The organism is Kitasatospora sp. NPDC028055, assembly GCF_040637885.1.
Taxonomy (GTDB): Bacteria; Actinomycetota; Actinomycetes; order Streptomycetales; family Streptomycetaceae; genus Kitasatospora.
Genome location: NZ_JBEZXE010000026.1, coordinates 70,986 through 114,123, shown reverse-complemented (window position 1 = coordinate 114,123; position 43,138 = coordinate 70,986). Strand labels below are relative to the sequence as shown.

Here is a 43,138-nt window from a genome sequence, read left to right as displayed (position 1 = left end):
CTTCCAGCGGGCCCTCCGGGCGCTTCGTTCTTTCGTGTTTCCAGCTTATCAGATGTTTTCCGCTCCGTTTTCCGGGGCTTCGTCATCCAACTCGCTGGTGTCTTCTGCGGCTTGACGCCCTGTCCGACGTTTCAAACTGTAGCCGATCCCCGCTCCGAAAAGCGAATCCAGCCGCAATCCGATAAAACGCGCACGCCGAATAAGCGCCGAGCCGAGACGCGAAAAAGCGAAACGACCGGCACGAAGCCGGAAGTGGTGTTTCAAGGGATTGGCTGCCTCGGGGCCGTCCGCGCAGATGCGTGTCCGGTGCTCCATGACAGGCAGCTCGAAGAACACTAGACCTCTGGAGTGGCCGAGTCAAGCACGGCAAGCGAATTTTCGGTGCCGCCCTCGGTGCCCTCCGTCCCCTCGTCCGCCGGCAGCTGGAAGGCCAGGACGGCGACGTCGTCGTCGTGCTCCGAGGTCACGCCCATCGCCCGGAGGAGCCGGGCGCAGATCACCTCGGGGGCGCCGACCGCGCCGGTGAGGGTGCGGGCCAGCAGGTCGAGGCCCTGGTCGATGTCCTCGTCGCGGCGCTCCACCAGTCCGTCCGTATAGAGGACGCCGGTGGTGCCGGGGAGCAGCCGCAGGGTGTGGGAGACGTGCAGGCCGTCCCCGGTGCCGAGCGGGGGGCCGTTCTGTTCCTCGCTGCGCAGGATGGTGCCGTCGGGGCAGCGCAGCAGCATGGGGAGGTGGCCGGCCGAGGCGTAGGAGAGGGTGCGGCGGCTCGGGTCCCAGACGGCATAGGTGCAGGTGGCGATCTGGTTGGCGTCGATCTCCATGGCGAGGCCGTCGAGCAGGCGCATCACCTCGTGCGGGGGGAGGTCGAGGCGGGCGTAGGCGCGTACGGCCGTGCGGAGCTGGCCCATCACGGCGGCGGCCCGCAGGCCCCGGCCCATGACGTCGCCGATGACGAGTGCCGTGCGGCCGCCGTCGATGGCGATGACGTCGTACCAGTCGCCGCCGACCGCGGCCTCGGCGCCGCCCGGCTGGTAGGTGGCGGCGACCCGCAGGTCGGCGGGCTGGTCGAGCTTCTGCGGGAGCAGGCTGCGCTGGAGGGTGACGGCGGCCTCGCGCTGGCGGCGTTCGGCTTCGCGCAGGCGGGCGGCGGCGAGCACCTGGTCGGTGACCTCGGCCGCGAAGATCAGGACGCCGGCGGGCGGGCCCTCGGCGGGGGTGTCGCCGGTGTCGCCCGGGCCGAGCGGGACGCAGGAGACGTTGTAGTAGCGGTTGCCGGTGAGCCCGAGGATGCAGCGCGCCTTGACGCTGCGGGGGCGGCCGCCGCGGATGACCTGGTCCATCAGGGGCAGGACGCCCATGGTGCCGAGTTCGGGGAGGGCCTCCCCCGCGGGCAGGCCGGTGGGGCGTTCGCCGAAGAGTTCGCGGTAGGCGCGGTTGGCGTAGCCGAGCTGGTGGAGCGGGCCGTAGGTGACGGCGACCGGGGCGGGGATGCGGTTGAGCACCTCGCGCAGGTTCTGGGGTTTGTGGGGGTCGAGGAGTTCGGCGGTGGCGGCGGGGCTGGTGGGGTCCCGGGGGCCGGGGACGACGATGCCGTCGGTGGAGGGCGTGCCCTCGTCGGTGCCGGCCCCGTTGGGTGGGGCGGCACGCCAGGGGACTCCGGTGATCCGCGCGCTCCAGCGCATGAGGTTCAAACGACGGCCGCTTCCTCGTTTTCCAGGCATATCATCACTTTTTGTGTGCACAGCAACACATGGGGTAATGACCAGTTCGGGCTGATCCTGTCAGGCGGAGGCCCGGTTCCGGAAGTCGCGCGCCCGGCGTGGCCGTCGGTTGGGCTCCGGACCCGGGACGGCGGGGTCGCTCATCGGGGGGCCTCCGGCCCGGCACCGGACGGCCGCTCCGGCCCGGAATCGAAACCGCCCTCGAAGGACGAACGCGGGTGCGCCATCGCCCCCAGCGAGACCACCTCGCGGGAGAACACCCCGCCGAGCACCCAGTCCATCAGCACCCGGACCCGTCGCTCCGCGCTCGGCAGCCGCCGCAGGTGGCGGGCCCGGTGCAGCCACCACGCCCGCCGTCCGGTGAGCCGGCCGCCGCGCCGGGTGTGGGCGACGGCCCGGTGCAGCCCGAGCGAGGTGGAACAGGCGGCCGGCCCGGGGCGGTACTCGACCAGGCCCGGTGCGTGCGGCCCGCCGGCCAGCGCGACCGCGATGTTGCGGGCGAGCAGCTCGGCCTGGGCGAAAGCGTGCTGGGCGTTGGGCGCGCAGGGGGCGCCGTCCGCGTTCGGATCGGGTACGGCGGCGCAGTCGCCGGCCGCCCAGACCCCGGGCAGCGCCCGCCCGTCCGGGCCGACGGCCTGGAGGGTGGCCAGGCAGCGGACCCGGCCGGCCGTGTCCAGCGGCAGGTCGGTGTCGCGCAGCAGCGGCGAGGGCCGGACGCCCGCCGTCCAGACCAGGGTGCGGGCACCGAAGCGGCTGCCGTCGGAGAGCGCGGCGACCCCGCCGGCGGCGGACTCCAGGGTGGTGCGCAGGCGGATGTCGACGCCGCGTTCGCGCAGCTGGCCGAGGGTGTGCTCGGCGAGGTCGGAGGACTCCTCGGCGAGGATCCGGTCGCCGGACTCGACCAGCACCCAGCGCAGGTCCTCGGCGCGGACGTTGTGGTAGCTCCGCACGGCGGTGCGGGCCATGTCCTCCAGTTCGGCGAGCGCGCCGACGCCCGCGTAGCCGGCGCCGACGAAGACGAAGGTGAGCGCGGACTGCCGCAGGGCCGGGTCGCGGGTGGCGGAGGCGAGGTCGAGCTGTTCCAGCACGTGGTTGCGCAGGTGCACCGCCTCGCCGACGGTGGAGAAGCCGAGCCCGTGCTCGGCCAGGCCCGGTACCGGGGCGGTGCGGGAGACCGATCCCGGGGCCACCACCAGGACGTCGTAAGGGAGTTCGAGCGGTGCCGGGGTCTCGCCGGGGCTCGCGGCGTCGGCCAGGGCGCGGCGGGCGGCGTGTTCGATCCGGGTGATCCGGGCGGTCACCACCCGGCAGTGCGGCAGGGCCCCGCGCAGCGGGACGACCACGTGCCGGGGGTCGATCGAGCCGGCCGCGACCTCGGCCAGCAGCGGGTGGTAGGTGGAGTACGCCTGGGGCTCGACCACGGTGATCTCCACCTCGCCGCGCCGCAGCTGTTCCCGCAGGCCGCGCTGGAGGTGGAGCGCGGTGGCCATCCCGGCGCAGCCGCCGCCGACGATCAGGATCCTGATGGTGCACCTCCAGCCGGTGTGACGATTCGTCCCGGCCTCGCGGCCGGGGGTGTCCCCCCATCACGCCCCCCTATGAAGGACCGTCGGAGGTGGTCTTGTCCACAGTCCGTACGGGGCTGGTTGCGACGGAAGTGACGGGCGTGGCCAGTTGTGCTTCCCGGGCGACTTTCTGACGCACTTTCGGCTTCGAAGAGCCGTGAACTATGGTCGGATTGTGTGCCGGAGCGGCCACCGCCATGACAACCGGCGGCGACGCACCGTGGAGCGGCCACTACGGCCAGTTCCAGCGTTGGCGCGAGATCCCGACTGGGGGAGAGTCATCCGGGGAAGGGTAGTTCCCGGACGAGGCCCCGGTCGGTGCCGACGCGCCGAGCCGGACCCCGAGGCGGTTCGGCGGCACGACCGTGGTCACCGGAACGCGACGGGCGGCACGAGCAATGGGTCATCTGGTCACTTCTGACGGGCTGGGCTGCACCGGGGGGTGCAGGGGCGGGCGACGACAGGGTCCGGTTTCGGACGCCTGCGGGGGAGAGTTGGGATGATGGAACAGAAGCAGGCATTGGGGCGGGCGAGCACACCGCACGCCGGACAGGGCATGGTCCCGGAGCAGCGCGGCCCGGTGGACCTGCCATCGGGCGGGATGTCGTACGCGGCCGTCCCGTACCGGGCGGAGTCCCCGCAGGCCACCGCGCCGGTGCCCGGGGCCCGGCTCCGGGTCGACGCCCGGCGGAACCTGGAGAGCGTGCTGCGCGCGGCCCGGGAGGTGTTCGGCGAGTTCGGCTACGGCGCTCCGATGGAGGAAGTGGCGCGCCGGGCCGGGGTCGGGGTCGGCACGGTCTACCGGCGTTTCCCGAGCAAGGAGGTGCTGGTCCAGCGGATCGCCGCCGAGGAGGTGGCCTGGCTGACCGCGCAGGCGCGGGAGTCGCTGTACGGCGGCGACGGCGCCTGGGAGGCACTGGCCGGCTACCTGGCCCGGGCGGTCGGCACCGGAGCCGGGCGGCTGCTGCCACCGGAGGCGTTCCGGTACGCGGAGGAGCTGGGCCGGGTGCCCGAGCAGCGGGCGGCGGAGGCGTCGGCGGCCGTCCGCTTCGACCTGCGCGGCGAGGAGGCGCGGTCCGGGGCACCGGTCGAGCCTTCGGCGGCGGACGCCGATCCGCGGCTGCTGCTGCAGCTGTTGGCCGCCCTGGTGGCGCGGGCCGGTGCGGCGGGTGAGCTGCGGCCGGGCGTCACGGTGTCGGACGTGGTGCTGGTGCTGACCGCGTCGGTGCCGGTGCACGCGGCGCGGCCCTCGGTCACGGCGCCGCCGTCGGCCGGGTTCACGGCGGCCGGCCCGCAGCCCGACGGTCAGCCGGCTCCGGGGCCGTCGGACCGGCTGCTGCAGCTCCTGTTGGACGGTCTGCGGGCCCGCTGACCCCGGCTCGGACCGCCCCGGGGAACGGGGCAGTGCCGGTCGCGTCGGTACAGGCACGGTCGACGCGCCCGACGGGCACGGGAGTTGGACGGGACACCGGCGCGCGGACAGGTAACGCGCGCCGGGTGCGGGCGTCGTGCGACCCCGCGCAACACGCTGGGAGAACACGACGCGACCGCCCCTCGGAAGAGTGGGTACCGGCCGGTCCGGCTACCGCCCACCCCTGCGCTATGCCATCCTTTGCCCGTGGTTGGAGCCAATGTCCCGATGCGCGCCCTTCGCGCGCCGTCGGCGCCGTACGCCGGGGAACCGTGCGCCTACGCACTCCCGCGCGCCCTGCCACACTACGGGGGCTGTCGTGGAATCTGGGGTCCGTTGTGAGCGCCGAGGAACAGAACGACTACGGGTACGGCCTCGACTTCGGGGGCTACTCCGGTAGCGCGGCCGAAGGGTCCGCCGCGGGCCTCGGCGGCACCGGCGCCGCCCAAGTACCCGGCGCCGCAGCCGGTTCCGGCTCGGCCTCCGGTTCGAGCCCCGGGGCCGGCCCCGGTTCGACCTCCGGTTCGAGTCCCGGACACGTCCCCGACCAGGCCGGGATGCCCAGCCGCGAGACGCTGTCCGCCGCCGCCGCGCTGCCGCCCGGCCGGGTGCCCGGCCAGGCTCCCGCCGGCCGCGGCCGCGTCGCCCCCGAGGCCTTCGTCGGCGACGGCCGGACCGCCCGGCCCACCGTCCCGGCCCCCGCCGACCCGGTCGACGGCGACCGCCCGCCCTCCGACGCCGAGTTGACCGCCCGGGTCCGGGCCGGCGACGACCGCGCGTACGAGGAGATCTACCTCCGGCACGCCGACTCGGTGCGCCGCTACGCCCGCACCTGCTGCCGGGACAGCTTCACCGCCGAGGACCTCGCCGGCGAGGTCTTCGCCCGCACCCTGCAAGCGCTCAAGGCGGGCAAGGGGCCCGAGTTCGCCGTCCGCGCCTACCTGCTGACCGCCGTGCGCAACGTCGCCGCCGCCTGGACCCGCAGCGAGCGGCGCGAACAACTCGTCGACGACTTCGGCGTGTTCGCCCAGACCTCGGCCGCCGTGGTCGACTACGACCTGGCCGACCCCGGCGCCGACGCCTGGGCGATGGCGATGGCCGACCAGCGGATGGTCATGCAGGCCTACGCCGAACTGCCCGAGGACGACCGGGTGGTGCTCTGGCACACCGAGGTCGAGCAGGAATCGCCCAAGACCGTCGCCGTGATGCTCGGCAAGACCGCCAACGCCACCGCCGTACAGGCCCACCGGGCCCGCGACCGGCTGGCCGCCGCCTTCCTCCAGGCCCACGTCTCCGGCGGCCAGGCCAGCAGCTGCGAGGCCTACGCCAACCGGCTCGGCGCGTACGCCCGCGGCTCACTGCGCAAGCGGGCCTCGGCCGAGGTCGGACGGCACCTCAAGGAGTGCGACCGCTGCACGGCGGCCTGCCTGGAACTCACCGAGATCAACACCGGCCTGCGCGCGCTGCTGCCCGGCGGCGTGCTGGTCTGGGTCGGGGTCGGCGGGTTCAGCGCCGTCGCGGCCGCCGTGGGCGGGGCCGCCGCCGTCGGCGGAGCGGCCGCGGCGGGTACGGCGGCCGCCGCGGCCGGGTCCTCGGGCACCTCCGCGGGAACGGCCGGGGCGGCCGGCGCCGCGGGTGCCTCCGGCGCGTCCGGCGGCGGCGGGGCCGGCGCGGGTGCCGTGGCCGGCGAGGGCCTCGGCACCGCTGCCAAGGCCGGGATCGCCGCCGCCGTGGCGGTCGCGGCCGCCGCCGTGGCCGCGTACGCGCTGACCGGCTCACCCGAGCCGAAGCCCCCGGCCGCCGCTCCCCCCGTCACCACCGCACCGGTCGCCCCCGCGCCGGTCGCCCCGGCCCCGGTGGCCCCCGCGTCCGCACCGCCCGCTCCGGCCCCCAGCAGCGCCGCCCCGGCGCCGGAGCCGCCCGCGGCCAGTCCGAGCGCCGCCCCCACCCCCAGCCCCAAGCCCAGCGCCAGGGCGAGCCGGCCGCCGGCGGCCACCCGGGCACCGCGGAGCGAGCCGCCCGCGGTCACCCCCGAACCGCCCGCCGTCCCCACCCCGACCATCCCGCCGGTGCCGACGCCCGAGGTGCCCGTCGTCCCGACGCCGACCCTCCCGCCGGTGCCCGAACCGACCGTCCCCACGCCCACCCCGCCCGCGCCCAGCGACTACTGGGGCGACTCGCTGCCCGTGGTCAAGCCCGGCCACCACCGGGCCCCGCCCGAGGGGCCGAGCATCCGGCAGCAGGGCAGCGACCGGTTCTGGCAGCGCGACGGCGGCTGGATCGGCGGCGAGTACCAGCGGCACGCCATCACCGTGCACGCGCCGGCCACCACGCTGATCGACCTCAACCGCAGCTGCACGTCCTTCGACGCGGTCGCCGGGGTGGACGACGCCACGCTCAGCCCCGGCGGGGTGGTCTTCACCGTCCAGTCGGGCGACGGCGGCACCCTGTGGCGCTCCCAGGTGCTCGCCGCCGGGGACGACGCGGTGCCGGTGCACGTGCCGCTGGCCGGGCAGAAGTCGATCCGGCTGGTGGTCACGCCGGCGAGCGGGATCTGGTCGGCGCTGAACGTCGCGGACTGGGCGCAGGCCCGGTTCCGGTGCACGTGACGGCCTGAGAGGCGTGACGTTCGGGATGTGAAAGGGCCCGGGGCCCGTTCCGGCTGGTTGCTCGGAACGGGCCCCGGGCCCTTTGTCACTCGGCTGCTGTGCGGCGAGCGTCGGGTGACGGGCGACGCCTGGCGCCGGGTGTCGGAGCACCGGAGCGCCGCTGCGTCAGATGGCGCAGGAGCCGTCCGCGCAGGCCTCCCCGGCCGGGGCGACCTGCACCGGCGCCGGGCGGCGCTCGCCGATCTCGGCGGCGACCTGCTCCAGCACCTTGCGGAAGGTCTCGGCCTCCTGCCCGCCCTGGACCGCCCACTTGCCCTCGAATACGAAGGTCGGCACGGCCGTGATGCCCAGCTCGCGGGCCTCCGCCAGCTGCGCCCGGACCTCGGCGGTGCCCTCGTCGCCCGCCAGGTAGGCCGTCACCCGCTCGCGGTCCAGGCCCGCCGCGACGGCCACCTCGGCCAGCGCCGCGCGGTCGCCGACGTCCACACCGTCGGTGAAGTGCGCCTTGAGCAGCGCCTCCTTGAGCAGGCCCTGCACCTCGGCGCCGTACTCGGCCTCGGCGAGGTGCAGCAGGCGGTGGCCCAGGAAGGTGTTGGCGTGCAGGGCGGCGTCGAAGTCGTAGGTGATGCCCTCGGCCAGGCCCAGCTCGGCGACCCGCGCGTCCATCGCGACCGACTGCGGGCCGTAGCGCTCGGCCAGCCAGGCGCGGTGCGGACTCGCCGTCGCCGGAGCGTCGGGGACCAGCTGGTACGGGCGGTAGACGACCTCGACGGCCTCCTTGCCGGGGAAGTCCGCCAGGGCCTGCTCGAAGCGGCGCTTGCCGATGTAGCACCAGGGGCAGGCGATGTCGGACCAGATCTCGACCTTCATGATTCGGGGGGCTCCAAGGGGCGTCTCGTGGCGGATGTACGAGATAGGTGAACGATGAACCATCTCGGTACATTCCCGGCACCGCGCCCGGGGCCGCCGGGGCGGTCAGTCCTCGGTCCGCCCTCGGTCAGCCTTCGGTCAGCCCTCGGCCGGCGCGGGGACCACCAGGACCGGGCAGGCCGCGTGGTGCACCACCGCCGAGCTCACCGAGCCCAGCAGCAGCCGGACGAAGCCGCCGTTGCCCTGGGTCCCGACCACCAGCGTGTGCTGCCGGGTCGACGCCTCCAGCAGCACCTCGATCACGTTGCCCAGCACCACGTGCAGCGACAGCTCCCCCTCGTACGGCCGGACCCGCTGCCGCAGCACCGTCCCCACCGCCCGGCGCAGCCCGTCCGCCATGCTCTCGACCAGCGTCTCCACGCTCTCCTGCACCAGCTCCGCCATGCCCGGCGGGTAGCCGGCCGGCGCCGGGTTCACCACGGCCAGCACGTACAGCGGAAGCCCGAACAGCTCCGCCTCCGTCATCGCCCGGTCCAGGGCCCAGAGCGAACCGTCCGACCCGTCACAGGCCGCCAGCACCCCGGGCGGCCTGCCCGTCGGCGGCCGCCCCAGCACCGACAGCACCACGGGAACCTCCCGCCCCGGGCCCACACCGCCCACCGCACACGCTCCTCACCGCGGACACACAGCCCCGCCATCATCCCGCCCGGCCCGCTCCCCGCCCGGCGACGCCGCGCCGAGCGGGAAGCGGGCCGGGCCGGGGGCGGGGCGGGGACACCCCGGCGGCCCGTCCCTGGCGGGCCGCCGGGCGCCGCCGACACCTACGCCCACGCCACGGACAGAGCCCCGGCACGTCCGCGCCCGGTCGGCCAGGGGCCGACGGGGTGGGGACGGGGCGAAGGGTGCGGGCCGTCAGCGGGCGCCCGCCGCCGCCCGGCGCTCGGGCACGGGGGCCGGGACGAGGGCCGAAGCGGCTGCCGGGGCCGAGGTCGCCGAAGCGGTGGCCGGGCTGGTCCGCCGGGCCGGGACCGTGTGCTCGGCCGCGGACTCGGCGTGGCGGCCCGGGCGCTGCGGGGGTGGTGGACCGGGGCACGGGGGCCGGCGGGCAAGGGCGGAGGTCAGGGGGTGAGGTCCAGCCCCCGTCGTGGCGGCAGAAGGAGCGGGACAGGAGGTCGGGCCGACCGACTTCTGGTGACCGCGCAGGCCCGGAACGGGCTCGGCCGAGACGGACGGGTGCGCAGCGGCAGGCAGACCAGGCGCAGATGAAGGGCCCCAGAGCCCCGGAGCAGCGGGCACGCGCGAGCGGGAACCGCACCGAGGGATCGCACGGGGAGGGGGCCGTGCACCAGAAGTCGGAGCGGCCGACTTCCAGTGCACGGGAAGGTGCCCGGCGGGACGGGACGTCGGCCAGGGTGACCGGAAGTCAGGGGGTCAAGGCCGGGGGCTGGGGGCTGGGGATGGGCGAGGCCGGTCCAGCAGGCCCCGGGCGGCAGAAGGGGCGGGGCGGGAGGTCGGGCCGACCGACTTTCTGGTGACCACGCAGGCCCGGAATGGGCTCGGCCGAGACGGACGGGTGCGCAGCGGCTGGCAAACCGGGCGCAGAAGAAGGCCCCAGGTCGGCGGGCACGGGCATGGGCGAGTGGGGACCGCACCGAGGGGATCACACGGAGTGGGGGCCGTGCACCGGAAGTCGGAGCAGCCGACTTCCGGTGCACGGGAAGGCGCGCGACGGGACGGGACATCGGCCAGGGTGACCGGAGGTCAGGGGGTCAGGGCCGGGGCCTGGGGATGGGGGAGGCCGGTCCAGCAGGCGCCGTGGCGGCGGGCGCGGAGGCGGCGGAGCCAGAGTTCGGTGGAGACGAGGTCGGCCAGGCCGGCCAGGGCGGCCGGGGAGAGGGGGGTGGCGGGGTCGGTGGAGTGGGCGAGGCCGGCGCGGACGGCGGGGAGGTCGATGAGGCCGGCCTCGGCGAGCAGGGGGGCGTCGAAGAGCTCGGCGAGGCCGTCGGCGGCGAGGCGCAGGCCGGCCCGGGCGGGGGCGGTGCGGTCGGGGCGAGGGCCGCGGCCCCAGTCGGGGGGCAGGTCTGTGCGGCCGGCGCCGGTGAGGACGGCGTGCAGGAGGGCGTGCCGGGCGCCGGGCTGGAGGCGGACGTCGTCGGGGAGCAGCCGGGCGGCGCGGACCACCTGGTTGTCGAGGAAGGGCGCGTGCAGCCGTTGGCCGGGCTGTTCGGCCGCGTGCAGGAGCGTGCGGAAGGAGCGCGCCTGGCGGTAGAGGGCGTGCCGGGCCCGGTGCGCGCCCGGGTGTTCCTCGGGCGCCGGTCGGCGCGCCGCCAGCCGCAGCCGTAGGGCGACCGAGGAGAGCGCCTCGTCGGAGAGCCAGCGGGCGGCCGGGCCGGGGACGCACCAGGCGAGGTCGACGGCCGAGCGGTCGCCCGCGGTCCCGGCGCCGTCGGGGACGTGCCGGGCGGTCAGCTTGGCGGCGGCCTCGTCCAGTGCCTCGGCGTAGCGGACCCGGGAGAGCCGGTGGGCGGCCCGGACCACGGTGAGCGGGGTGCGCAGCGCGCCGGTCAGCACGCCCGCGGCGGCCCGGTCGGCGCCGGCCAGGGCGGCGACCGGGGGCAGCAGTTCGCGGGGCCGGCCGGCCCGGATCAGGTCGGCGAGCCGGGCCGGGTGGCCGTCCAGGACCTGGCGGGCGCCGTAGCCGGTGAGGTGGTCGGCGCCCCCGGCGTCGAAGCGGGCCCCGGCCCGGGCGGCGGCGACGAGTTCGGGGCCGGGCTCGTCGGTGAGCGGGCCGGACTGCGGGTCGGTGCGCAGGACGGCGTACGGGAGGGTGTCGGGGCCGGGGTCGAGCACGGTGTGCCGCAGCCGCGGGGTGTCGGGGGCGAGCGCGAGGCTGGTGGGCGGTTCGGTCTCGCCGAGCGTGACGGCGGCCAACTGCTCGGGGACGGAGGGGCCCTGGGCGGCCTCCCGGGCCCAGGAGCCCTTGACCGCGCCGCTCCTGGCCCCGGCGGCACCCCGGCCGCCGGTCACGGCCGGCCCGGTCGGCGCGCCGGGAGCCCCGGCCGGCACCGGCGGCAGCGGTACGGCGGCCGCGAGCAGGGCCACGGTGGCGGAGGCCGTCCCGTACGAGAGGTCGACGCCGAGCCGGGCGCGCCCGGCCGGGTCGGTGGCCGGGGCGGGGGTGCGGACCCGGGAGCGGACGGACTCCAGCAGGGTGCGGGTGAGTTCGCGGATGGCGGGGGCCTCGTCGCGGGGCTGTTCGGCGCCGGGCGGCTCGTCGTAGGCGTCGAGGTACGGGCGGCCGCCGCGGATGGCGAGCACGTGGCCGGGCGGCACCCGCTGGACGCCCAGGTACGGCGTGCCGGTGCCGAGCGCCTCCGGGGACTCCGGGCAGGCGAGCCGGGCGGCGAGGTGGCCGGTGTCCAGCGCGGCGCCGACCAGGTCGGCGAGCGGGAGGGCGGCGGTGGCGTATGCGGTGCCGCCGGCCCAGGGGGTGTGGAAGACGGGCTGGGCGCCGGCGAGGTCGGTGAGCAGCAGGGTGGAGCGGGTGCCGGTGCGCAGCACGACGGTGTAGCTGCCGGGCCAGGCGGTGAGGTGGCGGACGGCGCCGCCGCGGGCGCCGGCCAGGCCGGCGGCGAGTTCGGCGTCGGTGGCGCCGCAGTGGCCGAGGACGGCGAGCCGGGTGGTGGCGGGGGTGTCCTCGACCGGGTCGGGGGTGGTGGGGCCGGTGCTGACGGCGGGGCGGGCACCGGGACGGAGGGTGACCAGGCGGATCTCCTCGGGCCGCCAGTCGCCCACGGCCCAGAGCGGGTTGGGGCCGGTCCACAGGGGGCGGGCGGCGATCGGGGCGACCGTGGCGAGGGCCTCGTGCACCGGCGCGCCCGCCCGGGGCGTGCCCGTGCTCCAGCCCGTCAGCCACCGCATCGCGCCTCCACCGGACGAGGACCTGCACTCGCGCGGCGCGTCCGGCGCCGGGCGGGCGGCCGGGTGGGTGCCGGGGACGGCCCGTGGGCGCGTCCGGGCGTGCCCGCGTTCCGGCGCGCCGTCTGGGGACATCGTGCCACCACCGGGCGCTGCCGGGGCCGGTGTTGTCGGTTCCGCTTCCGTTTCGGGGGGCCCGGTGCGCGGTGTCGGGCGCGGTGAGGCGGCGGGAGGCGGTGGAGACGGCGACGGGGGCGGGGTGGGGGTGGATTCGGGCGGGCCGGGCCTCCCCCTCCCTGGCCCGGACCGCCCGGGCGCACGCCCTTGACATGGGCATCGCGAGATGGCCGAAAGGCGTCGCCCCGCCCGGGAGGGCATCCGCATGCCCTCCCGGACTTCGCCGCCGCCCGCGGGGATTGAGGCGGCGGCGTCCCCCGGCCCGCCGGGTCCTCGACGGCGGGCCGACCCACGACCACCAGCGAATCGCCGAGTGGCCGGTCGGGCCAGGGGGCACGGCCGGGCGCACGTGAACACGGGACCGGAGCACGGCGCTCCGGCGCGCGGCGCGGCCGAACCGCTCCGGGTGGTCCGGACCAACCCCCGCGACGATCCGGCGCGGCAGGGCCGGGTGCGCGATCCCGCCATCCGGAATGCGGCCTCTTAACCGTCGGAACGCGTCCGACTACTCTAGGTACAGCAGCTACGGCCCGGTGCCGCCCGGGCCCCGCGCACAAGGCCGCAGGAGGTGCCGCCGCCACCATGACCGTCAGCCCACGAGGACCGAACGAACGGCTCGGCACGCTCCTGACCCTCGCCCAGATCAGCAACGCGGGACTGGCCCGGCGGGTCAACGACCTCGGCGCGCAACGCGGTTTGACGCTGCGCTACGACAAGACCTCGGTCGCCCGCTGGGTCAGCAAGGGCATGGTGCCGCAGGGGCCCGTCCCGCACCTGATCGCCACCGCGATCGGCGGCAAGCTCGGCCGGCCCGTCCCGCTGGAGGAGATCGGCCTGGGCGACACCGACCCGGCGCCCGAACTCGGCCTGGCCTTCCCGCGCGAGGTGGCCGACGCGGTGCGCTCGGCCACCGACCTGTTCCGGGTCGACCTCGACCTGCGCCGCGGGCCCGGCGGCGGCCGCTGGAGCGACAGCCTGGCCGGCACCTTCTCGGTCGCCGCGTACGCGACGCCTGTCTCCCGCTGGCTGATCAACCCGGCGGACGGCTCGGTGGCCCGCGAGGCGCCGCGCTCCCCCAGCGAGAACTCCTCGTACCGGGTGGGTCACTCGGACGCGGTCAAACTCCGCGAGGCCGCCCAGGAGGCCCGCCGCTGGGACTCCAAGTACGGCGGCGGGGACTGGCGTTCGTCGATGGTCCCGGAGTGTCTGCGGGTGGAGGCGGCGCCGCTGCTGCTGGCCTCGTACAGCGACGCGGTCGGCCGGGCGCTGTTCGGCGCGACCGCCGAACTGACCAGGCTGGCCGGGTGGATGGCTTTCGACACCGGCCAGCACGAGGCCGCCCAGCGGTACTACATCCAGGCCCTGCGGCTCGCCCGGGCCGCCGCCGACGTGCCACTCGGCGGCTATGTGCTGGCCTCGATGAGCCTCCAGGCCGGCTACCGGGGCTTCGCCGAGGAGGCCGTCGACCTCGCCCAGGCCGCGCTGGAGCGCAACCGCAGCCTGGCCACCGCCCGGACCATGAGCTTCTTCCACCTGGTGGAGGCACGGGCCCAGGCCAAGGCCCGCAACGCGGCGGCGTGTGCGACGGCGCTCGGCGCGGCGGAGAGCGCACTTGAACGAGCGCGCGCCGGGGACCCCGATCCGGCCTGGATCGACTTCTACGCCTACGACCGGCTCGCCGCCGACGCCGCCGAGTGCTTCCGCGACCTCGGAGTGCCCTCCAAGGTCCGGCAGTTCACCCGCGAGGCGCTGGCCAAGCCCACCGAGGGCTTCGTCCGCTCGCACGGCCTGCGGCTGGTGGTCTCGGCGATGGCCGAGGCCGAGGCGGGCAACCTGGACGCCGCGGTCGCCGCCGGCGAGCGCGCCGTCGAGGTGGCCGGCCGGATCTCCTCGCAGCGCAGCCGGGAGTACGTGGTGGAGATGCTGCGGCGGCTGGAGCCCTTCCAGGGCGAGCGCCGGGTCCGGGAGCTGACCGAGCGGGCGCGGGCGGTGATCGTCGCTCCGGCGTGAGCCGCTCGGGACGCCGTGCGAGGACTTCGCGGAACCCCCGCGATAAATGGGGTGCGCCTGCGGGAGGGGCCTGGATAAGGTCTCTCTCGTCCAGGTGCGCAGGCAGAGGTTACTTCCACTCTTAATGGGCGTGTCGCGGGTTCGAGTCCCGCCACCGGTACTTCTCGTGCCGGTGTAGCTCAGTCGGCAGAGCAGCTATGTCACCTCAGCCGTCCTTGAACTCTGGACACCTACACGTGAATAGAATTCCGCACCTCCCGGTGCGACGGCGGCGGTTACTTCTGTGGAGTGCCCCCTTTTCGGGGCGCGTTGAAGCAAACCCAAAAACCGCAGCCGAATCCATTGATCTCGGGAGGCAACTGCGCTTCGGAGTGCCCGGTGCGCAGGCGGGGGTTACTTCGGATCTTGCGGTTCCGGGTTCAAATCCCGGGCGTGCCGTGCGCGAGCGCGGCCGCTGGCTCAATCCGGATAGAGCACAAGGCATATACCTCCGCCGACGCCGGTCGTCGCACGACGACCGGCACGACCTCGGGCACCCCGGCCGCAGCATGCCTCCCTCCCGCTGACGACCGAGCACGCCGAGGGGGGCTGCAGCATGTCCAGGTTCAACATCCGCAAGACCAAGGCGAGTCCGAAGTCACCGGTGACCACGACCGGGAAGCGCACCGCCAACCACAACGGCGGCACCGGTCACGTCCGGGACGCCAAGTCCGAGCTCTTCCTGCTCGCCGTGGCCAACATGGTCGGCCAGGACACCTTCTACGAGCGCGGCGGCGCCCGCGACGACCGCTACACGGCGCTGGTGCGCGCACTCGCCGTCAGCGACCCGGAGTGGACCCTCGGGCTGCTGCGCTGGCTGCGCCACGGTGCGCAGCTGCGCACCGCCGCACTGGTCGGCGCCGCCGAGTTCACCCGGGCCCGGCTGGACGCCGGTGCCCACGGGCACTCCCGGCAGGCCGTCGACGCCGTGCTGCGGCGGGCCGACGAGCCCGGTGAGCTGCTCGCGTACTGGACCTCGCGCTACGGCCGGGCGCTGCCCAAGCCGCTCAAGCGCGGTGTCGCGGACGCGGTGCGCCGGCTGTACGACGCCCGCGCGCTACTCAAGTACGACACCGTGGGCAAGGGCTACCGCTTCGGCGACGTCCTGGAGTTGACCCACCCGGCGCCGGACCCGGCCAAGCCCTGGCAGGGCCCGCTGTTCCAGTACGCGCTGGACCGCCGGCACCGGCCGGAGGAGGCCGCGCCGCCCGCCGCCGACCGGATGCTGACCGCCAACCGCGAGCTGCTCGCGCTGCCCGTCGAGGAGCGCCGGGCGGCCGTGACGGCGAAGGACGGCGCGGAGCGGCTGGCCGCCGCCGGGCTGACCTGGGAGGCGCTGGCGGGCTGGCTGCAGGGTCCGATGAGCGCCGAGGTCTGGGAGGCGGTCATCCCCTCCATGGGCCCGATGGCGCTGGTCCGGAACCTGCGCAACTTCGACCGGGCCGGCGTGTCGGACGAGGCCGCGGCCGAGGTGGCCCGGCGGATCTCCGACCGGGGCGAGGTACGGCGCTCGCGCCAGTTCCCGTTCCGGTACCTGGCCGCGTACCGGCACGCGCCCTCGCTGCGGTGGGGGCACGCGCTGGAGACGGCGCTCGGCCACTCGCTCGCCAACGTGCCCGAACTGCCCGGCCGGACGCTGATCCTGGTCGACCGCTCCGGCTCGATGTTCGACCGGCCCAGCGCGCAGACCCAGCTCAACCGGGCCGACTCGGCGGCGATCTTCGGCACCGCGTTGAAGGTACGGGCGGCCGAGGCGGACCTGGTCGAGTTCGGCAGCCTCAGCCGGGTGGTCGAGGTCGGCCGCGGGGAGGCGGTGCTGCGGGTGCTGGAGCGCTTCTCCAGCCTCGGCGGCACCAACACCGCCCAGGCCGTCCGGGACCACTACCGGGGCCACGACCGGGTGGTGATCGTCACCGACGAGCAGCCCGGCGCCGGTTACGGGGGCCACGACCCGCTCTCCGCGATACCGGCCCACGTCCCGGTCTACACCTGGAACCTGGCCGGCTACGCGACGGGCCACGGCCCGAGCGGCGGTGCCAACCGGCACACCTTCGGCGGCCTGAGCGACGCGGCCTTCCGGCTGATCCCCCTCCTGGAGGCGGGGGCCGACGCCGGCTGGCCCTGGGAGGTCTGACCACGACGCGGCCGGCCGGGGGGCGGCGGCGCCGCGCGGGGCCGGGGGCCCGGCGCGGCGGTGCCATGGCCGCAGACGAGGTGTGGCGCGCGGAGTCGGGGGACTCGGTGCGCCACACCACGGCCGGTCCGGGGGGACCGGCCGATGCCCCGGGGGGCGAGGTGGGCGGCAGGACACTGCCGCCCACCTCGGCATGCGCCGGGTCGAACGGACGAAGGACGCGTCCCCGCGCAGCGGAGCCTTGACGGGCCGACCGATGCGCGACATCCCACGACGCGCGAGGTCCCACCGACCCGTGACGTCCCACCGACCCGTGGCATCCGCCCGGTCCCGCCCGTCACGCGGTCTCGACCCCCGCCCGGAGCCGTGGCAGCATCTGCGGCGGAAGCCGGGGCGGGGGCGGCGCGCGCCGCCCGTACCGGCCTCGGCGACGGCGACCCGGCGGTGGACGAGGAGCGCAGCGTGGCGGACGACTTCGATGTCCTGGTGGTCGGCGGCGGGATCGTCGGACTGGCCACGGCGTACGCCCTGACCCGGGCCAGGCCCGGACTGCGGCTGGCCGTGTTGGAGAAGGAGAACGGCTTCGCCGCGCACCAGACCGGGCGCAACAGCGGGGTGATCCACAGCGGCGTGTACTACCGCCCCGGCTCGTACAAGGCCCGCTTCGCGGTCGCCGGCGCCGCCGAGATGGTCGAGTTCTGCCGCGAGCACGGCCTCCCGTACGAGGTCACCGGCAAGCTGATCGTGGCGACCGACGACGCCGAGCTGCCCCGGCTGGCGGCGCTGGCCGAGCGTGGGCGGGCGAACGGCATCCCGGTCACCGAGCTGGACCGGGCCGGGATCGCCCGGTACGAGCCGGCCGTGGTCGGGCGGGCCGGGCTGCACGTCGGCACCACCGGCATCTGCGACTTCCCGGCGGTCGCCACGACCTACGCCCGGCTGGCCCGGGAGGCGGGCGCCGAACTGCGGCCCGGCACGGCGGTGCGGGCGGTGGCCCGGCGCCGGGACGGGGTGACGGTCGGCACGGCCGACGGGGAGCTGCGCTGCGGGGTGCTGGTGAACTGCGCCGGGCTGCACAGCGACCGGATCGCCCGGCTGGCCGGGGACGACCCGGGGGTGCGGATCGTCCCGTTCCGCGGGGAGTACTACGAACTGGCCGAGCACCGGCGGGACCTGGTCCGCGGCCTGGTGTACCCGGTGCCCGACCCGGCCTTCCCGTTCCTCGGGGTGCACCTCACCCGGGGCATCCACGGGGACGTCCACGTCGGCCCGAACGCGGTGCCCGCGCTGGCCCGCGAGGGGTACGACTGGCGCACCGTCCGCCCGGGCGACCTGGCCGAGACCCTCGCCTTCCCCGGCACCTGGCGGATCCTGCGGCGGCACTGGCGGTACGAGGTCGGCGAGTTGCACCGTTCGCTGTCCAAGCGGGCGTTCACCGCCGCCGTCCGACGGCTGCTGCCCGCCGTGACCGCCGCCGACCTGGTGCCGACCACGGCCGGGGTGCGGGCCCAGGCGGTGGCCCGGGACGGCTCGCTGCTGGACGACTTCGCCTTCGCCGGCTTCGACCCGGCGGACCCGCGCTCCCCGCGCCGGGCGGTGCACGTGCTGAACGCCCCCTCCCCCGCGGCGACGGCCTCGCTGGCGATCGGCCGCGAGGTGGCCCGCCGGGCCCTGGCCGCCCTGGAGGCCGGCGGCTGAGCCCGGCTGCCCCCGCCCGGGCCGGACCGGGGGCCACGGTCGCCGGGACCGGTGGATGAACCCCGTCACACACCCCTCCGGGCGCCCCGCGCGGCCCCGTAGACTCGGGTGATTGTGACTGCCACCGCCCCGATCCCCCAGCAATCGCCGTCCGCCCGGCTGTCCGCGGCGCCGGCCGCCTACCCCGCGCCGATGTACCCGCACAAGGCCACCGAGGAACAGCACCGGGAGCGGCGGATCCGCAGCTTCCAGCCGCGCCGGGGCCGGATGACCAACGCCCAGGCGGGCGCCCTGGACCGGAGCTGGGAGACGTACGGCGTCCCGATCGACGGCACCCCGCTCGACCTCGGGGAACTGTTCGGCGGTCTGCCGGTCACCCTGGAGATCGGCTTCGGCATGGGCGAGACCACCGCCGCGATGGCCGCCGCCGACCCGTCGACCGGCATCCTGGCCGCCGACGTGCACACCCCCGGCCACGGCAACCTGCTCGGCCTGCTGGAGCGGGACGGTTCGCAGAACGTCCGGCTGGCCGCCGGCGACGCCGTCATCCTGCTGCGCGACATGCTGCCGGACGCCTCGCTGGCCGGCCTGCGGGTCTACTTCGCCGACCCGTGGCCGAAGCCCAAGCACCACAAGCGCCGACTGGTCCAGCCGTCCTTCCTCGACCTGGTGCTGCCCCGACTCGCCCCGGGCGCCCTGGTGCACTGCGCGACCGACTGGGAGCCGTACGCGGAGCAGATGCTGGCGGTGCTGTCCGCCTCGCCCGAGCTGGAGAACCTGCACCCCGAGGGCGACGGGACCGGCTGGCTGGAGCCCGCGGACCACCCGGACGGCAGCGTCCCCGGCTATGCGCCCCGACCGGACTGGCGGCCGGTCACCAAGTTCGAGCGGGCCGGGATCGCCAAGGGCCACGTGGTGCACGACCTGCTGTTCCGCCGCCGCTGACCCGTCGGCAGCCGTTCGAACGGGCCGCGGCGGGCTGACCGGCCGGTCGCGCCCGGGACGAACGGTTCGTCCCGAGTCCTCCCGACGGGCCGCCGCCGTGGCCTACCCTGAGCCGCATGGGCAGCCCGCCCGGCGGCGGGCCCCGGGCGACCGTCCGCACCGCCGCCGACGCACCGGGTACGGTCCCGCGCACCGGCGTCACCCGGACCATCCCGGGGCCGCGGAGGCGCCGGGCCGACCGGCTGCTGTCCCGGCCCGGCAGAGCGGCACCGGCCGCCCCGCCCGCCCTCGTCGCCGGTCGGCTCCCGGCCGGCCCGACCGCGGCGGCCCCGGGCCGCGGCCGCTCGCTGGCGCTCTCCTCCGTCACCACCTCCGCCGTCCTGACCCTGGTCTGCTGCGGGGTGCTGATCCTGCACCTGGTCCAGCGGCAGACCGGCACCGTCGGACTGCTGGTGGGACTGGGCCTGGCGATGGTGCCGCTGCCCTTCGTGCTGGGCGGCCTGGCCTGGCTCAACCTCACCGCCCGGGTGCCGCTGCGGCACACCGTGTTCTGCCTCGGCTGGGGCGCCTGCGCGGCCACCACGGTCGCGATCCTCGCCAACAACTGGACCGCCGACTACCTGACCGCCCACCACCACGCCTTCGGCGGGCTGCTCGGCGCCGGCGTCGCCACCCCGGTGATCGAGGAGAGCGCCAAGGCCACCGCCCTGCTGGTGCTGCTGCTGCCGCTCGGCCAGCGACTGCGCTGCCACGGCCGCCGCTCCGGCCGCCCCTGCGCGCCGCTGCTGCACCGGGCGCCCGCGCCCCGGCGCCCCCGCCCGTACCAGCGCCGCCCGGCCGGGCCGCACGCCCGGGGCCGGCTGCGGCTCCGCCCGTACCTGCGACCACTGCCCTACCTGCGCCCGGCCCCGCCCGCCCCGGCCACCCCGGGCGGCCCGGGTGGCGCGGGTGGCGCGGGTGGCGCGGGTGGCGCGGGTGGCGCGGGTGGCGCGGGTGGCACGCACCGCCGCTCCCGGCCGCGCACCCTGGCCGCCGGGGTGGTGCTCGGCGGGATGACGGCCTGCGGCTTCGCCTTCACCGAGAACGCCCTCTACCTGGGCCGGGCCTTCACCACCGACCAGCGCAACCGGCTGGACAGCATCGGCCTGGGCGATCCGCCCAGCCTGCGCGACTTCGACAGCACCGTGCAGACCTTCGTGCTGCGCGCCCTGCTCTCCCCGTTCGCCCACCCGCTGTTCACCGCGCTCACCGGGATCGGCCTGGCCGTCGCCCTGACCAGCGGGCGGCGCTGGCTGGCCCGGCTGGCCGCGCCCGCCGGGCTGCTGCTGGCGATGGTGCTGCACGGCACCTGGAACGCCGCCGCCGACCTGGGGACGGACGGGTTCCTGGTGGTCTACGGGGTGCTGATGGTGCCCTGCTTCGTGGCGCTGGTCGGCTTCGCGCTCTGGGCCAGAGCCCGCGCCGTGCGGCACGGCGGGCGGTCCGAGGGGCGGTCCGGGGGCCGGCGCTGAGGGTGAGCGGAGGCCGTTCCGCAGAACCGATTTCCCATCTCGGCGACTTCCCCGTAGTGTGGTGTTCACCGACGCGGGGTGGAGCAGCTCGGTAGCTCGCTGGGCTCATAACCCAGAGGTCGCAGGTTCAAATCCTGTCCCCGCTACTCAGTAGCCGTAAGGGCCCGGAGGATTCGTCCTCCGGGCCCTTACGCGTTCCCAGCACGGGTAGAACACGGTCCCGCCACGAAGCGGTAACGGCACCCTTTTTCAAGATCTGCTGTCAGACCGCTCCCCCATACTGAGGAAAAATTCATCCAAGTGGGGGGCGGCGGGACCGTTCCCTGGACAAGGAACGACCTCATGCTGTCGAAGCGCCTGGTGAGCACTGCCACGATCTGCCTCCTGCTGGGGGCCGGCACGGCCGCCTGTGGCGACAACAAGGACTCGGACAAGGCCGCGGCGCCTGCGGCCACCACCGCCGCGGCGGCCGCGACCCCGACCGCCACGCCGACTCCGACTCCGACCGTGGCGAAGCTCGACACCGACAAGCTGACCGCCCAGGAGATCGAGAAGCAGGCCCGGCAGGCGCTGGCCGCCGCCACCTCGCTCAAGATCGCCGGCAAGATCCCCACCGACGACGGCGTCATGACCATGAACATGGCCATGGACACCAAGGGCAACTGCCAGGGCACCATGGCCATGCCCGGCGTCGGCTCCTTCGAGCTCATCAGCGACGGCAAGCAGTCCTTCATCAAGCCGGACACCCAGTTCTGGAAGACGTTCAGCGGGCCCAAGGGCGACGCGGTCGCCGAGCTCTTCAAGGGCCGCTACCTGACCGGCTTCGACGGCGACCCGAAGATGAAGCCGATGATGGACTTCTGCAAGCTCACCTGGGCGAGCGACATGCTCCAGGACGACGCGGGCAGCACCCCGACCAAGGGCAGCGCCGGGACCGTCAACGGGGTCAAGACGTTCAGCCTCAAGGAGAAGGACGACAAGGGCGAGGAGTCGCTCCTCCACATCGCCACCGAGGGCAAGTTCTACCCGGTGCGGATGGAGAAGACCACCGGCGCGGACAAGGGCCAGATCGACTTCACCGACTACGACAAGCCGGTCACCCTCCAGATCCCGTCGCCCGACAACGTGATCGACTACACCAAGTTCCAGGACAAGGTGAAGGGCGCCTGAGCGGCGCCCGCGAATAATCCGTTGCCCTCCCGACAGGGGGCTGCCTACAGTGGCGGCACACTGAAAGGAGGTGATCCTGAATTGAGTTCCATCAGGATGCGTGAGGTGGCTGCTCGCTAGAGCCGCCCCTGCCTGCGCAGGGTGAGGCCCCTGGCCTCCGGCAGGCGAAATCCACAGCAGTCACCCGGCCCGCAGGCTCACCGGTACATCCCCGGTGCCTCGGCGCCAGGCCAGTGCACGGGCCGGCGTCGAGGAGCAGCCTGCGGGCCGTCTGCGTTTGCACCGGCCCGTCGTAGCGGCGGTGCCCCCGGGTCGTTCCCGTGCTGGGGCCGCGGCGCTAGAGTCGGCGCGGCCTCTCGGAGACGACGGGGCGCAGCGGCGCGGACACAGGGGTGGGCGATGGCAAGGGCGCGGCGACGGGTCGGCGGGTCGGCACTGCGGACAGCACAGTGGACGGCCGCCGGGGTGCTGACCGGCACGGGCCTGCTCGGCCTGCTGCTGTTCGCGCTCGGCCGGGCGCAGGCCTGGCAGGCGCTCGGCGGCGGCCTGGTGGTGGCCGGTGCCTCGACGGTGCTCGGCGGCGCGCTGGGCTTCCTGTTCGGGGTGCCCCGGGTGAAGAACGGCTCCGGCGAGCCGCAGGGCTGGTACGCGCCCAACACCAATCTGGAGCAGGTCTCCGACTGGCTGACCAAGGTGCTGCTGGGCGTCGGGCTGACCCAGCTCGGCTCGCTCGGCGAACGGCTGCACCAGCTCGGTACGGCGCTGGCGCCCGTGCTGGGCGGGGAGGACGCCGCGGTACCGTTCGCGGCCGCGCTGGTGCTCTACTTCCTGGTGCTGGGCTTCCTGGCCGGCTGGCTGGTGACCAGGCTGGCGCTGCCCCGGGTGCTGACCGAGACGGACGAGGCGCTGGACCTCTTCCTGGCCGGGCAGGACCGCGACCGGCGCGGCGACAAGGTGGGCGCCGACGACCTGCGGGTACGCGCGATGCAGCAGCTCGGGCTGCTCGGTGGCAGCACGGAGCAACCCGCCGCGCTGGCCGCCCAGTTGCCGCCGTCCTCGGGCTCCCCCGCCGGGCCGGACGGCGTGGTGGCGGAGGTCCGGTCGACCGCGACCCGCTCGGCGCTGACCGCCGACCAGGTGCGGGCCCTGTTCGCGGACGGCTCGGAGGGCCGCCGGATCCAGGCCCTCGCGCTGATGCAGGGCGATCCGTCGCTGGCGGACCTGCCGAGCGTGCTGGAGGCGATCGAGCACCCGCGCTCGGGGTTCGAGCAGTACCACGCGCTGCTGGCCGCCCGGGGCCTGCTCTCCCGGCTGCCCGGAGCGGAGGCGCAGCGGCTGCGGGACGCGGTGGCGGCGCAGTTGGTCGACCCGCGGGGCATTCCGTACGGGTCGGACCGCAGTTGGCTGGCGGAGAAGATACTGTCCCGGCTGCGGGCGGTGGCCTTCGTCCCGGCGCAGCCGACGGGGGCCAGCGCGGAGGGCGCGGAGGGCGCGGGGCCTGCGGCGTCCGAAGCGGTGGCATCCGAGCCGGCGGCGCCCGAGCCCATGGCATCCGGGCCGGCGGCTGTCGACCCGCCGGCGAACCCCTAGACGGTGAAGCGCAGTTCGGGCTGCGACCAGGGGGTCTTGGGCTGCGGCGGGCGGGTGCCGGTGCGCACGGCGCCCATCTGGAGGTAGAAGCCCTCGGCGGGCGGGTGCGAGACGACCTTGACCGCGGCGATCCCGGCGGCCCGGGCCCGGTCGAGCATGTCGGCGATCAACGCCCGTCCGATGCCCAGCCCTTGGGCGTCGTCGGCGACGAACATCAGGTCCAGTTCGGCCGGTTCGTGGATCAGCCCGTAGAAGCCGAGCAGCCGGTCGTCGGTGCGGTCCACGGCCATCCGCACCTCGTGGCGCTCGATGTAGTCGGGCCGCACGGCATAGCCGTCGATCATCGCGAAGTAGTCGCCGCGGTAGGCGGCCGAGGCCTGGATCAGTGCGGTGAGCCGGTCGGCGTCGGCGGGCTGGGCGGGCCGGATCGTGGTCTCGCTCATGTGGGCGAGTATAGGGGCAGACCCGCCCAGTGACCATTACAGAAGTTGTGCCGGTGCGGGCCCCCGTGGTCGCCCGCCGGCGGTTCGGAGCACCAGGATCCTGCGGGTGCGGCCGTCCTCGCGCGGCACCCGGCGGACCTCGCTGGCGATCCGGCGCTCGCCGAGCGCGTACCGCAGCCGGTCGAGGTGGCCGCAGCGGCGGCCCCGGCCGTCGTGCAGCGGCTGGACCCGCACCTCCCCGTCCGCGGCCGTCACCCGGACCAGCTCGGCCAGGGCGGCCAGCTGCCGCTCCGGGCCGAACAGTTCGGGGTAGGCGAAGATCAGGTAGCCGCTCAGGGTGAGCGCGAAGGCGCCGTCCGCGAAGGGCAGCCGGGGCAGCGCGGCGGCCAGGTAGCACTGCGGGTGGGCGGCCGTGTCGGCGGCGAACAGCCGACGGGCGCGGTCCCAGCTGCGCAGGTAGCGCTCCGGGCGGGCGGGGCCGCGCGGGCGGGGCGAGGGGTACAGCTGTGGGCGGGCGGCCATCGCGACGGCCATCGACGCCCGGGCGGCCAGGGCCCGGGCGGCCAGCTCGGGCGGCGGCACCGCGTACGCCGGGTCGACGGCGATCACCCGGCAGCCCAGCTCGCGCGCCTCGGCGGCCAGGCCGGACGCACCGCCCGGGCAGTCCAGCAGCGGGCCGGGCAGGGCGGCGAGCCGGGCGCGGGTCAGGCCGAACAGGGCGCAGTACTCGTCCAGCGGGCGGGAGGTGACCAGGACGTCCGGCGCGGGCACGGGGGTGGGGGCGGTCGCCACCCGGTCATCCGAACACGGGCCCGCCCCACCCGCATCCGGAGCGCGTCCGGAGCACGGGCGGGGCGGGGGCGGCGCAGGGGCGGGAGTACGTGGGAGGTGCGGGAGTACGTGGGAGGACGCGGGGCCGGGCCTCAGCGGCCGAGCAGCCCCCGGGCGGCGGCCCGGTTGACGTTGGTCAGGCCGCGGACCAGCCGCGCGGTGAGGAAGATCAGCAGCACCCCGATCGCCGAGAACGCGGCGATCTGCCAGGTGCCCTCCACGTAGTAGACGTGCCGGACGTGGTGGCTGTCGGTGAAGTCGAACAGCTGGTACCCGCGCCAGGGGGTGTAGCGCGGGAAGACCCAGTGGTAGAGCGGGTAGAGCGCCATCGCCCAGCCGAGCAGCAGGAACGTCAGCGTGAGGCAGAAGCTGAACACCGCCCAGGGGAACATCACCACCTGGTACAGCACGGCCTTCCAGCCCGCCCCGTCGGCCAGCCGCGCGGTGACCGAGCCCCAGCCGCCCGGGCGGACCTGGCGCACCGGCGCCGGGCCGGGCACGTCCAGGGCGAGCATCCCGCGCACCCGGGCCCGCTCGGCCCGGCCGAAGCCCCGGGCGGTGCTGGTCAGGGCGGCCAGCACCGGCAGGCCGAGGACGGTGACGAAGGTGCCGACGCCGAGGCAGAACAGGACGATCGCGAGGACGAAGCCGACGATCGCGACCGGCAGCCCGGTGAGCGCGTAGCCGACCTCGCGGTAGTAGTGCCCGGAGAACGGCGCCCGCCAGAAGCCGGGCGGCTCCTCGGTGCGGTGGGCCCGGGCCGGGCGGGCCCCGTCGTCGCCGTAACCGCCCGGGGCGTCCCATCCCTGACCCAGCGTGCTGCCGCTGCTGCTCATTTCCCGGTCCCCGGCCCCTCGTCGTCCTGGTCTTCCGTACGTGCTGACGTGGTCCAGTCTGGCCGGGGCGCGGCCCGGCAAACATCCGGCCGACCGGCGGATCGGCGGTGGGGTTAACCCCCCTGCGGTGGGCCGGCCGGGCCGGACCACTCGTCGGCGAGCAGTGCGTACCGGTACGAGTCGCGCCAGGCGCCGCCCTTGTACAGGTCGTGCCGGACGCGCCCCTCCAGCCGGAAGCCGAGCCGGGTGAGCACCTTGGCCGAGGCCTCGTTCTCCACGTCGACCCGGGCGGCCAGCCGGTGCAGGCCGAGCACCCCGAAGGAGAGCTCGCAGAGCAGTCCGGCGATCTCGCCCGCGTAGCCGCGGCCCCACACCGGGCGGCTCAGCACGTAACCGAGGTGGGCGGAGCGGTACTTGCCGAGGGTGAGGCTGGCGTGCGCGATCGGCAGCGCGTCCTCCGGGTCCTCGGCGTCCTCGCGCCGGACGACGGCGAGCCGGTAGACGCCCCGCTCCTCGGCCATCGCCTCCTCCAGGTAGAGCTCGAGCTGGTCCGCGCAGGTCTCGCGGTCGCGCGGCTCGAAGGGGAGGTAGCGGGTCACCTCCGGGTCGCCGTACAGCGCGTGCAGCGCGTCCACCTCCTCCGGGGTGTGGCGGTACTCGCGGAGGGCGAGCCTGGGGCCGGCGAGGCGTACGGGGACCATGGCTGCCGACCCTACCGGCGTCCGGCGGCTACCGTTCGGAACATGAACGACGAAGACCTGCGGCTCGCCCCGCGCACCAGGGCCGCCGACCTGCTCGCCTGGGCGGCCGGCCAGGACCGCGCGCCGGTGGCCGAAGCGCCGCTGCGCGCGGTGCTGGCGCTGCTGGAGCTCGGCGGGGGCAGGATGCACGACGGCTGGCCCGAACTCACCTCCGACGAGGTGGAGCACCTGCTGTACGAACGGCTCCACCTCTACGTCCAACCCGCGCCGGAGGAGGACCCGCTCGCGTACGGCGAGGCCGTACGGCTGCTGGTCGACCACCAGCGGGCGGCGAAGCGGCTCAACGCCAAGCGCCAGGAGCGGCTGCACGCCGAGGCCGAGTGGCAGGGCGAGGTCGCGGCGGGGCTGCTGCGCCGCGCCGACCTGGTGACCTGGCCCCGGCTGTACGCGGTGCTGCTGCACGCCCACGGGGTGGACGTGACGGACCCGGCGGCCGTCCGGGACTGGCTGGCCGGCTTCGCGGCGCTCGACGAGGAGCAGCGGCTGGCCGGGTACGAGGCGCTGACGCCGACCGGCTGGCTGGACGACCCGGACGAGCAGGGCTGGGGGCCGGGCCGGGTGCTGTCCGTCGGCATGGCCACCGACGGCGCGCGGCTGCTGCTGGAGCAGGGCCTGATGCGGCGCAGCTACCGCAACCTGGCCGAGCTGAACGCGCTGGGGCGCCCGATGCCGGACGAACTGGCCGGTGGCTTCGAGGAGTTCGAGGCGGCGGCGACCGAGGCGGCGCTCGACCTGCTCGGCGAGTGGACGGTGCCCGGGCTGCCGCGGCTGCTGGTGGAGGAGTTCCCGGAGCTCGCGCCGGAGCCGGGGGCGGCCGAGATCGACGCCTACCTGGCGCAGCTGCCCGCGGACGAGGAGGAGCAGCCGGAGGAGCCGGAGCTGGAGCAGGAGTGAGCTGACGTGGCAGGGCCCCGGGCGCGCCGCCCGGGGCCCTGCCGCGTCATCGGTCCTACGGGGTGAGGCCGCGCTGCTGGAGCCAGGTCTCCGGGTCGACCGGGGCGCCGCCGCCGGGGCGGACCTCCAGGTGCAGGTGCGGGCCGGTGACGTTGCCGGTCGCGCCGACCTTGCCGATCTGCTGGCCGGCGGTGACCTTGCCGGAGCCCTTGATGATCGAGGAGAGGTGGCAGTACCAGATCTCGGTGCCGTCGGGCAGGGTCTCGACGATCCGGTAGCCGTACGAGCCGGACCAGCCGGCCGAGGTGACGGTGCCCTGACCGACGGCGTAGACCGCGGTGCCGGTGTCGGCGGCGAAGTCCAGGCCGGTGTGCAGGTGGGCCCAGTAGCGGGCGCTCTGGCCGTAGTGGGCGGAGAGGTTGTAGTCCTTCACCGGCAGGGTGAGGGCGGCGGCCTTGGCCCGCTCGGCCTCCTCGGCGGCGCGCTTGGCCTCCGCCTCCTTGGCGGCGGCCTTGGCCTCGGCCTCCTGGGCGGCCTGGACCCGGGCGCCCTCCTCGGCGGCGGTGCGCTGGCTGTCGGCCTGCTGCTGGATCCGGGCGGCGAGCGCGAGGCCGGGGTCGGCGGCCAGGGCGACGGGCGTCTCGTCCGGGGCCTCGACGGCGGGTGCGGCGGCCGGGGTCGCGGAGGCGAAGCCGGTGGCACCCAGGGTGGCGGCGACGGCGGTGACGCCGAGCAGCGGGGAGGCCCCGCGGGTCTGACGCGGCATCCGGTGGCGGTTGGCCTCGGCCTCCGGGGCGAACGGCTCGGCCGGTCCGGCGGACCCGCCGTCGCGGGGCTCGGCGCCGTGCGGGCCGGGGTGGTCGAGGAGCTGGGTACCGGCTGCGGGGCCGGCCGGGTGTGCCGGAGTGTGCGTCGACGCCACGGAGGCGCGCTCCTTTCCTTCCTTCGCGCCTACCGGGTTAGCTGACGGGTTCGGAGCAGGAAGGTCTCCTACGGCCGGGCCGGAGCCCCGCCGATTCACCCCAAGGAACGTGGTTCCCCGGCTCCCTGACCTGCCCGGAGGCCGGTCGGCGGGATTAGGCGACGGCGCACGGTGCCGTCTGGGTACGGCGTTGACGACCGCGCTGCGTTATCAAACGTTAATCCTAGGACGCTCTGATTCCAAGCCATCCGCCCGGGGCCACTGTGGAACAGGTGATCGGACGTCAACGAACGACCCCTCAGCCACCGGGTCCATCTGAGTACTCCTACTCATGTGCGACCCGGCCGCCCCATCGCATCCTGGCGCCATGAGCGCACCGATGCAGTCACGGACAACGGCCGCGTACTTCGTCCAGGCCGTCCTCTCCTTCGCCCTCTCCGGCACCGCCCTCGCCGCCGGGATCGCCTACCTGCCGGTGGGCGGCTGGACCCGGGCCTTCCTCGCGATCGGCCTCCTCTACGCCGTCACCTCCTCGTTCACGCTGGCCAAGGTGATCCGGGACCGGCAGGAGTCCTTGGACACCGTCGCCCGGGTCGACCAGGCCCGGCTGGAGAAGCTGCTCAGCGAGCACGACCCCTTCCGGGTCGAGGGGGCGTGAACGGGAAGCGTCCTCGGCATCGGCCGAATGCTTGACGGCTAAGGCTATTAGCCTTAGCTTTATGGCTACAGGCAGAAACGAGCGAGCCGGCGGAGGCCCACCATGAACGGCACCAGCACCCCGAGCACCCAGTTCCTCGACGTCCCCGGCGGCCGCCTCGCGTACGACGACACCCGGCAGGGCGACGGCACCCCCGTCGTCCTCCTCCCCGGGATGCTCGACTCCCGCCACGCCTACCGGCACCTGCACCCGCTGCTCACCGCCGCCGGCCACCGGGTCGTCACCATGGACCTGCGCGGCTTCGGCGACTCCTCGATCGTCTGGGACGACTACGGGCCCGCCGCCATCGCCACCGACGTCCTCGCCCTGCTCGACCACCTCGGCATCGAACGGGCCGTCCTGGTCGGGCAGTCCTACACCGGGGCGACGGTCGTCAAGGTCGCCGGCGACGCACCCCAGCGGGTCGCCGGGATCGCCCTGATCGACGCCTTCGTCGAACACCGGGCCAACGCCCTCATGCGGGGCGTCATGGTCGTCATGGGCGCCGCCATGGTCCGGTGGCCCGGCGTCTGGGGCTTCTACCTGCGCAAGATGGCCTACCCCGGCCCCCGCCCCGCCGACCTCGACGGCTACGTCGACGGGCTCGTCGCCGCCCTGCGCACCCCCGGCCGGCGGACCGCCACCCGCGGCCACGTCACCGGCGACTCCGCACCCGTCGGCTGGTGCGCGGCCGTCCGCTGCCCGGCCCTCGTCCTCATGGGCAGCAAGGACCCCGACTTCCCGAAGCCCGAGGCCGTCGCCGACCTCCAGGCCGAGAAGCTCGGCGCCCGCAAGGTGATGATCGAAGGGTCCGGGCACTACCCGATGGCCGACAACCCGCAGGCCGTCGCCGACGCCCTGCTGCCCTTCCTCGCCGAACTCGCCTGAACCCCGCCCGTACGGAGAGAACGAAGCCATGCCCCGCGTAGGACTGACCCCCGACCAGGTCGTCGACCACGCCCTCGCCCTCATCGACGACCAGGGCGGTGAAGCCCTCACCCTCGCCTCCGTCGCCACCCGGGCCGGCGTCGCCACCCCCTCGCTGTACAAGCACGTCAGTGGCGGACTCGGCGAGTTGCGGCGCCTCATCGCGGTCCGGGTCACCGAGGAGCTCGCCGACCGGCTCGCGGACGCCGCCGTCGGCCGCAGCGGGGACGACGCCGTCACCGCCGTCCTCCGCGCCTACCAGGCCTACGCCACCGCACACCCCCACCGCTACGCCGCCCTCCCCCAGGCCCCCCAGCCCGACGACGACCTCACCCGCGCCGCCACCCGGCTCGTCGGCGTCATCGTCGCCGTCCTCCGCGGCTACGGCCTCGACGGCCCCGAAGCCATCCACGCCGCCCGCACCGTCCGCTCCCTCGCCCACGGCTTCGCCTCCCTCTCCATCGCCGGCGCCTTCCAACTCGCCGAGGACCCCACCACCACCCACGACCGCCTCATCACCACCCTCACCACCGCCCTCCACACCTGGCCCGGGACGGCCACCGCCTAGAACACGCCCCGCGGCTCAGGCCGGGCCGGCGACGCTCCCCCAGCCTTCGGCCGGGAGGTGCCCCCACCGCAGAGACCCCCGGCCGAAACCCGGGCAGCACCCCGTGAGAAAGGGGCCACCGGGCGCCCGGTGGGTGCGCCAGAAGTCGGCCCCATCGACTTCTGGCGCGAGGCAGGCCGAGAAGGGGCCTTCCGGCGCGGGCAACCGGGGCGCTGGAAAAGCGCGGCCCCACCAGGCGGGCGCCTCCGCGAGGGAAGTCGGCCCAGCCGACTTCCTGATACGCAGAAACGGCGGAGGGAGCACGGAGCTACGGGCCTCGGCGGGTGGCGGCGCCTACTGGGCTCGGGCGCGCGTCAGAAGTCGGGCGGACCGACTTCTGGTGACCGCAGGCCCAGAACGGGCCTGGCGGTGACGACCGGAACGCAGCAGCACGCAGACCAGGCAGAGGAGAACGGGCTGCGGGGCGGCAGGTGTCGGCGGGCGGGCAAGCCGGGAAGTGCCCAGGAAGTCGGCCCGGCCGACTTCTCGCGCAGCACCCCGTGGGAAAGAGGCCACCGGGCGACCGGCCGCGACTCTCTGGCCGCAGAGAAACGCGGCGGCGGCAGTGAGCGCGCCAGAAGTCGACCCCATGGACCTCTCGCGCGAGGCAGACCGAGAAGAAACCTTCCGGCAGAGGTAGCCGGGCCATTGAAAGAGTGCGGCCCCACCGATCGACGAGATCAGGCGGGCGGCCCCTCTGCGAGGAGGCCGACTCTCCCACGGGCGGGGGCTGCGCGCGAGAAGTCGGGCCGGCCGACTTCCTGTCACGCGGAAACGGCGGAGGGAGCACGGGGCTTCGGCGGAGGGCGGCGCCTACTCGGCGCGGGCGGCCGGGGCTCGGGCGCGCACCAAAAGTCGAGCGGGCCGACTTCTGGTGACCGCAGGACCAGAACAGGCCTGCCGGAGACGGCCGGAACGCAGCAGCACGCAGACCGGGCACAGGAGAACGGGCTGCGGGGCGGCAGGTGTCGGCGGGCGGGCAAGCCGGGAAGTGCCCAGGAAGTCGGGCCGGCCAACTTCCTGTTACGCGGAAACGGCGGGGGAAGCACGGGGCTCCGGCAGATGGCGGCGCCTACTCGGCGCGGGCGGCCGGGGCTCGGGCGCGCACCAGAAGTCGGGCGGGCCGACTTCTGGCGTCAGCGGGCCACCTGCCCCGAACCGTCGGGGCGAGGACACGCAGCAAGGAAACGCAGCAGCATCGGCGAACGGGGCTCGGGCGCGCACCAGAAGTCGAGCGGGCCGACTTCTGGTACTGCAGGCCCAGAACAGGCCTGGCGGAGACGGCCGGAACGCAGCAGCACGCAGACCGGGCACAGGAGAACAGGCTGCGGGGCGGCGGGGCGTGGGCGGACAAGCCGGGAAGTGCCCAGGAAGTCGGGCCGGCCGACTTCCTGTTACGCGAAACGGCGGAGGGAGAACGGAGCTACGGGCTTCGGCAGATGGCAAGCGCCTACTGGGCGCGGGCGGCCGGGGCTCGGGCGCGCGTCAGAAGTCGGGCGGGGTGACTTCTGGTGACCGCAGGTCCGGAACGGGCTTGGCGGAGACGGGCGGGGCGCAGCAGCAAGGAGACCGGGCAGGGAAGGAAAACGGGCTGCGGGGCGGCAGGCGGGGGGCTGCGCGCGGGAAGTCGGGCTGGCCGGCTTGCTGTTGCGCGGGAGCGGTGGGGGAGCACGGGGCTTCGGCAGGCGGGCGGGGCTCGGGCGCGCACCAGAAGTCGGGCGGGGGACACGGGGCTTCGGCGGACGGCCGGGGCGCAGCAGCAGGCGGACCGGGCGGGGGAGAAGGGGCTGCGGGGCGGGAGGTGGGAGGGGTTAGTGTGGCCGGGCTGACTGGTGGTCATGACAGGGGACCGCCCACGCCTTCGCGGAGGTCCCGGGTGCCCGCACTGATAGCGAGGGTGCGGCGGTGGTACGGCCGGTTGCTGGACGGGGACGTCCGGGCCGGGCGGGTGGCGCTGGGGGTGCTGCTCGGGGTGACGGCGGTGCTGGGGGTGTTGCCGGTCCTGTTGCCGTACGGGTGGCCGCCGTCGGCGCTGGTGCTGCCGGTGGTGGGTGGCGGGTTGGTGCTGCGGCGCGGGCAGTTGCGGGTGCTGGTGTGCGCGGCGCTGGCGGGCGGTCTGCTGGGGGCGGTGGTGCAGGACCCGCACGGGGTGCGGCTGGGGGTGACGGTGGTGGTGGCGGCGACGGGGGCGACGGTGCTGACCGCGAACCGCTTCCGGGACCGGCTGGGGCTGCGCGGCACCCAGGGCGATTCGATGCTGCTGGAGCTGGCGGAGCACAACCGGGCCCTGGCCCGGCTGCCGGAGCGGCTGCTGGACTGGCACTTCGACAGTGCGCTGGCCCCGGCGGGCGGCGCGTCGTTCTCCGGGGACTTCCTGCTGTGCGCCCACCGGCCGGAGGAGGACCTGCTGGAACTGGTGCTGGTGGACGTGTCGGGCAAGGGCACCCGGGCGGCGGCCCGGTCGACGCACCTGTCGGGGGCGTTCGCGATGCTGCTGGGCCGGGTGCCGCCGGAGGCGTTCCTGCCGGCGGCCAACGACCACCTGGTGCGGATGGGCTGGGAGGACGACTTCGCCACGGCCGTGCACCTGGCGCTGCACCCGGCGACGGGCCGCTACCGCCTGTTCAACGCGGGCCATCCGCCGCCGGTGCGGTTCTGCCGCCGGTCGGGCTGGGTGCCGTCGGAGCACGGCGGTCCGGCGCTGGGGCTGGTGCCGGGGGCGCCGTACCCGGGGGTGCCGGGACGGCTGGCGCACGGGGATTCGCTGCTGCTGTTCAGCGACGGCCTGGTGGAGGTGCCGGGCCGGGACCTGGACGAGGGGGTGGGCCGGCTGCTGGCGGCGGCCGAGCCGGAGGTGCGCACCCACCGGACCCAGCAGCAGCTGGTGCGGGGTGCGGCGGGGCGGCTGGTGCGCACGGTGGCGCAGGACGTGGCGGACGACCGGACGCTGGTGCTGGTGCGACGGCTGGGCACGGCCGCGACCGGATGAGGCTCCGGGCCGGACTCCGGCCGCGGCTATGGAAATGGGGTATGAAGATTTAGTGCCCATCCCCGAGGACGAGAGCCGGACGCCGGCCGGCAGCCCGGCCGCCCGCGGCCCGGCCACCCGCAGCCCGATGCGCTGCGTGCGCCTGCTGCTCGGCTGCACCAGCGCCGCCGAGCTGCTCGGCACCGTCCTCGCCGAGGGCCCGAACTGGATCACCGGCGAAGGCTCCGCGCTGTACCTGCTGGACCCCGCCGGGATGCTCCGGCTGACCGCCTCGCACGGGCTGCCGGACTGGGCGCACGAGCGCTACGGCCTGGTCGACCCGGCCGGCGAGCTGCCCGCCGCGATGGCGCTGCGGCTGCGCCGCCCGTACCTGCTCGGCCCGGAGCACACCAGCGTCGAGTACCCGAAGCGGAACGCCGGGCTGGGCACCGGGCTGGTCGCCGTGGTCAGCCTGCCGCTGGTGGTGGACGAGCGGCCGATCGGCGTGCTGGCCCTCGCCCTGGCGCACCGGGGCACCGTCCCGGGGCGCGATCTGGACGTGCTGGAGACGATCGCCGGGGCCTGCGCCCACCGGCTGCACCACCTGCTGGACCACACCCTCGACCACACCGCAGGCCACACCGGCGACCGCACCGGAAACCACTCCGGCGACCGCACCGCGCAGCGGCTCGCGCCCACCCCGGACGCCGCCCCGACCCGCCCGCTGCTGTCGCTCGCGGTGCGGGCCGCCGGGCACGGCGCCTTCGAGCGCGACCTGGTCACCGGGGAGAGCTACTGGGACGCGGCCGCCTTCGCGGTGGCCGGCCGACCCGTCGAGCCGGACGGGACCGCCCCGGAGCTGGAGCGGATCGTCCACCCCGAGGACCTGCCGGACGTGCAGGCGGCCCTGGCGGAGGCGCTGGCGAGCGGCGGCCGCTACCGGATCGGCTACCGGCTGCTGCGCCGTGGCGGGAAGGTCGCGCGGGTCGAGGAGTCCGGCGAGGTGATGCTGGACGTGCACGGCCGTCCGGTGCGGATGGCCGGGCTGCTCGCCGACGTGGAGCACCGCCGGGCCCGGGACGCCGAGCCGCCGCACGACCCGGCCGGGGCCAGGACGGCGCTGCTGCTGTCGCTGACCCGGGCGCTGTCCCGGGCGGTGACCGTCCGGGACGTCACCGCCGCCGTCACCGACGTGGCCCGTCCGGCCCTCGGCGCCGCCGGCATCGTGCTGGACCTGGTGGACGAGGGCCGGCTGCTGCCGGTCTCGCACACCGGGTACGGCGGACCACGCCGGGCCGAGCTGACCCGGCTGGCGGACCTCTCCGAGCAGGTCCGCTCCGAGCAGGTCAGCTCCGACCAGGTCCGCCCCGGCCAGGTCCGCTCAGAGCACGCGATCTCCGAGCAGACCGTCTCCGAGCAGGTGAGCCAGCCCTCGCCGCCGGCCCGCTCGGCCCCGCTCTTCAGCGAACCCGGCGCCGGGCCGGTGGGGGCCGACGCCCCGGCCGCCTGGGCGGTGCTGCCGCTGGTCGCCTCCGGCCGGCAGGTCGGCTCCTGCCTGATCACCTTCGCCACCGAGCGCGTGTTCAGCCGCGCGGACCGCACCCTGTACTCGACCTTCGCCGGCATCCTCGCGCAGTCCCTGGAGCGGGCCCGGCTGTACGACACCCACCACCACCGGGCCGGCGAGCTGCAGCGCGCGATGCTCCCGCGCACCCTGCCCCGGCTGCCGGGGATCGCCAGCGCCGCCCGCTACCTGCCCAGCACCGAGGGCATGCAGATCGGCGGCGACTGGTACGACCTGCTGAAACTGCCGGACGGCCGGATCGGGCTGGTGATCGGCGACGTGCAGGGCCACAACGCCGAGGCGACCGCCGTGATGGGCCAGCTGCGCAGCGGCCTGCGGGCGTACGCCACGGACGGGCACGACCCGGCGGCGACCCTGGCCCGGACCAGCCGGCTGCTGTCCGAGCTGGACACCGAGCTGTTCGCGACCTGCCTCTACCTGACCCTGGACCCGGCCGACGGCGGCCTGACCGCGGCCCGGGCCGGGCACCCGGCGCCGGTGCGGATCGCCGCCGACGGCACGGCCGTCGAGCTGGAGCTGCCGGGCGGCCCGCCGCTGGGCGTGGACCCGGGGCAGCCGTACCCGCTGGCCACCGCCCGGCTGGCGGGCGGCGAGACCCTGCTGGCCTACACGGACGGGCTGGTCGAGGACCGCGAGGAGGACTACGACGAGTCGGTGCACCGGATGATCGGCGGGCTGGAGCTGTGGGCCCGGCGGACCGGCCCGGAGCGGATCGGCGCGGCCCCCGCGCTGGAGCAGCTGGCCGACCTGCTCACCCTGAACGTGACCGAGCGCCGCTCCCGGCCGGACGACGTGGCGCTGCTGCTCCTGCACCGGATGCCGCCCGACGCCTGACCGCGCGCTCCTGCACCGGATGCCGCCCGACGCCCGACCGCGCGCTCCTGCACCGGATGCCGCCGGTTCGGCGACACCGTGCACACCGGCCCCACACATCCCGGGACCCGAACCGGCCACCACGCGTCACGTCGAGGGAGGTCAAAAGACCCTGGACGAACGATCGGACGGCTTGTCAGGGCCCCGCGGTCGGGGTCGAACGACGCCGGAACGGCGGCGTATTGACTCGATATTGACGAGATCCGGTCACATGGCGAGATCCGTTCACACCTTCGTAGGATCATCGCCCTAGAATTCGCGGCGTGACGATGACTCAGTGGTGCGCAACGGCTACCGGCGTGCTCGCCGTCCTCGCCCTCGTGGCCGCCGCGCGGTACCGCGCCGTGTCCGTCACCCAGCGCGGCCGGGCCGACCGGCTGGCGGGCGAACTCGCCCGGCTCGAGGAGCAGCTGACCGCCGAACTCTCCCGCCGGGGCGCCGACCTGGCCGCCGTCCAGCAGGAGCAGGAACTCACCGCCTCCAGCCAGCGGGCCTTCCTCAGCGTCGCCCGCCGGATCCTCGTCATGGCCCACGACCAGCAGGCCCTGCTCGACGAGATGGAGCGCACCCACGACGACCCGGCGCTGCTGGAGGGCCTGCTCAAGGCCGACCACGCCGCCGCCCAACAGGCCCGGCTGGCCCAGACCCTGGCCGTGCTGTGCGGCGCCCGGGCCGGGCGGCACTGGCCGGAGCCGGTGTCGCTGGAGGACGTGGTGCGCGGCGCCCAGTCGCGGATCCTGCCGTTCCAGCGGGTGGTCGTCCGCAGCCGGATCGAGACCGCGGTGGTCGGCGCCGCCGCCGAGGCGCTGATCCACGCCATCGCCGAACTGCTGGACAACGCGACCCGCTACTCCCCGCCCAGCACCCAGGTGTTCGTCACCCTGATGCCGGTGCACAACGGCGCGGTCATCGAGATCGACGACGGCGGCGTCGGCATGCCGGAACAGGCCGTCGCCAAGGCCGCCGCCGCCCTCGCCGGGGGCAGCAGCCTGGAGGTCTCCCGGCTCGGCGAGGTACCGCAGCTGGGGCTGGCCGCCGTCGGCCGGCTCGCCGAGAGCTACGGGTTCCGGGTCACCCTCAGCTCGGCGCCCTCCCCGTACGGCGGCGTGCGGGTGGTCGTGCTGCTGCCGAACGCCCTGCTCACCGAGCCGCTGCCGCCCACCGTGCCCGGACTCGGGCCGGACGACCGGGCGTTCTCCCCCGACCCCCGGCCGGCCGTCGGCCCCGACCACCCCGGCGCCGCCCACCCGCTGGTGGAGACCCCGCCCGCCGGCCGGGCCCCGGCGCCCGACTCCCCTCCGCCGCTGCCCCGCCGGAGCCACCGGCGCGACCGCGCGAACCGACCCGCCCAGCACGCCGCTCCCCCGCCCCCGCCCGAGCCGCCGTACCGCTCGGCCCGGGACGCCCAGGCGTTCATGGCGATGTTCCAGGCCGGGACGGCCAGCGGCCGGTCGGCGGCCCGCACCCGGGCCCAGGGCCCGCCCGGCCCGCGCTGAACCCGCCCCGCCCCGCTCCCCCGACCTCCCCCGACTTCCCCATCGCCCCGGAGAGTTCCATGACCACCACCCCCGATCTCGGCTGGCTGCTCGCCGACATCATCGCCGTCCCCCAGGTCCAGCACGCCGTCGTCGTCTCCAACGACGGCCTGGAGATCGGCCGCAGCGCCGACATCGCCCGGGAGGACGCCGAACGGCTCGCCGCCGCCTGCTCCGGGCTCCAGTCGCTGGCCCGCGGCGTCGCGGCGGGCTTCGGCGGCCCCGGCAGCGCCACCCGCCAGATCATCATCGAGTACGGCGGCGGCTACCTGTTCATCGTCGCCGCCGGGGCCGGCGCCCACCTGGCCGTGGTCACCAGCGAGGCGGTCGACGCCGGGCTGGTCGCGTACCAGATGCAGGTCCTGGTCGAACGGATCGGCGCCCACCTCACCAGCCCGCCGCGCGTCGATCACGCGGCGGGGGGCCACCGGTGAACGGGCCGGTCCGGCCCTACGTCATCACCGGTGGGCGCAGCCGCCCCACCCGCGCCGACCTGGCGATCGAGAGCCTGGTCAGCGCCCTGCCCGGACCGTTAGGGCCGGCCGATCCCCCGGAACTGCCCGAGCACGCCCTGCTCAACCGGGAGCACCGGCGCATCCTCGGGCTCTGCCACAGCCTGCTGTCCGTCGCCGAGGTGGCGGCCCACCTGGGGCTGCCGCTCGGCGTCGTCAAGGTGCTGGTCGGCGACCTCTGGGACCTCGGCGCCGTGCAGGTGCTCCCGCCCGTCCCGCAGGCCGAACGCCTGCCCACAACCCTCCTGGAAGAGGTGCTCGTTGGCCTCCGCCAACTCCGCTGAAGCCCCCACCGACGCGCCGGCCGGACCGCAGTACCTGCCGTCCACGGTGCAGGGCGCGGTGAAGATCCTGGTCACCGGCCCGTTCGGGGTCGGCAAGACCACCCTGGTCGGCTCGCTCAGCGAGATCACCCCGCTGCGCACCGAGGAGACCATGACCGCCGCCAGCAGCGGCGTGGACGACCTCACCGGGCGCAGCGGCAAGACCACCACCACGGTCGCGCTGGACTTCGGCCGGATCACGCTCAACTCCCGGCTCGCGCTGTACCTGTTCGGTACGCCGGGGCAGCAGCGCTTCTGGCCGCTGTGGGACGACCTGTCGCGCGGCGCGCTCGGCGCCATCGCGATGGTCGACCTGCGCCGGCCGGACGAGGCCTTCGACGTGCTCGGCCGGCTGGAGGAGCAGCGCATCCCCTTCGCGGTGGCCGTCAACACCTTCCCGGACACGCCGAGTTACCCGGAGGAGGAGCTGCGCTCCGCGCTGGACGTGCTGCCCGAGGTGCCGATCCTGTACTGCGACGCCCGGGACCGGCGGCAGTCCTACGACCTGCTGATCGACTTCGTCGACCACCTGCACCGCAGCTCGCTGCTGGAGCTCCAGCCGTGACCGCCCCCGAGCCCCCGCGGTCCTCGGGCTGCCCGGTCGCGCACGGCGCCGGCGGGCCGCAGGGCACCGGCGGCCCGTACGGCGCCGGCGGCCCGTACGGCGTCGCCGGCGGGTACGGGACCGGAGCCCCGTACGGTGCCCCGCCCGGTGCCGGGCTGCCGGTCGGCGTCCCGCTCACCCCGCTGCACGGGCAGGCCGTCGCCGACGACCCGCACGGCCTGTACGCCCGGCTGCGCGAGCGCCACGGCCCGGTCGCGCCGATCGAGCTGGAGCCCGGGGTGGAGGCCTGGCTCGTCCTCGGCTACGCCGAACTGCTCGAACTCACCCGCAACGAGGCGCTGTTCTCCAAGGACTCGCGGCAGTGGCGGGTGCCCGCCGAGGGCCGGCTGGCCGCCGACTCCCGGCTGCAGCCGATGACCGCCTGGCGGCCCACCCTGCTCAACCTGGACGGCGCCGAGCACCAGCGGCTGCGCGCCGCCGTCTCGGACACCCTGGCCCAGATCGACCACCGGCAGCTGCGGGAGACCACCGAGGCCGCCGCCGACGGGCTGATCGACAGCTGGGGCCCGGACGGCACCGCCGACCTGATCGGCCAGTACGCCCGCGCCCTGCCGCTGCTGGTCTCCACCCAGCTGGTCGGCCTGCCCCCCGGCAGCGGGCCCCGGATGATCGAGCTGATCAGCCACTTCGTCGACAGCGGGCCCGAATCGGTGCGCGCCGCCGGGGAGTTCCAGAACACCCTGACCGAACTGGTCCGGCAGCGCCGTACCGCCCCCAGCGCAGACCTCACCTCCTGGCTGCTCGCCCACCCGGCCGCGCTGACCGACGAGGAGGCGGTGCACCACCTGGTGGTGCTGATGGTCGCGGGCAACGAGACCTGCATCAACTGGATCGGCAACACGCTGCGGCTGCTGCTCACCGACCGCCGTTTCCGGGCCACGCTGACCGGCGGGCGGCTGACCGTCTCCGACGCGCTGGAGGAGGTGCTCTGGCGCGACCCGCCGACCCAGAACTTCCCCGGCCGCTGGGCCACCGGCGACACCGTCCTCGGCGGCCAGTACATCAGCAAGGGCGACATGCTGGTGCTCGGCCTGGCCGCGGCCAACGCCGACCCGGCCGCCCAGGGCGCCTCCTCCGCCGCCCAGGGCTCGCTCGGCGGCAACCGGGCCCACCTCGCCTGGGGTGCGGGCCGGCACGTCTGCCCGGCCCAGCACCCGGCCCGGATCATCGTCGAGACCGCGATCGAGACCCTGCTGCACCGCCTTCCGGACCTCCAACTGGCCGTACCGCCTGGCGAGTTGTCCTGGCGTCCGTCCCCGTGGTCGCGGGCCCTGGTCGCCCTTCCGGTGCTCTACAGCGCCTTCACCCCGCCCCGCCCGCCAGCCCCCGAGAGGCCCGCATGGACACCGCCGACGACCCCCGCGGCCCCCGCCCCGAGCCCGTCCGGCTCGACCCCTACGGACGCGACCAGCACGGCGAGAACGCCCGGCTCCGGGCAGCCGGCCCGGCCGTCCTGGTGGAGCTCCCTGGCGGGGTGGTGGTCTGGGCGGTAACCCACCACGACACCCTCCAGGCGCTGCTCGCCGACCCCCGGGTCGGCAAGAACCCCCGGCTGTGGACCCTCTTCCGGGAGGGCCGGCTGCCCTACGGCTGGCCGCTGCTCAACTTCGTCGCGGTGCCCGGCATGATCACCGCCGACGGCGAGGACCACAAGCGGCTGCGCGGACTGGTCAGCCAGGCCTTCACCCCGCGCCGAATAGCCGCCTTGGCCCCCGCGATCGAGGCCCGGACCGTCGCGCTGCTCGACCGGGTCGCCGAGCTGGAGGGCGAGTTCGACCTGCGCGAGCACTTCGCCTACCCGCTGCCGATGCAGGTGATCGGCGAACTCCTCGGTCTCGCGGCGGAGCAGCAGGACGAACTGCACCACCTCTCCGACACCCTGGTCTCCAGCTCGGCCACCCCCGAGGCGGCGCTCGCCGCCCAGCGGGACCTCAACGCGCTGCTGGCCTCGGTGGTCGCCGCCAAGCGGGCCCGGCCCGGGGACGACCTCACCACCGACCTGATCGCCGTCCGCGAGGCCGGGGACGGGCTCAGCGAGGCCGAACTCGTCGGCACCCTGCTGCTGATGCTGGTGGCCGGGCACGAGACCACGCTCAACCTGATCACCAACGCGGTCCGGGCCCTGCTCGCCCACCCCGACCAGCTGCGACTGGTGCTGGACGGCGCGCAGCCGTGGTCCGCGGTGGTGGAGGAGACGCTGCGGTACGACTCGCCGGTCGGCCAGTTCCCGCTGCGCTACGCGAGCGAGGACATCGAGGTCGGCGACGTGGTGATCCGCCGCGGCGAGGCCCTGCTCGCCTCGTACGCCGCGGCCGGGCGCGACGCCGGGCACTACCCGGACGCCGACCGCTTCGACCTCACCCGGCAGCCCGCCCGGCACCTCTCGCTCGGGCACGGCCCGCACTTCTGCCTCGGCTCGGGGCTGGCCCGGCTGGAGGCGGAGACGGCGCTGCGGCACCTGTTCGCGCGGTTCCCGGCGCTGGCCCTGGCGGAGGGCGAACGGCCGGAGCCGATCGGCTCGTTCGTGAGCAACAGCGTGCGGACGCTGCGGGTGACGGCCGGAGGGGCGGGAGCGGCAGCAGGGTGACGGCCCGAGGGGCGGAAGTGTGACCGGCAGGACGGGTGCGCGATCCGGGGGCGGATCCGGCGGCGGGGGTGACGGTGGCCGCCAGCCGGTTACCTGAGGGCGGCCCGGTCGTTCGGCAGGGCATGAAGAAACTCGCCACCCTCGCCGCCCTCACCATGGCGGGCCTCGCCCTCGCCGCCCCGGCGGCCTCCGCCACCAGCCAGGTCGCCAGCTCGCCGGACGCCACCGGCGGCCTCACCGACGGTCTCAACCTCTCCCCCGCCGACCTCGCCCTGCAGACCGCGGGCAAGCTCCCGGTGGTCGGGCACACGGCCGACGAGGTGGAGGCCATCGGCACCAACCAGATGTCCCACCCGGGGATCAGCGGGCAGATCGGCTGACCCGTCCGTCGCCCCTGACCCGTCCGGCGCCCCGGGCGGCCCGCCGCTCCGGGGCCGCCCGGGCGCACGGTGGAGCGGGCGGCCGACCGACCCCCGTGCGGTCCGCCGCCCGCTCCCGCCTGTCGCCTGCTCCCGTCCGACGCCCGGGCCGGGGCTCAGCCCGTGAACAGGCCGTTGAGCTCCGGGTAGGTCAGCCCGCCGTCCAGGGAGGCGTACGTGCCACTCGCGTACACCTCTTCGGCCGCCCGGCGCACCGCCGCGTAGGCCACCTTGGCCAGGCCCGGGCCCAGGCTGATCCGGGCCACGCCCAGCTTGGCCAGCTCGGCGACCGTGGGTGCGCCCGGCGCCGCCAGCACGTTCAGCGGGGCCGGGACGGCCGCGACCAGGGCGGCGACGGTCTCCGGGTCGGTGACGCCGGGGACGAACACGCCGTCCGCGCCCGCCTCGACGTACGCCCGCAGCCGGCGGACCGCCTCGTCCAGCCGGCCCTCCGGCTCGCCCAGGCCGTGCAGGAAGACGTCGGTCCGGGCGTTCAGGAACAGCGGGACGCCGGCCGCGTCGGCCGCCGCCCGGGCCGCCGCGACCCGTTCCGCGGCCTGCTCCGGGGTGTGGTCCGCGTCCTCCAGGTTCACCCCGACCGCGCCGGTGGCGAGCAGCGCGGTGACGGTCGCGCCGACCCCGGCCGCGGTGTCCGCGTAGCCGCTCTCCAGGTCCGCGGTGACCGGCAGGTCGACCGAGCGGACCACCTCGGCGGTACGCGCCAGCACCTGCTCGCGGTCGGCGCCGCCGCCGTCCGGGCTGCCGAGCGACCAGGACACGCTGGCGCTGGCCGTCGCCAAGGCCCGCGCCCCGGCGCCGGCCACCAGCCGGGCGCTCGCCGCGTCCCACACGTTGGCCAGCACCAGCGGCTCGCCCGGGCGGTGCAGCTCCCGGAGCAGCCGGGCCTTCTCCTGCTGGGTGGTCATGGCGGCCCCGCTCACTTCGCGGCCGGGCTCATGCGGGTGGACACGCCGATCCGGTTCCAGGCGTTGATGGTGGCGATCAGCGCGATCAGCTGGGCCAGTTCGGCCTGCTCGAAGTGCGCGGCGGCCTCGGCGTACACGGCGTCCGGCACGTGCCCCTGGGTGAGCAGGGTGACCGACTCGGTGAGGGCGAGGGCGGCGCGCTCACGGGCGGTGAACCAGGGGGTCTCGCGCCAGGCGGGGAGGGAGACCAGGCGGTGGTCCTGCTCGCCGTTCTTGCGGGCGTCGGTGGCGTGCATGTCGATGCAGAAGGCGCAGCCGTTGATCATCGAGGCGTGCACCTTGACCAGCTCGGCGAGGACCGGGTCCAGGCCCTGCCGGGAGGCCCGGTCCACGGCGATCATGGCCTGGTAGAACTCGGGGGCGAGCCGCCCCAGCTGCAGGCGCAGCTCGGGGGCGGGCACAGGGTCGGCGGCGGTCCGGTGCGTCTCGGTCTGGTGCG

At 75.5% G+C, this 43,138-nt stretch carries 34 protein-coding genes, 2 tRNA genes, 1 pseudogene and 1 riboswitch; of the genes and pseudogenes, 24 read left to right on the top strand and 13 right to left on the bottom strand.

Annotated features, from left to right (window positions below; genetic code table 11):
• Nucleotides 1-48: 48 nt before the first annotated feature.
• From AB0F71_RS24390 to AB0F71_RS24380, 3 genes and pseudogenes are all read right to left on the bottom strand, one after another.
• Nucleotides 49-336, bottom strand: coding sequence for a hypothetical protein (locus AB0F71_RS24390; RefSeq protein WP_360237985.1), 288 nt, complete (start codon nucleotides 334-336; stop codon nucleotides 49-51).
• A gap of 77 nt (nucleotides 337-413) precedes the next feature.
• Nucleotides 414-1,691, bottom strand: a pseudogene (locus AB0F71_RS24385) (SpoIIE family protein phosphatase); the annotation flags it as partial.
• A 170-nt stretch (nucleotides 1,692-1,861) separates the two neighbouring features.
• Entirely contained in the window at nucleotides 1,862-3,247 is a 1,386-nt protein-coding gene (locus AB0F71_RS24380) for an FAD-dependent oxidoreductase (RefSeq protein WP_360237997.1), read from the bottom strand.
• A 538-nt stretch (nucleotides 3,248-3,785) separates the two neighbouring features.
• On the opposite strand from AB0F71_RS24380, the gene AB0F71_RS24375 reads away from it, so the two are divergent.
• Together AB0F71_RS24375 and AB0F71_RS24370 are read left to right on the top strand one after the other, a co-directional pair.
• The gene (locus tag AB0F71_RS24375; RefSeq protein WP_360237983.1) at nucleotides 3,786-4,658 is read left to right on the top strand and encodes a helix-turn-helix domain-containing protein; all 873 of its coding nucleotides are present in this window, start codon (nucleotides 3,786-3,788) and stop codon (nucleotides 4,656-4,658) included.
• A gap of 377 nt (nucleotides 4,659-5,035) precedes the next feature.
• Nucleotides 5,036-7,306, top strand: a complete 2,271-nt coding sequence (locus AB0F71_RS24370) for a sigma-70 family RNA polymerase sigma factor (RefSeq protein WP_360237981.1) — start codon at nucleotides 5,036-5,038, stop codon at nucleotides 7,304-7,306.
• A gap of 165 nt (nucleotides 7,307-7,471) precedes the next feature.
• Here AB0F71_RS24370 and AB0F71_RS24365 read toward each other — a convergent pair whose 3' ends face one another.
• From AB0F71_RS24365 to AB0F71_RS24355, 3 genes are all read right to left on the bottom strand, one after another.
• Nucleotides 7,472-8,176 (bottom strand): DsbA family oxidoreductase, encoded by a 705-nt coding sequence (locus AB0F71_RS24365; protein ID WP_360237979.1) that lies wholly within the window; start codon nucleotides 8,174-8,176, stop codon nucleotides 7,472-7,474.
• 138 nt (nucleotides 8,177-8,314) lie between these two features.
• On the bottom strand, nucleotides 8,315-8,836 hold the full coding sequence (locus tag AB0F71_RS24360) for a universal stress protein (protein ID WP_360237977.1): 522 nt from the start codon (nucleotides 8,834-8,836) through the stop codon (nucleotides 8,315-8,317).
• 1,101 nt (nucleotides 8,837-9,937) lie between these two features.
• Nucleotides 9,938-12,097, bottom strand: coding sequence for an asparagine synthase-related protein (locus AB0F71_RS24355; RefSeq protein ID WP_360237975.1), 2,160 nt, complete (start codon nucleotides 12,095-12,097; stop codon nucleotides 9,938-9,940).
• A 756-nt stretch (nucleotides 12,098-12,853) separates the two neighbouring features.
• On the opposite strand from AB0F71_RS24355, the gene AB0F71_RS24350 reads away from it, so the two are divergent.
• The 9 genes from AB0F71_RS24350 to AB0F71_RS24310 all read left to right on the top strand — a co-directional run bounded on the left by AB0F71_RS24350 (nucleotide 12,854) and on the right by AB0F71_RS24310 (nucleotide 23,368).
• Nucleotides 12,854-14,281: an MFS transporter gene (locus tag AB0F71_RS24350; protein WP_360237973.1), complete on the top strand. Its 1,428-nt coding sequence runs from the start codon at nucleotides 12,854-12,856 to the stop codon at nucleotides 14,279-14,281.
• 90 nt (nucleotides 14,282-14,371) lie between these two features.
• Nucleotides 14,372-14,441, top strand: a tRNA-Ser gene (locus AB0F71_RS24345).
• A 435-nt stretch (nucleotides 14,442-14,876) separates the two neighbouring features.
• Nucleotides 14,877-16,454 (top strand): TROVE domain-containing protein, encoded by a 1,578-nt coding sequence (locus AB0F71_RS24340; protein WP_360237971.1) that lies wholly within the window; start codon nucleotides 14,877-14,879, stop codon nucleotides 16,452-16,454.
• A gap of 462 nt (nucleotides 16,455-16,916) precedes the next feature.
• Entirely contained in the window at nucleotides 16,917-18,152 is a 1,236-nt protein-coding gene (lhgO, locus tag AB0F71_RS24335) for an L-2-hydroxyglutarate oxidase (RefSeq protein ID WP_360237995.1), read from the top strand.
• A 114-nt stretch (nucleotides 18,153-18,266) separates the two neighbouring features.
• Nucleotides 18,267-19,097 (top strand): tRNA (guanosine(46)-N7)-methyltransferase TrmB, encoded by an 831-nt coding sequence (trmB, locus tag AB0F71_RS24330; protein ID WP_360237969.1) that lies wholly within the window; start codon nucleotides 18,267-18,269, stop codon nucleotides 19,095-19,097.
• Nucleotides 19,098-19,213: 116 nt separating this feature from the next.
• Nucleotides 19,214-20,608 (top strand): PrsW family intramembrane metalloprotease, encoded by a 1,395-nt coding sequence (locus tag AB0F71_RS24325; protein ID WP_360237967.1) that lies wholly within the window; start codon nucleotides 19,214-19,216, stop codon nucleotides 20,606-20,608.
• Nucleotides 20,609-20,680: 72 nt separating this feature from the next.
• Nucleotides 20,681-20,754, top strand: a tRNA-Met gene (locus AB0F71_RS24320).
• A 196-nt stretch (nucleotides 20,755-20,950) separates the two neighbouring features.
• Nucleotides 20,951-21,778: a hypothetical protein gene (locus AB0F71_RS24315; protein ID WP_360237965.1), complete on the top strand. Its 828-nt coding sequence runs from the start codon at nucleotides 20,951-20,953 to the stop codon at nucleotides 21,776-21,778.
• Between the two features lie 399 nt (nucleotides 21,779-22,177).
• Nucleotides 22,178-23,368 (top strand): hypothetical protein, encoded by a 1,191-nt coding sequence (locus AB0F71_RS24310; protein ID WP_360237963.1) that lies wholly within the window; start codon nucleotides 22,178-22,180, stop codon nucleotides 23,366-23,368.
• On the opposite strand, the gene AB0F71_RS24305 is transcribed toward AB0F71_RS24310, so the two are convergent.
• From AB0F71_RS24305 to AB0F71_RS24290, 4 genes are all read right to left on the bottom strand, one after another.
• Nucleotides 23,365-23,811 carry a GNAT family N-acetyltransferase gene (locus AB0F71_RS24305; RefSeq protein WP_360237961.1) on the bottom strand — a complete coding sequence of 149 codons (447 nt, stop codon included), beginning with the start codon at nucleotides 23,809-23,811 and terminating at the stop codon, nucleotides 23,365-23,367. The two genes, AB0F71_RS24310 and AB0F71_RS24305, sit on opposite strands and share 4 nt — an antisense overlap.
• A gap of 36 nt (nucleotides 23,812-23,847) precedes the next feature.
• Nucleotides 23,848-24,603 carry a hypothetical protein gene (locus AB0F71_RS24300; RefSeq protein ID WP_360237959.1) on the bottom strand — a complete coding sequence of 252 codons (756 nt, stop codon included), beginning with the start codon at nucleotides 24,601-24,603 and terminating at the stop codon, nucleotides 23,848-23,850.
• 131 nt (nucleotides 24,604-24,734) lie between these two features.
• Nucleotides 24,735-25,478, bottom strand: a complete 744-nt coding sequence (locus tag AB0F71_RS24295; RefSeq protein WP_360237957.1) for a sensor domain-containing protein — start codon at nucleotides 25,476-25,478, stop codon at nucleotides 24,735-24,737.
• 113 nt (nucleotides 25,479-25,591) lie between these two features.
• Nucleotides 25,592-26,179: a GNAT family protein gene (locus AB0F71_RS24290; RefSeq protein WP_360237955.1), complete on the bottom strand. Its 588-nt coding sequence runs from the start codon at nucleotides 26,177-26,179 to the stop codon at nucleotides 25,592-25,594.
• Nucleotides 26,180-26,221: 42 nt separating this feature from the next.
• Here AB0F71_RS24290 and AB0F71_RS24285 point away from each other — a divergent pair, with 42 nt between their 5' ends.
• On the top strand, nucleotides 26,222-27,133 hold the full coding sequence (locus tag AB0F71_RS24285; RefSeq protein WP_360237953.1) for a hypothetical protein: 912 nt from the start codon (nucleotides 26,222-26,224) through the stop codon (nucleotides 27,131-27,133).
• 55 nt (nucleotides 27,134-27,188) lie between these two features.
• Here AB0F71_RS24285 and AB0F71_RS24280 read toward each other — a convergent pair whose 3' ends face one another.
• Nucleotides 27,189-28,055 (bottom strand): M23 family metallopeptidase, encoded by an 867-nt coding sequence (locus AB0F71_RS24280; protein WP_360237951.1) that lies wholly within the window; start codon nucleotides 28,053-28,055, stop codon nucleotides 27,189-27,191.
• A 12-nt stretch (nucleotides 28,056-28,067) separates the two neighbouring features.
• A riboswitch (cyclic di-AMP (ydaO/yuaA leader) is annotated at nucleotides 28,068-28,226 on the bottom strand.
• Nucleotides 28,227-28,422: 196 nt separating this feature from the next.
• Here AB0F71_RS24280 and AB0F71_RS24275 point away from each other — a divergent pair.
• The 12 genes from AB0F71_RS24275 (at nucleotide 28,423) to AB0F71_RS24220 (ending at nucleotide 41,674) form a co-directional block, all read left to right on the top strand.
• Nucleotides 28,423-28,713, top strand: a complete 291-nt coding sequence (locus AB0F71_RS24275) for a YiaA/YiaB family inner membrane protein (protein ID WP_360237949.1) — start codon at nucleotides 28,423-28,425, stop codon at nucleotides 28,711-28,713.
• A 102-nt stretch (nucleotides 28,714-28,815) separates the two neighbouring features.
• Nucleotides 28,816-29,640 (top strand): alpha/beta hydrolase, encoded by an 825-nt coding sequence (locus AB0F71_RS24270; RefSeq protein WP_360237947.1) that lies wholly within the window; start codon nucleotides 28,816-28,818, stop codon nucleotides 29,638-29,640.
• A 28-nt stretch (nucleotides 29,641-29,668) separates the two neighbouring features.
• The gene (locus AB0F71_RS24265) at nucleotides 29,669-30,247 is read left to right on the top strand and encodes a WHG domain-containing protein (protein ID WP_360237945.1); all 579 of its coding nucleotides are present in this window, start codon (nucleotides 29,669-29,671) and stop codon (nucleotides 30,245-30,247) included.
• Nucleotides 30,248-32,162: 1,915 nt separating this feature from the next.
• Nucleotides 32,163-33,275, top strand: coding sequence for a PP2C family protein-serine/threonine phosphatase (locus AB0F71_RS24260; RefSeq protein ID WP_360237943.1), 1,113 nt, complete (start codon nucleotides 32,163-32,165; stop codon nucleotides 33,273-33,275).
• Nucleotides 33,276-33,327: 52 nt separating this feature from the next.
• The gene (locus AB0F71_RS24255) at nucleotides 33,328-35,673 is read left to right on the top strand and encodes a SpoIIE family protein phosphatase (protein WP_360237941.1); all 2,346 of its coding nucleotides are present in this window, start codon (nucleotides 33,328-33,330) and stop codon (nucleotides 35,671-35,673) included.
• A gap of 308 nt (nucleotides 35,674-35,981) precedes the next feature.
• The gene (locus AB0F71_RS24250) at nucleotides 35,982-37,208 is read left to right on the top strand and encodes a sensor histidine kinase (protein WP_360237993.1); all 1,227 of its coding nucleotides are present in this window, start codon (nucleotides 35,982-35,984) and stop codon (nucleotides 37,206-37,208) included.
• A gap of 59 nt (nucleotides 37,209-37,267) precedes the next feature.
• On the top strand, nucleotides 37,268-37,681 hold the full coding sequence (locus tag AB0F71_RS24245) for a roadblock/LC7 domain-containing protein (protein ID WP_360237939.1): 414 nt from the start codon (nucleotides 37,268-37,270) through the stop codon (nucleotides 37,679-37,681).
• Nucleotides 37,678-38,043 (top strand): DUF742 domain-containing protein, encoded by a 366-nt coding sequence (locus tag AB0F71_RS24240; protein ID WP_360237937.1) that lies wholly within the window; start codon nucleotides 37,678-37,680, stop codon nucleotides 38,041-38,043. Before AB0F71_RS24245 ends, AB0F71_RS24240 begins: the two co-directional genes overlap by 4 nt.
• Nucleotides 38,021-38,647: an ATP/GTP-binding protein gene (locus AB0F71_RS24235; RefSeq protein ID WP_360237935.1), complete on the top strand. Its 627-nt coding sequence runs from the start codon at nucleotides 38,021-38,023 to the stop codon at nucleotides 38,645-38,647. The genes AB0F71_RS24240 and AB0F71_RS24235 overlap by 23 nt, the downstream gene beginning before the upstream one ends.
• Nucleotides 38,644-40,200: a cytochrome P450 gene (locus tag AB0F71_RS24230; protein WP_360237933.1), complete on the top strand. Its 1,557-nt coding sequence runs from the start codon at nucleotides 38,644-38,646 to the stop codon at nucleotides 40,198-40,200. Before AB0F71_RS24235 ends, AB0F71_RS24230 begins: the two co-directional genes overlap by 4 nt.
• The gene (locus tag AB0F71_RS24225) at nucleotides 40,185-41,294 is read left to right on the top strand and encodes a cytochrome P450 (RefSeq protein ID WP_360237931.1); all 1,110 of its coding nucleotides are present in this window, start codon (nucleotides 40,185-40,187) and stop codon (nucleotides 41,292-41,294) included. Before AB0F71_RS24230 ends, AB0F71_RS24225 begins: the two co-directional genes overlap by 16 nt.
• Before the next feature lie 122 nt (nucleotides 41,295-41,416).
• Entirely contained in the window at nucleotides 41,417-41,674 is a 258-nt protein-coding gene (locus AB0F71_RS24220; RefSeq protein ID WP_360237929.1) for a hypothetical protein, read from the top strand.
• 155 nt (nucleotides 41,675-41,829) lie between these two features.
• Here AB0F71_RS24220 and AB0F71_RS24215 read toward each other — a convergent pair whose 3' ends face one another.
• Together AB0F71_RS24215 and AB0F71_RS24210 are read right to left on the bottom strand one after the other, a co-directional pair.
• Complete coding sequence (locus AB0F71_RS24215; protein WP_360237927.1) at nucleotides 41,830-42,639, bottom strand: isocitrate lyase/phosphoenolpyruvate mutase family protein; 810 nt, start codon at nucleotides 42,637-42,639, stop codon at nucleotides 41,830-41,832.
• Nucleotides 42,640-42,650: 11 nt separating this feature from the next.
• A complete protein-coding gene (locus AB0F71_RS24210) occupies nucleotides 42,651-43,100 on the bottom strand; it encodes a carboxymuconolactone decarboxylase family protein (RefSeq protein WP_360237991.1) in 450 nt (149 codons plus the stop codon).
• Nucleotides 43,101-43,138: the final 38 nt, after the last annotated feature.

Excerpts from the sequence above, each read along its gene's own strand:
- AB0F71_RS24375 (WP_360237983.1), top strand. The coding sequence starts at position 3,786 with ATGATGGAACAGAAGCAGGCATTGGGGCGGGCGAGCACACCGCACGCC.
- AB0F71_RS24365 (WP_360237979.1), bottom strand. The coding sequence starts at position 8,176 with ATGAAGGTCGAGATCTGGTCCGACATCGCCTGCCCCTGGTGCTACATC.
- AB0F71_RS24355 (WP_360237975.1), bottom strand. The coding sequence starts at position 12,097 with ATGCGGTGGCTGACGGGCTGGAGCACGGGCACGCCCCGGGCGGGCGCG.
- AB0F71_RS24350 (WP_360237973.1), top strand. The coding sequence starts at position 12,854 with ATGACCGTCAGCCCACGAGGACCGAACGAACGGCTCGGCACGCTCCTG.
- AB0F71_RS24340 (WP_360237971.1), top strand. The coding sequence starts at position 14,877 with ATGTCCAGGTTCAACATCCGCAAGACCAAGGCGAGTCCGAAGTCACCG.
- AB0F71_RS24325 (WP_360237967.1), top strand. The coding sequence starts at position 19,214 with ATGGGCAGCCCGCCCGGCGGCGGGCCCCGGGCGACCGTCCGCACCGCC.
- AB0F71_RS24315 (WP_360237965.1), top strand. The coding sequence starts at position 20,951 with ATGCTGTCGAAGCGCCTGGTGAGCACTGCCACGATCTGCCTCCTGCTG.
- AB0F71_RS24310 (WP_360237963.1), top strand. The coding sequence starts at position 22,178 with ATGGCAAGGGCGCGGCGACGGGTCGGCGGGTCGGCACTGCGGACAGCA.
- AB0F71_RS24305 (WP_360237961.1), bottom strand. The coding sequence starts at position 23,811 with ATGAGCGAGACCACGATCCGGCCCGCCCAGCCCGCCGACGCCGACCGG.
- AB0F71_RS24295 (WP_360237957.1), bottom strand. The coding sequence starts at position 25,478 with ATGAGCAGCAGCGGCAGCACGCTGGGTCAGGGATGGGACGCCCCGGGC.
- AB0F71_RS24290 (WP_360237955.1), bottom strand. The coding sequence starts at position 26,179 with ATGGTCCCCGTACGCCTCGCCGGCCCCAGGCTCGCCCTCCGCGAGTAC.
- AB0F71_RS24285 (WP_360237953.1), top strand. The coding sequence starts at position 26,222 with ATGAACGACGAAGACCTGCGGCTCGCCCCGCGCACCAGGGCCGCCGAC.
- AB0F71_RS24275 (WP_360237949.1), top strand. The coding sequence starts at position 28,423 with ATGAGCGCACCGATGCAGTCACGGACAACGGCCGCGTACTTCGTCCAG.
- AB0F71_RS24270 (WP_360237947.1), top strand. The coding sequence starts at position 28,816 with ATGAACGGCACCAGCACCCCGAGCACCCAGTTCCTCGACGTCCCCGGC.
- AB0F71_RS24265 (WP_360237945.1), top strand. The coding sequence starts at position 29,669 with ATGCCCCGCGTAGGACTGACCCCCGACCAGGTCGTCGACCACGCCCTC.
- AB0F71_RS24250 (WP_360237993.1), top strand. The coding sequence starts at position 35,982 with ATGACTCAGTGGTGCGCAACGGCTACCGGCGTGCTCGCCGTCCTCGCC.
- AB0F71_RS24245 (WP_360237939.1), top strand. The coding sequence starts at position 37,268 with ATGACCACCACCCCCGATCTCGGCTGGCTGCTCGCCGACATCATCGCC.
- AB0F71_RS24220 (WP_360237929.1), top strand. The coding sequence starts at position 41,417 with ATGAAGAAACTCGCCACCCTCGCCGCCCTCACCATGGCGGGCCTCGCC.
- AB0F71_RS24215 (WP_360237927.1), bottom strand. The coding sequence starts at position 42,639 with ATGACCACCCAGCAGGAGAAGGCCCGGCTGCTCCGGGAGCTGCACCGC.